The following is a 57,671-nucleotide window of genomic DNA, read 5'->3' on the forward strand; positions in this document are numbered from 1 at the left end:
TCGCCGGGCCGCCGCGGGATGCCTCCCTGGCGGGAGGCGGGCATTACTTTACGCTTTTCTCGAACTTTTCCAGCAGCTCGTTGCCGCGCTTGACGATGTTCTCGGCGCCGTCCTTGGCTGTGACCTTGCCCGAGACGATGCGCTCGATCTCGGCGTCCTCGATCTCACGGATCTGCGGCAGGAAGCCCAGGCGCAGGCCGCGCGATTGGGCGGTGGTTTCCACGTTCAGCTGCTTGACGCCGACTTCGGTGCCGGGGTTCTTGTCGTAGAAGCCTTCCTTCTTGGTCAGCTCGTAGGCGGCCTTGGTGACGGGCACGTAGCCGGTCTGCTGGTGCCAGCGGGCGGCGATCTCGGGGCTGGCCAGGAACTTGAAGAAGGCGGTCACGCCCTTGTAGGTTTCCGGCTTCTTGTTGGCGAAGACCCACAGCGAGGCGCCGCCGATGATGGTGTTCTGCGGCGCGCCCTGCACGTCCGAGTAGTAGGGCAGGGTGGAGGTGCCGAATTCGAACTTGGCGTTCTTGGCGATGTTGGCGCGCAGGCCCGACGAGCCGGTGATCATGGCGCACTTGCCGCTGATGAACAGCGAGTTCGGCTCGTCGCCGCGCCCGCCGTACATGAAGATGCCTTCCTTGCCCAGCTTGGCCAGGTTTTCCAGGTGGCGCACATGCAGCGGGGTGTTCACGGCGACGCGGGCGTCCAGGCCGCCGAAGCCGTTGTCCTTGGTGGCGTAGGGCACGTTGTGCCAGGCCGAGAAGGTTTCCAGCTGGACCCACGACGGCCACGAGGTGGTGTAGCCGCATTCCTGGCCGGCGGCCTTGAGCTTCTGGCCGGCGGCGGCCAGCTCTTCCCAGGTCTTGGGCGGCTTGTCGGCGTCCAGGCCAGCCTTCTTGAAGGCGTCCTTGTTGTAGTAGAACACCACGGTCGAGCTGTTGAACGGCATCGACACCAGCTTGCCGTCGGCCGACGAGTAGTAGCCAGCCACGGCGCCGATGAATTCCTTGGGATCGATCGGGTTGCCGGCTTCTTCGGACATCTGCTGCACCGGCTTGATGGCGCCCTTGGCGTACATCATGGTGGCGGTGCCGACTTCGAAGACCTGGAGGATGTCGGGCGCGTTGCCGGCGCGGAACGCGGCGATGCCCGCATTCATCGACTCGCCGTAGTTGCCCTTGTAGACTGCCTTGACCTGGTATTCGGGGTTCTTCTTGTTGAACTCGTCGACCAGCCCGTTGACGCGGTCGCCCAGCGCGCCTTCCATCGAGTGCCAGAACTGGATCTCGGTGGCGGCATGGGCCGAGGCGCCGGCGAACGCGGCCATGACGGCGGCGAAGGTGAGGGCAATACGGTGGGATCGCATGGTGTGGTTTCCTCCTGTGGGGCGTGTCGCGGCCGGGTTTTCTGGCCGCGGAAAACACGTCACCTTATGAATTGTTTGTGACAAAAGCGTGACTTTCACATCACTCCAAACGGCTGTCAAATTGCGCGTTTTGGGCGCGAACGAACATTCTTCATTTTTTTCCCAGGGACATGACGGTTTACAATCCTCCCATTATGAAAAACGAACTTTCGATTGCGTTCATCGGTGGCGGCAATATGGCCGCCGCCCTGGCTTCCGGGCTGGCTGGCAAAGTATGCCCCGCCGGCAACATCCATGTCATTGACATAAACGAGGATGCGCACGCCTCGTGGCAGGCGCGCGGCATGACCACCGCCAGGTCGGCCGACGAGGCCCTGGCGCGGTGCCGCGTCTGGGTGTTCGCGGTCAAGCCACAGAACATGAAAGACGTTGTGGCGTCCACGCGTCAGTGGCTGCGTCCGGACACGCTTGTGGTAAGCGTGGCGGCAGGGATCCGCGCCGACACCCTGGCCAGCTGGCTGGGCACGCCGGAACAGCCGTTCAGCCGCCTGGTGCGCTGCATGCCGAACACGCCGGCGCTGGTGGGCGCCGGCATGACCGGCCTGGCCGCGCTGGACGGCGTGGGCAGGGAAGATCGCGAACTCGCGGCCAGCCTGTTGTCCAGCGTGGGCGACGTTGTCTGGGTGGCCGATGACGCGGCGCTGGATGGCGTGACCGCGCTGTCGGGCAGCGGCCCGGCCTATGTGTTCCTGTTCCTGGAAACCCTGATCGCCGGCGGCCAGAAGGTCGGCCTGACGGCCGAGCAGGCGCGCCAGCTTGCATTGGGCACGCTGGCCGGCGCGACCAAGCTCGCGGCCGAATCGCCCGAGCCGCCGTCCGTGCTGCGCGAGCGCGTCACGTCCAAGGGCGGCACCACGGCCGCCGCGCTGGCGTCCTTTGGCGCGGCGGGCTTCGCCGGCATCGTCGAGGACGCGCTGGCAGCCGCGGCGCGCCGTTCGCGCGAACTGGCGGAGGAATTCGGCAAATGAGCGCGCAGGCGAGCCGCTACGAAGCCATGCGCGCGCCGCAGTTCGCGGTGGCGGTGCTGTGCATGCTGCTGGTGGTGGTGGGTTCCAACATCCTGGTGCAGGTGCCGTTGAACGACTGGCTGACCTGGGGAGGCCTGTCCTATCCGGTGGCGTTCCTGGTCACCGACGTGCTGAACCGCCGTTTCGGTCCATCGGCGGCGCGGCGCGTGGCCTGGTTCGGTTTCGCCGCCGCGCTGGTCGTCTCGTTCTGGGTGGCCTCGCCGCGCATCGCGCTGGCCTCGGGCCTGGCCTATATCTGCGCGCAATTGATCGACATCCAGGTCTTCGACCGCCTGCGCGACCAGCGCTGGTGGCGCGCGCCGTTGATCTCGGGCGTGCTGGGCGCGGTGCTGGACACGGCCGTGTTCTTCAGCGTGGCCTTCGCGGCTACCGGCGCGCCGTGGCTGACCTGGATGGCGGGCGACCTGGCGATCAAGCTGGCGGTCAACATCAGCATGCTGGCGCCGTTCCGCGCACTGATGTGGAACCTGGCCAAGCCGGCCAGCGCCTGAAGCCCGGCGTGGCAGGAAAAGGCGGCCCTCGGGCCGCCTTTTGTCATTTTGCGGCCGTGCGGGCCCTTGAAGATAGCGCGAGCAGGGATTATTGAATCGGTCCGGGATATTCCGGGCGCGAACGCGCAGGATTAACACGCTAATTATTATCCGTAAGCCTTGCGTAAGGACTGTATTTAAATGCGAATGCGCGAGCTCGGATAATGATTTTTCTCAAGGCGCGGCTGCTGAAACGGCGCCGCGGCGCAAGGGGATAAACAAGGCCGGATCGCGATTTTCCCTGCGATTTCACGGGCTTGTAGCCTCGATACGGCACGATTAAAGATTTCTCCACAAATATTGGGGATTACACGCAGTGACAGTGCGGCGGCTTGCTTCCAGAATACCGCCCACATCGTGTTTTCGCCCAAGAAGCCGGCAACGCGCGGCACGAATCACGGGGCACCCTCCCGCGAATTCGGACCGGTCCGAGCCGCTCAAAACCTCGCTGGAGAACTACGCATGAAGTTTCTGCATCGCCTTACCCCGGTAGCCGTCGCGCTTGGGGCGCTTGCCCTGGCAGGTTCCGTGCATGCCGCCGACACCATCAAGATCGGCATCCCCCAGCCGATGACCGGCCCCAACACCCAGTACGGCGACCAGATCCAGGCTGGCGCGCTGACCGCCATCGAAGCGATCAACGCCAAGGGCGGCGTCAAGGGCAAGAAGCTCGAACCCATCCTCATCGACGACGGCTGCGAACCGAAGCAGGCCGTGCCGGCCGCCAACCGCGTGGTCAACTCCGGCGCCAAGTTCGCCGTGGCGCATGCGTGCTCGGGCGTGACCGTGGCCGCCGTGAACGTCTACGAACAGGAAGGCATCGTCGGCATTACCCCGGGCGCCACGTCGCCGCTGGTGACCGACACCATCAAGCCGCACTATTTCTTCCGCACGATCGGCCGCGACGACCAGCAAGGTCCGTATGCCGCCCGTTACATCGCCAAGACCCTCAAGCCGCAGAAGGTCGCCGTGCTGCACGACAAGCAGACCTACGGCTCGGGCGTGGCCACCCAGGTCAAGGACACGCTGACCAAGGAAGGCGTGAACGTCGCGCTGTTCGAAGGCATCAACGTCGGCGACAGCGACTATTCGGCCATCATCACCAAGCTCAAGTCGGCCGGCGTCGACCTGGTCTACTTCGGCGGCTATCACCCCGAGCTGGGCCTGCTGCTGCGCCAGTCGCGCGAACAGGGCCTGAAGGTCCAGTTCATGGGTCCGGAAGGCACCGCCAACCAGGACCTGGTGGCGATCGCCGGCCCGGCCATCGACGGCCTGCTGGTCACGCTGCCCGCCGACTTCACCAAGCTGCCGGGCAACGAAAGCATCGTCAAGGCCTTCAAGGACGCCAAGCGCGATCCGGACGGTGCCTTCCAGATGCCGGCCTATGCCGCGGTCCAGATCCTGGCCGACAGCATCACCGCGGTGGGCGAAGATCCCGCCAAGGTGGCCGACTATATGCACAAGACCACCTTCAACACCGGCATCGGCAAGGTCGAGTACGACGCCAAGGGTGATTTGAAGAACTTCGAGTTCGCCGTCTACAAGTGGGACAAGAACGGAAAGAAGACCCAGCTGTAAACTCGCGATCCCGCCGGCGTGGTGCCGGCGTGTAGGGCCTGTCCTTGCCGTCATGCCGTAATCCGCGTAGCGAAGCGCCAAAAGCGCTGTGCGGCCGGCAGGCGCCGATGGCAGGCCCTTATAAAATACGCCCAGGTTTCCGGCTCCGGGTCTCACTACCGGAGCCGGAACTATTTGGAGCACAGAGAAATAATGTCTGACCTCATACCCCAACTTACCCAGCAATTCTTCAACGGATTGTCTCTGGGCGCGATCTACGCGCTGATCGCCATCGGCTACACAATGGTCTACGGCATCATCGGTATGATCAACTTCGCCCACGGCGAAATCTATATGATCGGCGCCTATGTCGGCCTGGTCACCTTGACTTCCATCGGCACCAACAGCGGTTTGCCCGTGCCTTTCATCATCGCCGCCATGCTGCTCGTGGCCATCGTGGTCACCGGAATCTACGGCTTTTCCGTCGAACGCGTGGCCTACCGGCCGGTCCGCAACAGCCCCAGGCTGGTCGCGCTGATCTCGGCCATCGGCATGTCGATCTTCCTGCAGAACTGGGTGGCCCTGGGCCAGGGCGCTCGCGACATGGCCGTGCCGTCGCTGGTTTCCGGCGCGGTGCAGTTCCACATGGGATCCGACTTCGATGTCACGGTGCCGTATTCGCGCATCATGATCATCGTGGTGACCGTGGTGCTGATGGTGGGCCTGACGCTGTTCATCAAGTACTCGCGCATGGGCCGTGCCTCGCGCGCCTGCTCGCAGGACATGCACATGGCCAACCTGCTCGGCATCGACACCAACCGGGTGATCTCCTTCACGTTCGTGATGGGCGCGATCCTGGCGGCGGTGGGCGGCGTGCTGATCGCCATCACCATCGGCAAGCTCAATCCGTTCATCGGCTTCCTCGCCGGCATCAAGGCCTTCACGGCGGCGGTGCTGGGCGGCATCGGCAGCATCCCCGGCGCCATGCTGGGCGGCGTGCTGCTGGGCCTGGCCGAGACCTTCGCGGCAGCCTACATCTCGTCGCAGTACAAGGACATCGTGGCGTTCTCGCTGCTGGTCCTGATCCTGCTGTTCCGTCCCACCGGGCTGTTGGGCAAACCTGAGGTGGAAAAAGTCTGATGTCGAACAACAATCTGAAAAACGCCACGATGGCGGCGGTGCTGACCGCCGTCATCGTCACCCCTGTCTTCGGCCTGCAGCTGATCCGTCAGGGCGCACGTACCTCGATGGAGTCCAACTGGTCGCTGGTGGCGCTTGCCGCCGCGGTCGTGTTCGTGTTCCAGCTGTTGCGCCCCTGGCTGGCCAAGCCGTTCCAGAAACTGAAGACGGGCCTGCCGACCCTGCCGTCGTCGCCGGCCAAGAGCAACAAGCTGCTGGTGCTGCTGGTCCTGGCCGCGGCCGTGATCTGGCCGTTCTTCGCCGGCCGCAGCTCGGTCGACATCGCCACGCTGGTGCTGATCTACGTGATGCTGGGCCTGGGCCTGAACATCGTCGTGGGTTTTGCCGGGCTGCTGGACCTGGGCTTCGTCGGCTTCTACGCCGTCGGCGCCTATACCTACGCCTTGCTGTACCACTGGGGCGGCTGGAGCTTCTGGGAAGCGCTGCCGTTCTCGGGCGCGATGGCCGCACTGTTCGGCTTCGTCCTGGGCTTTCCGGTGCTGCGCCTGCGCGGCGACTACCTGGCCATCGTGACGCTGGGCTTCGGTGAAATGATCCGCCTGCTGCTGATCAACCTGAACACGCTGACCGGCGGTCCGGACGGCATCTCGGGCATTCCGAAGCCGTCGGTGCTTGGCCTGGAAATGACGCGTCGCGCCAGCACCGAGGGCGGCACCACGTTCCACGACTTCTTCGGCCTCACGTTCCAGAACCAGCACATGGTGATCTATCTGTACATGATGGCCTTGCTGCTGGCGCTGGTCACGCTGTTCGTGTCCACGCGCCTGATCCGCATGCCGGTCGGCCGGGCCTGGGAAGCCCTGCGCGAGGACGAGATCGCCTGCCGTTCACTGGGCCTGAACCCCACCCGCATCAAGCTGTCCGCGTTCACGCTGGGCGCGACCTTCGCCGGCTTCGGCGGCGCGTTCTTCGCGGCGCGCCAGGGCATGGTGAATCCGGAGTCCTTCACCTTCATCGAATCGGCGCTGATCCTTGCCATCGTGGTGCTGGGCGGCATGGGTTCGCAGGTGGGCGTGATCCTGGCGGCGGTGCTGCTGACCGTGCTGCCCGAGCTGGCGCGCGAGTTCGCCGAGTACCGCATGCTGATGTTCGGCCTGGTGATGGTGTTGATGATGATGTGGCGTCCGCAGGGGTTGTTGCCCATGAAGCGTCCCCACGTGGAGCTGTCCAAATGAGCGAGGCGTTGCTTAAAGTATCCGGACTGACCATGCGGTTCGGCGGCCTGCTGGCCGTCGACAGCGTGGCCTTCGAAGTCAAATCCGACGAGGTATTCGCCATCATCGGCCCGAACGGGGCCGGCAAGACCACGGTGTTCAACTGCGTGGGCGGCTTCTACGCGCCCACCGCGGGCGAGATCCTGATGGATGGCAAGGCCATCACCGGCCTGCCCAGCCACAAGGTCGCGCGCCACGGGCTGGTGCGCACGTTCCAGAACGTGCGCCTGTTCAAGCAGCTGACCGTGCTGGAAAACCTGCTGGTCGCCCAGCACACCCAGGTCGAGGCGCGCCTGCTGCCGGGCCTGCTCAAGCTCAAGTCCTATCGCCAGTCGGAGGCCGATGCGCTGGCGCGCGCGGCGCAATGGCTGGACTTCATGGGCCTGCGCGAGTTCGCCAACCGCGAGGCCGGCAACCTGGCCTACGGCCACCAGCGCCGCCTGGAGATCGCGCGCTGCATGATCACCAAGCCGCGCCTGCTCATGCTGGACGAGCCGGCAGCCGGCCTGAACCCGCAGGAAAAGCGCGATCTGCAATCGCTCATCGACCAGCTGCGCCGCGAGTTCGGCGTGGCGGTGCTGCTCATCGAGCACGACATGAGCCTGATCATGGGCATCTCCGACCGCATCCTGGTCATGGAGCACGGCAAGCCCATCACTACCGGCACCCCCGAGCAGGTGCGCAACGACGAGCGCGTCATCAAGGCGTACCTGGGGGAGGAATAAATGCTGAAGCTGGAAAACATACACACCTACTACGGCGCCATCCAGGCGCTGAATGGCGTGTCGGTGGATGTCAACAAGGGCGAGATCGTCACCCTGATCGGCGCCAACGGCGCCGGCAAGACCACGTTGCTCATGACCGTCTGCGGCAATCCCAGGGCCAAGGAAGGCAAGATCACGTTCGAGGGCGAGGACATCACCCACAAGGACACGCACCACATCATGCGCAACGGCATCGCCATTTCTCCGGAAGGGCGGCGCGTGTTCAAGGACCTGACGGTCGCCGAGAACCTGATGATGGGCGGCTTCTTCGCCAAGCGCGACGAAATCCACGAGGGCATCGACCACGTCTACGGCCTGTTCCCCCGGCTGAAGGAGCGCGCCAGCCAGCGCGCCGGCCTGATGTCCGGCGGCGAGCAGCAGATGCTGGCCATCGGCCGCGCGCTGATGACCCGTCCGCGCCTGCTGCTGCTGGACGAGCCCACGCTGGGCCTGGCGCCGCTGGTGATCGCGCAGATCTTCGACATCATCCGCGAGATCCGCGAGCAGGGCGTGACGGTGTTCCTGGTCGAGCAGAACGCCAACAAGGCGCTGCAGGTGGCCGACCGTGGCTACGTGCTGGAGAACGGCCGCGTGGTGCTGCAGGATACGGGCGCCAATCTGCTGGTCAATGACGAGGTCCGCAAAGCCTACTTGGGCGGCTGACCAATTTCCCCCGCGAAGGGAGTGGGCGCACCGCGAGGTGCGCTTTTTTTTATCCGGGATGCGGGGGAAGGGAGGGCGGCTCAGGCCGCGATGCGGGCGCCCGGCGCGTCGGCCAGGTAGCGGTCGATGGCGGCGCGCGCCAGCGCGTCGATCGAGTCGGTGAGCGTGATGTCCAGGCCGGGACGCAGCGCGTGCGGCACGGCCAGCGGCAGCTCGGTGCAGCCCAGCACCACGGCGTCAGCGCCGCGTGCCTTCAGGCGCGCGATGCACTCGGCCGCCGGCGCGAAGGCCTGCTCGAGCTGGTTGCCCTTCACGGCGCGGATCGAGCCCATGCAATAGCGCTCGACCTCGTCCTCGTCAGGGACCACGCATTCATAGCCCTGGGCCTCGAGATGGCGCTGGTACAGGCCCAGCTTGAGCGTGGCGGCGGTGCCCATCAGGCCGATGCGGCCCTTGGGCAGGCCGAGCCGGCGCAGGTCGTCGATGACCGCCTCGATGATGTGCAGCACCGGCAGCCGGGTGGCGGCCGCGATCTGGTCGTACCAGAGGTGCGCGGTATTGCACGGAATGGCGATCAGCTGCGCGCCCGCGCGTTCCAGGAAGCGCACGCCTTCGACCATGTGGGGCAGGGGATTCTCGCCGCCGGCCATGTAGGCGCTGGAGCGGTCGGGGATGCGGGGATCGTTGCGCAGCAGCGTGGGAATGTGCTGCTGGTCGACAGCGGCGGGCGTGAGCGCCGCCAGGCGCAAGGCGAAAGCGGCGCCGGCCATGGGGCCCATGCCGCCCAATACACCCAGGTAACAACCCTGGGAAAAGCTATTCACTTTAAGACTCCGAAGCGGTGCTGCGCCGGGCTCGGAAAGCGGCCCGGCCTCTGGCATGCCGCGATGTTCCGCGAGTCGGGCGGACAAGGGCATCGCTGCCCGTACCTGACTGTTCGCTGAACGAGGGCGCCGCATGTCGCGGCGCCCAGGCGGCGCCAAGCCGCCATCATACGCCTGCCCGGCGCGGACCCGCTGGCGGGCCTGCGCCGCGCGGCGGGCTTACTCCAGGCCTTCGGCCTTGCGGGCGGCCTTCACGCCGCTGTTTTCCTGCATGCGCTTGAAGAACGCGGCCAGGTTGTCCAGGCCGGTCAGGTCAACCTGCTTGCCATGCGCCCAGGTCAGCACCACGTAGAGATAAGCGTCGGCCACGCTGGGGTCGGCGCCCACCAGGTAGGACTTGCCGGCCAGTTGGGCATCGAGCTGCGCGAACAGCTTGGAGAGCAGCTTGGAAGCGCTGGCGGCCAGTTCCTTCTGCGCGCCTTCCTCGGACAGGAAGCGCATCGGCGCGAAGACCAGCGAGAAGGTCTTGTGCAGGTCGGAGTTGATGAAGCCCAGCCAGCGGCGCACTTCGGCGCGGGAGCGCGCGCTGCCGTCGCCCATCAGCCCGCTTTGCGGGGCCTGTTCGGCCAGGTATTCGAGGATGGCGACGTTCTGCGTCAGGGTCCAGTCGCCGTCGGCCAGCGCGGGAACCGCGCCCAGCGGATTGATCTTCAGGAACTCCGGACCCTTGAGCTCGTCGCGGCCGAGCTTGTGCGTTTCATAGGGCTTGCCCAGCCATTCCAGCACGATGTGGGAAGCGAGCGAGCATGCGCCGGGCATGTAGTACAGTTTCATTTGAAGGCGTCTCCTGTGGGGCAGGGCGGGAGGCGACCCGTCCTTGCCGCATATGGTACGCCACTCATGTGGCGACGATGCGTGATAGCCCCACGATATATGCCGCCGCGTCCGCCGCCTTGCGCGAGGATCGTCGGACGGATGCCGCGCCATTCGCCACGCGCCCATGCCGTAGCCGGAGATGACCATGCCGCCTCGTGCCGCCGCAACGCTGTCCGTCTTCCTGTCCGGCGCCGTGCTCGCGGCCTGGGCCTGGTCAGCAACCGCCCGCGCCGAGCCCGTGTCGGCCGGCACGGAGACTCCCGCCGCCGCGCCGACCCAGGTCATGCCGGTAGCGGGCGGCCTGGAACATCCCTGGGCCATGGCCTTCCTGCCCGATGGCGGCATCCTCATCACCGAACGCCCAGGCAATCTACGGCTGCTGCGCATTCCCGGCGGCCTGTCCGCGCCCTTGAAGGGCGTGCCCAAGGTGGCCGCCCAGGGGCAGGGCGGCCTGCTCGACGTGGCCTTGTCGCCGGATTTCGCCAAGGACCGCCTGGTCTACCTGTCCTATGCCGAGGCCGGCGACGGACGCGCCGGCACCGCCGTGGGACGCGGCCGGCTGGCCGAGGATGGCGTCCGCCTGGAGGATTTCCGCGTCCTGTTCCGACAGGAGCCCAAGTTGTCCGAGGGGCTGCATTTCGGGTCCCGCCTGGTGCTGGACGGCAAGGGCTATCTGTACATCGCGCTGGGCGAGAACAACCAGCGCTCCACCGCGCAAGACCTGGGCAAGCTGCAGGGCAAGGTGGTGCGCATCAAGGCGGACGGTTCGGTGCCGCCGGACAATCCCTTCGCCGGCAAGGCCGGCGCGCGCCCCGAGATCTGGTCCTATGGCCACCGCAATCCGCAGGGCATGGCGCTGAACCCCTGGTCCGGCGAGCTCTGGGAAAGCGAGCATGGGCCGCGCGGCGGCGACGAGATCAATCTGATCAAGCCGGGGCTGAACTACGGCTGGCCCCTGGCGACCTACGGCATTAACTATTCCGGCCAGCCCATCCCCGAAGCACGAGGCCAGACGCTGCCGGGCATGGAGCCGCCGCTGTACTGGTGGCCCAAGTCGCCGGCCATCAGCGGCATGGCGTTCTACGACGCGCCCAGGTTTCCGGCATGGCGCCATTCGCTTTTCATCGGCGCGCTGGCCGAGCGCAACCTGATCCGGTTGACGCTGGACGGCGACAAAGTGGTGGCGCAGGAACGCCTGCTGGGCGAGCGCGGCAAGCGACTCCGGGACGTGCGGGTCGGACCGGACGGCCATGTGTATGTGTTGACGGACGAATCGCCGGGCGAGCTGCTGCGCATCGCGCCGGCGGGGGGATGAAGCCATGAAGACCTACGAACTGATCGGATCGGCCGGCTGCGGCTCCGCCGTCGTCGAGATGGCGCTGGCGCTGGCCAATGTGCCGTACACGCTGGAAGACGTGCCTTACCTGAAGCCGGGGCCGCAGCGCGACCGCCTGCTGCGCCTGAATCCGCTGGGCCAGGTGCCGACGCTGGTGACGCCGGACGGTGAAGTCATGACCGAAAGCGCGGCCATGATCCTGCACCTGCATGACATGGCGCCGCAGGCAGGCCTGGCGCCGCTGCCGGACCAGCCCGAGCGGGCGCGCTTCCTGAACCTGCTGATCCGGCTGGTGGCGGCCATCTATCCCACTTTCACCTATGGCGACAATCCGCCGCAATGGACCACGGAAGGCGCGCCCGCCGACTTGCTGCGCGAACGCGTGCACACGCGCAGGGCCGAGCTGTGGCAGGAGCTGGAGCGGCAGGCCGGCGCGCCGCACATGCTGGGCGAGCGGTTCTCGGCGCTGGACCTGTACGTGACCGTGATGACGCGCTGGCGTCCGGGGCCGGCCTGGTTTGAATCGGTCTGCCCGGCGCTGGCGACGGTGGCGCGCGAGGCGGAACGCAATCCGGCTGTGGCTCGGGCGTTGCGGCGCAACTTTCCGCCGCCCACCGAATAGCGCGCCTCAGCGCTTGCCGCGGCGCGGCTTCGAGCGGGCCTCGCGCAAGGCGATGTAGATGCCGCTGCCGGCGATGAATGCTGCGCCCAGGTAAGCCAGCGCGTCGGGCGCTTCGCGCCAGAACACCCAGCCCAGCACGGTGGCCCAGATCAGGCCGGTGTAGTCGAACGGCGCCACCACGGACGCCGGTGCGATGCGGAATGCCTGCGTGATCAGCGTCAGCCCCAGCGTGCTGAACAGCGCCACGCCCGCGAAATAGGGCAGGTCGGCGACAGCCGGCGCCTGCCAGACCCAGGGCAGGGTGAGGATGCTGCACAGGAACTGGCCGGCCACGATGTAGAAGGTGGTGGTGAGCATGCCCTCGCTGGGACTGATCCCGCGCGCGGTGGTCATCATGACCGCGTACAGCATCGCGGTGGTCAGCGGCAGCAGGGTGGCGGCCTGGAAGGCGTCTGTGCCGGGCCGCACGATGATCAGCACGCCTGCGAAGCCCGCCAGCACCGCCAGCCAGCGACGGCGGTCGACGCGCTCCTTCAGCACGAACACCGACAGCGCCGTCACGAACAGTGGCGCGGCGAAGGCGATCGCCGTCGCCTCGGCCAGCGGCAGGGAATTCAAGCCCAGGTAGAAACAACAGGCCGACACCACGTTGATCGCGCCGCGCGCCAGGTGCAGGCGCAGATGCCCGGTGCGCAAGACGCGCCGGCCGCCCAGCCACAGCGCCAGCGCCGTGACCACGGGCAGCGCGATCAGCGCGCGCAGGAACAGGATCTGCAGCGGGTGATAGCTGGCGCCCAGCCACTTGGCGTTGGCGTCGCTGAGCGTGAGGAAGAAGATGCCCGCCATGACACAGGCGATGCCGGCGGCGGCGGAAGAGGGACGGGCGGTAGGCAGGGTGACGGAGGACATGGGCGGGAGCAGCGGATCACGGCGATTCCTGGCGCCGTACGAAGGGAAGGCTTGGATGCAGGGCGCCGGCGCAAGGGCCGGCGCGAGCTGGCGGGGCGTTCAGCCCTGGCTGCGGTAGGCGGCCAGCGCCACCATGGCCCAGGAGGCCAGGAAGGCGACGCCGCCCAGCGGCGTGACCGCGCCCAGCCAGTGCGTGCCGGTCAGCGCAAGCAGATACAGGCTGCCGGAAAACAGGACGATGCCGGCAAACATGACCATGCCGGCGGCCGACAACAGGGGCGAACCATAGCGCGCGCCGAGCAGAGCGACCACGAAAATGCCCAGCGCATGGATCAGATGGTACAGCACGCCAGTCTGCCAGACGGCGAGCAGCTCGGGGCTGACGATGCGCTTGAGCCCGTGCGCGCCGAAGGCGCCCGCGCCCACGGCCACCATGAGGTTCAATGCCGCGAGTATCGTGAGCTGCCGGTCTGTCATTGCTGGTCCTGGGTGGGAAGAGTCGTTTGGGCGGAGCCGCCGGTGCCTATGATATGGCATTCGGCGCCGGCGCTCTTCGCGGCGGAGAGCGATCCGGTTTCGTTCCCGCCGCCGCGTCTGTTCGGCCCGGCCGCGGCAGGCGCGGCCAGGCGCTGGCGCTCAAGCCGTCGTGAGCACCGCGCGGCCCACCACCTTGCCTGCCCGCAGCGAGGCCAGCACGCTGTCGGCCTGGTCCAGCGCGTAGCGGTGGACCGGCATGGGCGGCACCTTGCCGGCGCGCACCAGTTCCATCAACTCCTTCAGCTCGGCCAGATTGCCGACGTAGCTGCCGATGATGGACAGCGCCTTCATGGGAATCAGCGCGATCGGCCACGTCGAGCCGCCGCCGAACAGGCCCACGATGATGAGCTTGCCGCCCTTGGTCAGGAAGTCGAAGGCCAGCGCGGTGGTGGCGGGCGCGCCGACCAGGTCGATGGCGGCTTGCACGGGCTTGCCGCCGGCCGCCTTGATGATCTGCTGCGCCGCGTCCGGCGCCGCGCCGTCGATGGCGGCCAGCGCGCCGGCCTCCAGCGCCGCCTGGCGCTTGGCGGGGTCGATGTCCACCACGATGGCGCCGGCGCCGCCCAGCGCCTTGATGAGCGTCAGGCACATCAGGCCCAGGCCGCCCGCGCCGAAGATCACCACCGGATGCCGGCGGTAGGTCTGTTCGCCGATCTTCTTCAGCGCGGCATAGGTGGTCAGGCCGGAGCAGGCGTAGGGCGCGATCTGCGCCGGATCCAGGTCGCCGATGTCGATCAGGTAACGGGAGTGCGGCACGAGCACGTGGTCGGCGTAGCCGCCGGCGCGGTGCACGCCCAGGCAGGTCGGGGCCATGCAATGGTTCTCCTGGCCCGCCTGGCAGGACGGGCAGTTGCCGCAGCCGATCCACGGATAGACCAGGTAGTTGCCGCCGGGCCGCAGGCCGGCCGCGTCGGGGCCGGCCGACACCACCGCGCCGACGGTTTCGTGGCCCATGGTGAGCGGCAGCGAGACGCCGCGCTCCTTGAGCGACAGCGTGCGCCCCTGGCCCAGGTCGTAGCCGCCTTCCCAGAGATGGATGTCGCTGTGGCAGACGCCGGCGGCACGGACCTTGAGCAGCACCTGCGCGCCTTGCGGCACGGGCGTGGGCTGGTCCATTTCCTGCAGCGGGGCGCGGAAATCGACCACGCAATAGCACTTCATGGCATGTCTCCTTTATGGCTTGCTTGTTGTCGACCAGAAGAGGGGAGCGTCAGGCGTCGCGCCGCATCAGCGTGGACTTGCCGAACAGGCTTTCGATCAGATCCACCGCCAGTTCGGCGGTCTTGTTGCGCACGTCGAAAGCGGGATTCAATTCGACCACGTCGAGCGAGCGCATCAGCCCGGTGTCGGCGATCATTTCCATGCAGAGCTGGGCCTCGCGGTAGGTCGGTCCGCCAGGCACGGTGGTGCCCACGCCGGGAGCGATCTCGGGGTCCAGGAAATCGACATCGAAGCTGACATGCAGGTGCGTGTCCTGGTCCAGGCCGGCGAGCGCGGCCTGCATCGTGGCGCGCATGCCCATTTCATCCAGGTAGCGCATGTCGAACACTTCCAGCCCGGCCTCGTGCACCAGCCGCTTTTCGCCCGGGTCCACGCTGCGTATGCCGATCTGGCGTACCCAGGCGGCCTCGATGTCGGGATGATGGCCGGACAGGCCGGTGATCTCCGCCGGGCCGTAGCCGCACAGGCAGGCCACGGGCATGCCATGGATATTGCCGGTGGGCGTGAGCGCGTGGGTGTTGAAGTCGGCATGCGCGTCCAGCCACAGCACCCGCAGTTTCTTGCCGCTGTCGCGGCAGTGGCGCGACACGGCGCTGATCGAGCCGATGCCCAGGCAGTGGTCGCCGCCCAGCAGGATGGGCAGCTTGCCTTGCCGCAGTTCGGCATATACCGCATCGTGGACCGCGCGGTTCCAGGCGGCCACTTCGGCCAGATGGCGGTAGCCGTCGACGGGAGGCTGCCACGGATTGGCCGGGCCATACAGATTGCCACGGTCCTCGACCTCGAAGCCCTGCGCCTCGATGACGGGGCCCAGGCCGGCGACGCGCAGGGCTTCCGGTCCCATGGAGGCGCCGCGCGCGCCGGCGCCGATGTCGGTGGGCGCGCCGATCAGCGCGATGCTGCGAGGCAGGGTAGGGGTGGTCGGCTTGGCGGTTTTCTGCACGTGGCGGACTCCGGAAAGGAAAGACAGAATCAGGCGGCGCAAGAAGCCGCCGCCAGCGCGGCGCGGGCCGGCATGGTGGACACATCTTAGCGCCGTCGCGCCCGCGCCCGCATTGCCATGGCGTGACAGAGGGCATTGCCACGGCAATGCGGGCGTTTGGGGCACAATGGACCGAAAGCCGGCAGCGCTGGCGCCCATTTTTTCATATTCATGCCCATGATCCGCTTGTTCCCGCCCCTTCTTTCCTTCCTGCGGCCCCGTCTTGCGGTCGCGCTGGCGCTGGCCGCCATGGCTTGCGCGCTTCCCGCCGCGGCCCAGCAGAAGCCGCTGCGCATCGGCGTGGTTCCGGCCCTGGCCAACGAGGCGACCGAGAAAGCCATCGCGTTGGCCGCCCAGCAGGGGCTGGAGGTCAAGCTGGTGGAGTTCAATGACTGGGTGCTGCCCAATATCGCGGTGGCCGATGGCTCGGTGGATGCCAATTTCTTCCAGCACGAGCCGTTCCTGCAGGTGTTCAATGTGCGCCGAGGCGTGAACTTGGTGCCGATCGCCTATGGCTATTCGACCATCATCGGTCTGTATTCCAAGAAGCTGAAGCGGGGCGAGCCGCTGCCCGAGGGCGCCACCGTCGCGGTGCCGAACGATCCAGTCAACACGGGCCGAGCCTTGCTGCTGCTGCAGTCCATGGGACTGATCGGCCTGAAGCCCGGCGTGGGCAACATGGCGGCGGTGGAAGACGTGAGGCTCAATCCCAAGCGCCTGAAACTCGTGCCTGTCGAAGGCGCGCAATCGGCCCGCACCTTCGATGACGTGACGGCTTCGGTCACGTATCCCTCCTTCGCCAGGCAGGCCGGCCTGAGCGATCAGGACTGCCTGGGTTTCGACAATAACAGCCCCGATTCCGTTCGCCGCTACGCGATCCGCTGGGTCACCACGCCCGAGCGCGCCAACGATCCGAGGCTGCTGAAGTTCATCGCCATCTATCAGGGCTCGCCCGAGGTCAAGGCCACGCTGCGGCGGCTGTATGGTGACCTGATCGACTTTCCCTGGTAGCGTGGCGTGGCAGGGCAGCCGCGTCCAGGCCTGCTCGCCAACAACAAAAAGCCCCTGCATGCGCAGGGGCTCGGGAGCAGCTGGCAGTCGCTCAGTGCGAGAACATGATCGGCACGGTCATGGTCTTCAGGATCGAGGCGGTCGCGCCGCCCATGGCCCACTCCCTGAGCTTGCTGTGACCATAGGCGCCCATGACGATCAGGTCAGCGCTGTAGTCGGCCGCCGCGTTGAGGATGGTGCTGCCCACGCCCACACCCTTGATGTCGCGGCGCACATGCTCGGGCCGGGGCATGCCCTGGGCTTCGCAGTAGCTGGCCAGGTCGTCGAAGCTGGCCGATCCGGCGCCCCGCGTGGCCGCGCCTTCGTCCATCGTCAGCACGACCAGGTGGTCCGCCATGCGCAGGACCGGCGCGGCATCCGCCAGCGCGCGGGCCGATTCGCGGCTGCCGTCCCAGCAATACAGCACGCGCTCGCCGATCACCGGAAAATGTCCGCTGGACGGCACGACCAGGACCGGCCGGCCGGCGGTCAGCAGGGTCTGCTCGACGAATTCGTTCTCATGGGCGGCCTCGACATCGTCGCGGTTCAGCTGGCTGACGATGATCAGGTCGCTGACGCGTCCTTGCTGCGCCACGCAGGCGCTGGGCGAGGTGTCGTCGCTGCGGACCTGGGCGGGGATGTCCGCCTGCGAAGCCGCCGCCAGGAACGCATTCTGGACGGTGTCGCGGCCTTGCGCCTGCAAGTCCTTCATGACATTCAGCGCCCGCGACATCAGCACCGATTCGCCGTAGTAGTACTGCGGCGGGGCGGAGGTGGCGTAGATGCCGACCAGTTCCGCCTGATGGCGTTTGGCCAGGCTGATGGCTGCCTGGGTGCGGCGCTTGCAGTCGAAACCATGGTCCAGATGGACGGAAATGCGGCGGTACATAGAGCCTCCTGAGTGAACTTGCGTTGGCTCTATCGTTGCGCGTTCGCGCCGGCCGGCGCTTGACGCACGTCAAGCCGGCCTCAGTTTGCCCCTTCCTGCGCAAGTCCTAGGCTTGCTGCAGCTTGTCGCGCAGCTGTTGGACCTGCCGCGCCTGGCGGGCGATGCGTTCCAGGGGTTCCGGCAGGCCGGGCTGCGCCTGGCCCACCGCCAGCGGCACCGGCATGACCCGGCCGCCGGGTTCCGGTTCGCCGTCGCGCGGGTGCAGGGCCCGCGCCAGGGTCTCGCCATAGTCGCGCAGCGCGGATGCCGCCTCGCTGTCCACAGGCAGGGCGGGCTGGATTTCCAGCACGGTGCCGGCGGCGGTCACCCGGCGCATGGCGTTGAGCAGGGTTTCGGCCGTGTCGACCTTGCTGTCGCGATGCAGGGGGTTCTGCTGCAGCCGTTCCAGCGACGCCTGGGCATTGTCGGCCGCCAGGCAGGCCTGCCGGCGCAGTTCGACGATGCGGCGTGGCGAGTCCGCCTGTTCGCCGCTTTTCTCCCGGATGAGCGCCAGCACATAATCGGCGTGTCGTTGCAGCGCGCGCGCCAGCGCGCCGGCCAGTTCGCGGGGCGCCTTCTCCGGCCACAGCAGAAAGCCGATCAGCAGCGCCAGCGCGGCGCCCAGCACGCTGTTGAAGGCGCGCAGCGCGGCCAGTTCCGGTTCGTGCAGGTCCGGCTGCTGGATATGGCTGACCAGCACGAACTGCGAGGTCAGGAAAAATGTGAACAGCGCGTAGTTCACCGTGCGCGCGGCAAACGTACCCAGCGCGATCGGCAGCACGGCCAGCGCGACGGAAAGCGGCGTGCTCAGCAGCAGGCCCAGCAAGGAGGCGCCGATCGCGCCCGCGACGCTGCCCAGCACGCGTTCCACGGTGCGCTGCCAGGTGGCGGCGAAATAGGGTTGCAGGATGAAGACCAGGGTCAGCGACATCCAGTAGCCGTGGTTGACGGCGAAGCTGCGCGACAAGGCGACGGCCAGCGTGGCGCCGATGCCCACGCGCAAGGCATGGCGCAGGGCGTCCGACTCCAGCCGCAGATTCTGGCGCAGCGTGTTCCAGGCTTGCCGCGCCGGCGCGGCGGCCGAGCCGGATGCCGCGCCGGTCGGCAGCTCGGCGGCATCGAACAGCGCCTGCCGGACGGACTGGGCGGACTGCTGCAGCCGGTCCAGCACCGGAATGACGCTTGCCAGCTCGGGTGCGTGCGCGAGCGCGGGGCCGCGCAATTCACGCAGATCGGCGCCGTAGCGTTCCAGCCGCTCGCGCAGGCGATCCGCCTGGCGCGCGTCGGCGGCGTCCGATGTGCCGGCGATGGCATTGCATATGCTGGCGTAGCGGTGCAAGGCGTGGCACAGGTGAGCGCCGGCATTGCGTCCCTGCCAGCGAGGCGCGTTCGATTCGAGCAGGTCGGCGGCGGCGACCAGGGCGATGAAACTGTCCTCGGCCCGGTCGAGCAGGTAATACAGCTGCCGCGCGCGGGTGCGGCGCGAGGGACGTGCGCCTTGCACTTCGCCGATGCGGTTACGCGCCGCCTCCAGCGCGGCCCGCAGCGCGGCGCGCTGAGAGCGGGACACGGCGCTCCATGCCGGCGCGCCAGTCTCGGGGCGCAGGCCGGAATACATGCCCGCCAGCGCGTCGGCGAAATCGGCCAGCCCGCGATAGCAATGGGCCACGGCCAGCGTGGCGTCCTTCCAGGGACGGCGGCGCCACACCAGCGCCGTCATCAGGATCGCCCACGATGCGCCCGCGACGAAGAACAGCGCGTAGCGCAGGCTCTCGACCAGCGTGGGCGCGGGCAGCTCGGCCGCCACCACGAAGCCGGCCGACAGCAGCGTGCCGATGATGGCCGCCGCCGGCCCCAGCACGCGCAGCAGGCCGCCCAGGGTGCAGCACAGGAAGGTCAGCGGCAGCAGCAGCCACAGGTAGGGCGCGCTCACGCTGGCCAGCAGGCAATACAGGCCGCCGGCCAGTCCAAGCGCCAGCATGGCGCCCGCGCGTTGCCGCAAAGGGCCGCCGGGATCGCCGAAGCAGGCCCAGAATGCCGCGATGGCGCTCCAGCCCAGCCGGGGTTCATCGAGCAGCACGGCCAGTATCACCGGCGCCGCGCTGGTGGCGGCGGCCTGCAGGGCGTCCAGCCAGAGGATGCGGCGCATGGCGGCGCGCCAGGGAGCGGGGGAGGAAATCAAGCTGCTGCTTCGTTCAGGAAGGGGCCCGGCGGGCGCGAGGCGCACACCCTACCATGCCGGGAAGACCGCCCATGCGCCTTCTTTCGTGGCAGGTCGTCGCCAATTTCGCGGGAGCCTACAGGTATGGTTACACATCTGTGACATCTACGCCGCGCGAGCACAAATTAATCTGGAGAAAACAGCGGAAATCGCCTAAAAAAACGTAAGCGTTACAACGCTGAATCGCCGGCTTGCGCAGTTCCGTGCCGGCGTTCATGTCCAGTGTGTCTCGGACCGCGCCCGGACAGCGCGGCCCAGAATCCGGGACGCTTCAGGAGCGTAGACATGACGCTGAATCAACAGGCAGCCTCCGGTCAGGTTGCGGACGACGTTGAAATTGCGGCCATGGTCGCCGGCAAGGACGGGCTCAGGGTATTGCTGCAGCCCCAGGTGGACCTGCTTACCGGCCGCATCGTATCGGCCGAGGCCTTGGCGCGTTGGCAGCACCCCCGCCTGGGCACGGTCATGCCCGCCGATTTCATCCCCTCGATCAACCGGCAGGGACTGGACAGGAAACTGTTCGAGCGCGTCAGCGTACGCGTGATCGAGATGCTGCAGACCATGCGGCGCGCGGGCGTCGCCATTCCCGTTGCGATCAACGCGCCGGCCAGCACGCTGTCCGACGCCGGGGCGGTCGAATCGCTGCTGCAGCGTATCCGCGCCGCCGAGCTGCCCGCTTCGCTGTTGCGGGTGGAGCTCACCGAGGATCAGCCCATCCGAGAGCTGGACGTGCTGCGGGCCTCGCTGCTGAAACTGGAAGAGGCCGGCTGCGAGGTCAGCCTGGACGATTTCGGCACCGGTCATGCCTCGCTCAAGCTGCTCTCCGCCATCCCGCTGTCCGAAGTGAAGATCGATCAGTACTTCGTCACCCGCATGCGGCGCAGCGCCGTGGCGTTCGAAGTGTTGCGCACGGCGGCCGAGCTGGCCACCCGGATGGGCTGGCGCGTCGTGGCCGAAGGCGTGGAGAACGTCGAGGACATCCCCGCGCTGCGCGCGGCGGGTTGCCGCTACGGGCAGGGCTACGCGCTGGGTCGGCCCATGCTGCTGGACGAGCTGATGATCCGGCTGCGCACGCAATACGACGGCGGAGAACCGTTGGCCGCGTCGGCCGCCTATGCCTCGTCGTGGATCCAGGCCTATGGTGGCGGGGCGGTGAAGTCCGAGGCGGATCGCGTGCAGGCGATCCAACCTGTCGCCACGCAATAGCGGGCGCCTTCCCGGCCTGTCCGCCCCTTCAGAAGCGGCACGGTTTCGGCATCAAACCGTCCGCGCCGCCCAGAAAGCCGTGCGCACCGACGGCGCGCTCGCGATCCGCGCGGCGACGCGGTCCAGGTCTTCCTCGTCGACCGCGGCTTCGCTCAGGGCGGCCTCGATCTCAACCTCGTTCTCGCCGAACTGGTCGATCTTCAGCTCCGACAGCGGCAGTTGCTCCGCCTCCAGCACGTCTTCCAGCACGGTCATGGCGGCCTGGCGCTCGTCCACGTGCGCGATCACGTGGATGACGGTGGTGACTTCGGTGGTCTGCGCGTCGACCGGCTGGCGGTTGATATGGCTGACCAGGGGCCGCAGCAAGGTGTTCGCGGCCAACACGAAGGCCGTGGCGGCCACGGCTTCGAGCAGCAGCGACGCGCCCGCGCAGGCGCCGATGGCGGCCGAGCCCCACAGCGTGGCGGCGGTGTTCAGCCCGCGGATGCTGCCGCCTTCGCGCATGATGGCGCCCGCGCCCAGGAAGCCCACGCCCGACACCACATAGGAAATCACGCGCGCGCCGCCGTCGGCGCCGTCGACGCGAAAGGCCATGTCGACGAAGATGGCGGCGCCCACAGCCACCAGCGCGTTGGTGCGCAGGCCCGCCGTGCGTTGGCGGAACTGGCGTTCGAAGCCGACGATGGAGCCCAGCACGAAGGCGCTGAGCAGGCTGACCAGCGTATTGGCCAGCGTCAGCAATTGGATGTTCTCGAAGTTTTTCATCTTGTTCTCTTGCAGCGTATTGTGAACAGGGCGCGGCCCGCCCCTTGCGATGGCCGCGCCCAGAATTGCCGGGCCCTTCAGACGGGCTGCCAGCTCGATACCAGGGCCAGCACCAGCGCCACCAGCCAGATCAGCACCAGGGCCAGCACCCGGGCGAGCAGCAGGTACTTGTACGGGTCTTTCATGACAGTCTCCTTTCCGTGTCCGCGATTCAGAAAACTACGGAATGGCGTTGCTCAGGCGGGCAGTACCGCGATGGCGGCGCCGGCGTCGTTTTCCCAATGCACGCGGCGCACGTCCGGGCTTTGGCCCAGCCGCAGCGCGACGGCGTTGAGCACGCCGCGCAACTGCGGCGGGCAGAGCAGGGTGACGGTGGTGCTGGCGAGCTGATCCGATTCTTCGCGCGAGATGCGCACGTTCAGCACGCGCAGGTCCAGCGCCTGCAGCTCGTAGTACAGCTGCTTGCGCAAGGCGTTCAGCGTGGCGCTGACGCTGACGATGGTGAAGCGATAGGTGGGCGCTGCCGGGCGCACGGCGGCGGGAGCCGCGTCGGCGCGGACGGGGAGCGTGAAAAAGGGCTTGAAGCGCATGGTCGTCTCCTTGCGAGGGGAGGACGATGAGGAAGGTCCACATGCGCGCGCCGAACCGTCAGCGAAGCAAGGCGCATGGCGCCCGGCCGTGAAAAGGCTGGCGGATAGGGGGGAGGCGGTAAGGCCGGGTCCTGGCTGGACGCAGGACCCGTCAGAAGATTCTGCGGATCGGTTGCGTCAAGCGGCGCGAGCAGTCGTGCTATGACTACATCCGTCGTTGTCCACAGTGATCTCAATGGGGTTTGAAGAGCGCCCAGTATAGCGAGGGCCTAGGGTAAACACCAAGACATTATTCATGCCGCCTGCAAATTCATGCCGCTCGTCAATCGCGGTGAATGACGGCTCTTGGATTTCAGGTAGTATTCAGTTTCCAGTAAGAATGAGAGCCCGGTGTGACGGGCGGACGCGAGGCCTTTGCACGACGCCGCGCCGCCTTTTTCGCCAAGCATGAACGACGACCCTCCTCCTAGCAGGGCGCCCCGCTGTCCGGGGCGCCCGAGACCTTCCTCCGACACGGCCCGGCCGGCGCGCCTCGCGCGTCCTGTCAGAACGGCCACGCAGCAGCCTTCCTTCCTCGTCCATCCGGTCCGGGCCGGGCCCCGCGCCCGTCTTGTGCGCGACCCCACGTCCGCGCTACGGTTTTCGCCATGCCTTTTCCGGGCCGCCTCGCGCCCGCCTGAACCCTATCTGGACCACTGATGATCTTTGATTGGATGTCCGACCCGACCGCCTGGCTTGGCCTGGCGACGCTGGTCATTCTTGAAATCGTGCTTGGCATCGACAACCTGGTGTTCATCGCCATCCTGGCCGACAAGCTGCCGCCGCACCAGCGCAACCGCGCGCGCATGATCGGCCTGACGCTGGCCATGGTCATGCGCCTGGGCCTGCTCGCCAGCATCGCCTGGGTGGTGACGCTGACCCAACCCCTGTTCACCGTGCTGGGCGCAGAGATCTCAGGGCGCGACCTGATCCTGATACTGGGAGGCCTGTTCCTGCTGTTCAAGGGCACCATGGAACTGCACGAGCGCGTGGAAGGCGGCGCGGGCCACGACGCCGGGCAGAAGACGCAGCACGCCGTGTTCTGGCAGGTGATCCTGCAGATCGTGGTGCTGGACGCCGTGTTCTCGCTGGACTCGGTGATCACGGCCGTCGGCATGGTGCAGGACCTGAGCATCATGATGATCGCCGTGGTCGTCGCCATGGCGGTGATGATGCTGGCCAGCCGCCCGCTGATGGGCTTCGTGGCGCGCCATCCCACCGTGGTGATCCTGTGCCTGGGCCTGCTGCTGATGATCGGCTTCAGCCTGGTGGCCGAGGGCCTGGGCTTCCATGTGCCCAAGGGCTATCTGTACGCCGCCATCGGCTTCTCGATCCTGATCGAGCTGTGCAACCAGCTGGCGCGCCGCAATCGCGCCCGGGGCGCGCACGCGCTGAGCCGTCGCCAGCGCACCGCGCAGGCGGTGCTGCGCCTGCTGCGCGCGGGGCGCGCCGGTCAGCCGGCTCAGCAGGCCGACGAAGTGGTCGCGCTGGTCGATGGCGCCGGCGACGAGCCAGCCTTCGCGCCCGAGGAAAGCTCGATGATCGAGCGCGTGCTGGCGGCCGGCGCGCGCGACGTGCGCTCGATCATGGTGCCGCGTGGCCGCATGGTGTGGCTGGATGTGGCCGATTCGCCGCAGACGGTGGTGCGCAAGTTCGCGTCGGGCCACTCGCGGCTGCCGCTGTGCGCTGGCGACGCGGCCAACGTGCTGGGCGTGCTGCACTTCAAGGACGTGCTGCCGTTGTTGTCGAATCCCGGCCCGATCGATCTGGTTGAGCTGGCGCGCGAGCCGCTGTACGTGCTGGAGACCACGCCGGTGCTGAAGGTGCTGGACGAGCTGCGCGCCTCGCGCGACCACATGCTGATCGTGGTGGACGAGCATGGCGTGTGCGAAGGGCTGGTCACGCCGATGGACGTGTTGACGGCGGTGGGCGGCGAACTGCCCGAGCACCGCGAAGACCCGCGCGAGGCGGTGCCGCTGTCCGATGGATCCTGGCTGCTCGAGGGCGGCCTGGCGGCCGACGAGGCGGCCCGGCTGCTGGACATGGAAGAGGCCTGGCAGGATGCGCCGGACGCGACGCTGGCGGGTTGTCTGCTGCGCGTCGTCGGCCGCATTCCGGAGGCCGGTGAAACGATCGCCTGGGGCGGATGGACCTTCGAGGTGACGCGCCGCGACGGGCTGCGCATCGATCAGTTGCTGGCGCGCCGCGACGCCGCGCAGTAGGGCGTCTTCAGGCCGGCCAGCGCAGCACGAAGCGCGCGCCGCCCAGGGGACTGTCCTGCACCTCGATGGTGCCGCCGTGATTGGCGGCCACCCGTTGCACGATGGCCAGGCCCAGGCCGGCGCCGCCGGTGCCTCGGTCGCGGCTTTCGTCCAGGCGGATGAACGGTTCGAACACCCGTTCGCGGTCGGCCTGCGGGATGCCGCCGCCGTCGTCGTCGACGGTCAGCTCGAATTCCTCGGCGGCGTTGCGCGTCAGCCCGATTTCCACGCGGGTATTGGCGTAGCGCACGGCGTTCTGCACCAGGTTCAGCAGCGCCCGGCTCATGTAGCGCGGGTGCAGCCGCACGTGCGCCGGACAGCCGGGCAGCATGGCGCACTGCACGGCGCGGGCCGTGGCCTGGTGGGCGACCTGCGCCAGGGCCTCGCCCATCCAGTCGGCGGTGTCGACGGTTTCCAGCTTGACGGTATCTTCACCCGGACGCTCCAGCCGGGCGTAGACCAACAGCTCCGCCACCATCGCCTCCAGTTCGGCGATATCCGCGCGCATGTCGTGCAGGACGGCGCTGCGCTTGGGATCGATGCCGCCCTCGCTCAGCATGTCGACCTCGAACGACAGCCGCGCCAGCGGCGTGCGCAGCTCGTGCGAGACGGCGTTGGTCAGGCTGCGCTGGTTGTCGATCAGCGCGGCGATGCGTTCGGCCATATGGTTGAAGCTCTCGCCGATGTGGCGGATGCCGGAGATGCGCGACAGGCGCACCCGGACGTCCAGGTCGCCTTGCGCCATCCGCAGCGTGGCGTTGCGCACCACGTCCAGGTCGCGATGGATGGGCATGGCCCAGAACAGCAGCAGCACGCCGGCCAGGATCAGCACCAGCACGGTCCACGCCGTCCAGGTCACCATCTTCTCGAGCGAACGCTGCGAGGGCAGGGTCACTTCCAGCCACTGGGCCGGCTCGCCGGGCATGCGCGACAGGAAGGTGTTGTAGTCGTCCCGCATGACGATGCCGTACTTGTCCACCATGTCCCGCTCGGCGCGGGTCAAGGCGGCCTGCGCCGGCGTCTTGATCTGCAGGCCCAGGCCATAGTGGGGCTTGATGCGGTCGCGCAGGTAGGCCTCGCGTTCGGACGGCGGTTGCGGATCCAGCTCGCTGCGCAGGGCATGCATCTGGCCGCGCAGCGTTTCGTAGACGAGGTCGGCGGTGATCGGTTCCAGCAGATAGCTGAAGCTGCGGCTGACGAACTGCGTCGCCAGGATATAGCCGATGGTCGCGACGATGAGGATGCGTAGCGCCAGCTTGAGCATGGATGCCCTGGCGGCCGCCTGCCTTGGGGCTTGGGCGGTGGTCTGTCGGGCGAGCCGGGATGCGCCGTGGGTGCTCATGATGCTGTTGTCTTGTGCTGGAGCGGGCATGGCGGACATGCCGCCACGGGCCAACGGGCGATCCTAGCCGCCGGCTTGATCGCAGATCTGCGGTTTTTGTTCGTAATTTGTGAAGATTCATGCACCTGGACTAGGGCGTGATGGCGGAACTCTCGATTGAATCGGAGCCTCGCCCCGGGCTATAAGCTAAATACCGGGGCGGACAGCTGTGGTTCCGCCCGGCCAGATGAAACACACCCACCATGCCGCAATCGCCGTCGCACGACGAACACGTCGCCAGCCAGTCCGCTGTCCATGAACAGACGGCGGTGGGGCGAAGTTCCTGTATCGAGGTGTTCCTGGCGTTCCTGCGGCTGGGCCTGACGTCCTTTGGCGGACCGGTGGCGCATCTGGGTTACTTCCGCACGGAATTCGTCGACCGCCGGCGCTGGCTCGACGACTACACCTATTCGGATCTGGTGGCGCTGTGCCAGTTCCTGCCGGGACCGGCCAGCAGCCAGGTGGGCATGGCGATCGGCCTGAAGCGCGCGGGCTGGGCGGGCATGCTGGCCGCCTGGCTGGCTTTCACGCTGCCCTCGGCCCTGGCGCTGATGCTGTTCGCCCTGGGGCTGGCCCATTTCGGCTGGCTGTCGGGCTCCGCCGCGATCCATGGCCTGAAGGTCGCGGCGGTGGCGGTCATCGCGCAAGCGGTGTGGGGCATGGGCCGCACGCTCTGTCCGGACCAGATCCGGGCCGGCATGGCCTGCGCGGCGGCGCTGATCACCCTGGCCTTGCCCTCGGCACCGGGACAGTTGGCCGCCATCGCCCTGGGCGCGGTGGTGGGCGCGGCCGTGCTGCAACTGCCGCCGCGACCCTTGCTCGGACAACCGTCTCAAGGCGTGCGGCGCGGCACGGGATTGCTGCTGCTGGGCCTGTTCGCGGCCCTGCTGATCGGCCTGCCGGTCCTGGCCGAGTACGCCGCCACGCCGCTGGCCGCGCAATTGGCCGGTTTCTACCGGGCTGGCGCGCTGGTTTTCGGTGGCGGGCACGTGGTGTTGCCCCTGCTGGAATCCACGGCGGTCGCCGGTGGCATGGTGTCGCAACCGGATTTCCTGGCTGGCTATGGCGCGGCGCAGGCCATGCCGGGACCCTTGTTCTCCTTTGCCGCCTTCCTGGGCATGGCTTCGCAGCATCCCGCCGGCGGCTGGATGGGCTGGATCAGCGGTTTCGGCATGCTGGCGATGATCTTCCTGCCGGGCGCCTTGCTGCTCGCCGGCGCGATGCCGTTCTGGGACGGACTGCGCCGGCGGCCGGGCGTGCGCAACATGCTGGCCGGCGTGAACGCCGCCGTGGTCGGCGTTCTGCTGTCGGCCCTGTACGACCCCGTGTGGACATCCGCCATTCGCGGGCCGGCGGACTTCGGGCTGGCCCTGCTGTTGTTCGGCTTGCTGGTGTACGCGCGCTGGTCGCCGGTGTGGGTGGTGATCACGGCGGCGGCGGGCGGCTGGGCGCTGGGCTGGCTGGTCTGATCCGCCCCTGGTCGTTCAGGCCAGGCCGCGCCAGCGCGGCGCGCGCTTCTGCAGGAAGGCGTCGATGCCTTCGGCGGCATCGTCTTCCATCATGTTGCGGGCCATGACGTCGCCGGCGTAGTCGTAGGCGTCAGCCAGCGCCATCTGCCGCTGCTTGTAGAACATGCGCTTGCCGTGGCGGATCGCCGCGGGGCTCTTGGACAGGATCTCGGCAGCGAGTTCGTCCACGCGCGCGTCCAGCCGGTCCTCGGGCACGGCATCATTGACCAGGCCCCAGTCCGAGGCCGTGGCCGCGTCGATGAATCGTCCGGTGACCAGCATTTCAAAGGCGCGCTTGGCCGACACGTTGCGGCTGAGAGCCACCGCCGGCGTGGCGCAGAACAGGCCGACGTTGATGCCCGACACGGCAAAGCGGGCGTCATCCGCGCAGACCGCCAGGTCGCAGCTGGCCACCAGCTGGCAGCCGGCGGCGGTGGCGATGCCGCGAACCTTGGCGATGACCGGCACGGGCAGGGCTTGCAAGCCCTGCATCACCGCGCCGCACTTGCGGAACAACTCACGGTAGTAGTCCAGCGACGGCTGGCTGCGCATTTCACGCAGGTCATGCCCGGCGCTGAAGGCGCGGCCGCTGGCTTCCAGCACCACGCAGCGCAGGTTCGCGTCGCAGGCCAGCGCATCGATCTGCGCCTGCAGCGCGCCCAGCAGCGCTTCGGACAGCGCGTTGAACTGTCCCGGCCGGTTCAGGCGCAGCGTGACGATGCCCTGGCTGTCGGTGCGCAGCAGCGGCGCTTCGAGGGCCGGGCTGGCGGAAGATTGCGTGCTCATGTCGTCTCCTGTCGTTGTGGCGTCAGGATACCAGCGCGGCAGTCTCAGCCGTGGCGGGACGCGGACCGCGCGATCCAGCCGGAGGCGCACAGCAGCGGACCGGCCAGCAGCGCGCCGATCAGCGCCATGGCCAGCTGCGGGCTCATGCCCTGGCCCAGCAGCAACGTCGCGATCAGGGCGGACCCGCTCATCTGGAACTGGCCGAACACCGCGGCGGCGGTGCCCGCGCGGTCCGCGTAGGGTTCCAGCGCCAGGCTCAGGGCCGAGCCCAGCGCCAGCGAAAACCCGACCGTCAGCACCGCCACCGGCAACATGAAGGCCCAGGCGGACAAGGGCAGCCAGAGCCAGGCCGCCAGATGCATGGCCGCCGCCAGCAGCAGGGCGACCAGGCCCGCGCGCAGCATGGCGAGGCGGCCGAAGCGCGCGATGAACCTGGGCGCGAGGAAGAACGCGACGATGTTGAGCACGGCATTGCCGCCGAACCAGGCGCCGAAGCCCAGTTCGGAATAGCCCAGCCGCTGGACCAGCACCACCGGCGCGGCCGACACGAAGACCAGGATCATGGCCATGCCCGCCATGCCGAACACGGCGAAATACACGAAGCGGCCGCTCGTCGCGATGGGCAGGTACTGGCGCCAGCCCGCCACGCGGGCGGCGGGCCCGGCGGCCGGCGGCCGGGTCTCGCCAAAGCGCCGCGCCAGCAGCAGCGCCAGCGTCAGCGCGAACAGCGCCATGAAGACAAAGGTGCTGCGCCAGCCGGCCAGCACGGCCAGAGCGCCGCCCAGCATGGGCGCCAGCGCCGGCACCGAGCACAGCGCGCCGTTCAGGTAGCTGTAGATGCGCGCGCCTTCGGCCGGGGCGTAGCGGTCGCGCACGGCGGCGAAAGCCACCAGCGAAGCGGCGCAGGCGCCGATGCCCTGGATCACCCGCGCGGCATAGAACCATTCCACCGTGCCGGCGCAGGCGCCCAGCAGGGAGCCTGCGACGTAGGCCGCGACCCCGGCCAGCGCCACCGGCCGGCGGCCGTGGCGGTCGGCCAGCGGTCCGATCAGCAATTGGCTCAGGCCGACCGCGAAGATGAACAGCGTGACGCTGGTCTGCATGGCGGCCATCGTGACGCCGAAATCCTGCGCCATGCCGGGTAGGGAAGGCAGGTAGATGTCGATGCCCATCGGCGTGAGCGTGACCAGGGCCATCAGCAGGCCGATCAGCCAGGCCTGGCTGCGGGAGGTGGATACAGGGGTCATTGCAGGTTCCGGGCCGCAAGAAGGCCAGGGAAAAACCCTCGATTATCCCTCAAGCCCGGATCGGGCGCTGGCGGTTCCCCGGACGGGTGACGATGCCGCCGCCGGCCGGGGGCTCAAGTAGAATCGCCGGCATGAGCGACACCATCGGCCCCCGCATCGTCATCGTCTATTGCACCCAGTGCCAATGGCTGCTGCGCGCCGCCTGGATGGCGCAGGAATTGCTGTCCACGTTTTCCACCGACCTGGGCGAGGTCGCGCTGCAGCCGGGCACCGGCGGCGTGTTCCAGGTCAGCTGCAATGGAGAACTGGTGTGGGACCGCAAGCGCGACGGCGGCTTTCCGGATGCCAAGACGCTCAAGCAGCGCGTGCGCGATCTGATCGATCCCTCGCGCCCGCTGGGCCATGTGGACGGTCATCGCAAGGACCCGGCCGAAGGCTGACGGACGCGTCAGCGCCGGTCCGCCTGCGGCCGGAACCGCAGGGCCATCGCGAACAGGATCGCGCAGATCGCCATCATCACTCCCCATGCGGGCCGCAGGTCCGATACATGTTGCCGGATCAGACCGGCCGCGTACGGAAACATCGCCGCGATCAGATACCCCACGCCTTGCACGAAGGCCGCCAGCCGGCCGGCCTGCGCGGGCGTGGCCGCGTGGTCCATGGTCACGATCAGCGACAGGGGGAAGAGGGCGCCGATGCCCAGGCCCGCCAGTACCGCGGCCGGCCAGGCAAGGGCCAGCGGCGCGATGGCCAGGCCCGCCAGACCGACCAGCAGCGAGCCGATCGCCAGATACAGCGCCGGGCGGCGGTCGGGCAGGCGGCCGATCAGCGCGGACACCAGCAGGCCGGCCGCGATCTCCGCGACCGTGACGGCGCCCAGCAGGCTGCCCGCCGCGACCGGCGTCCAGCCCAGCGCGGTGTAGTACGGTGGCAGCCAGGCTAGCACCAGCGTATAGGCGCCCGTGCCCAGGCCGAAGAAGACGGCCAGCAGCCAGGCGCGGCGCCCATGCGCGCGGTCGGCGCTTGTGGTTTGCGCGACTGCCTCGGCGCGGCCAGCGGCGCGCGCCCAGCAGGCCAGCGCGATCAGGGCAGGCACGGCCCAGGCCGCCAGCGACAGGGACAGCGATTGTTGGCGCGCCATCAGCGGGGTGGCCACGCTGGCGATGGCCGCGCCGCCCATGATGGCCGTCGAATACAGCCCCATCACGCCGCTGCTGGCGGCCGCCAGTCGGGCCTTGATGAAGCCGGGCAGCAGGGCCTGCGCGATGGCGATGCCAAGCCCGGCCGCGACGCCGGTGGCCAGCAGCGCGCTGGTCTGGCCCGCCGCCAACCGGGCGCCGGCGGCGATGGCGATCACGGCCAGCCCCAGCAGCACGCCCAGGCGTTCTCCCAGCAGGAGGCGCAGCGGCGCCGCGCTCAGCGCGCCGAGGCCCATGACAAAGACGGGCAGGGCGGTCATCAGGCCCGCCGCGCCGTCGGACATGCCGGTCGCCGCCTGCAAGGCGTCCAGCAGGGGCGGCACCGAGGCCAGCACGGGGCGCAGGTTCAGGCCCACCAGGATGATGGCGGCCACCTGCCACCGTTGCGCTACGGAAAGATTCACTGCTGCTCCCTGCGATCGGCCTGCGTACGCATGGCCGCGTTGCTAAAATATCTCGATGTCAAGATATTTGGAATTTATCTTGACGTCAAGATAACTGGAGATGCCGTCATGGTTATGGATAGGGCGGGCCGCGCGGTGGCCCAATGGAACCGCGAGCTGCCGGACCTGGACGCGTCCAGCATGTTGGTGCTGGGCCGCCTCGCCGAATGCGCGCTGGTCATCACCCGTGACCGGATCAATCCCTTGTTCGCGGAATTCGGCCTGCAGCCGGGCGAATTCGACGTGCTGGCCACGCTCCGGCGCAGCGGCGCGGCGCAAGGGCTGACGCCGACCGCGCTGTACGAGGACATGATGATCTCGTCGGGCAGCATGACCAATCGCATCGACCGCCTGGAAAGCGCCGGCCTGGTGGAACGCGTGCCGAATCCCGGCGACGGGCGCGCGACCCTGGTACGGCTGACCCGCGCCGGCCTGAAGCTGATCGACCGGGCCGTGGTCGCGCATGTGCGCAATCAGGCCGAAGTGCTGTCGCCGCTGGACGCGGCCGAGCAGCGCCAGCTCGCGGGCCTGCTGGGCAAGCTGTTGGGCGCCTACGCCGGCTAGGGCGGATTGCCTGCGGGCGTAGCTGCGGGACAGCACACCAGGATCCACCTCGCGGGCGCTTGCGGCGCTCCGGTCGTAGCTTTCAATCCTCCGCACAATACGTCAAATGCGTGAAATCCGGGGTTGCCAATATCTCCGGACCTGAACGGCGCCCGACTGACCCGGACGCGCGCCGGTTCTCGGGTCCAACGGCAGCCTCGGAGTCACCGCGCGATGAAAGCAAGCCGGCACCTGACGGATACGCATTGCCCGCCCGGCCATCGGCAGCGCGGTTTCACGCTGATCGAGATCATGGTGGTGATCGTGATCATGGGCATCCTGGCGGCGCTGGTGGTGCCACGCCTGCTGGATCGGCCCGATCAGGCGCGCGCGGTCGCCGCGCGCCAGGACATCAGCGCGCTGATGCAGGCGCTCAAGCTCTATCGGCTGGACACCGGCAGCTATCCCAGCACCGACCAGGGACTGCGCGCGCTGGTGGAGCGGCCCGCGTCGGGCCCCGGCGCCAATAGCGCCTGGCGCGCCTATCTGGACCGCCTGCCCAATGATCCCTGGGGCCATCCCTATCAGTACCTGAATCCCGGCACGCACGGCGAGATCGATGTGTTTTCCTACGGCGCCGACGGCAAGCCTGACGGGGAAGCAGGCAATGCGGACATCGGCTCCTGGCAACTCTGAGCGCCGCGCCCGGCAGCAAGGCATGGCCGTCATCAGCGCTTTGCTGGTGGTGGCGGCGGTGACCATGATCACCGCCTCGCTGCTGCAACGCCAGGACGCCTTCCTGCGCGGGGTGCAGGCCGCGCAGAACCGCGCCCAGGCCCAGGCGCTGCTGCGCGGCGGCCTGAACCTGGCGCTGCGCCTGGTCAAGGAGGACGGCGAGCGCAATGCCACGACGCGCGGCGACGCGCCCTGGGCCGCGCCCATCGCCGATGCGCGGCTCGCGTCCACGGCCGGCGGGCAGCCGGTGTTCCTGGGTCACCTGGAAGACGAACAGGGCAAGCTCAACCTGCGCAACCTGGTCTTCGAGGGCAAGCTGTATCAGGACGGCGTCGAGGAACTGGCCCGCCTGTGCCAATCGCTGGGGCTGCGGCCGGAGGTCGCGGACGCCCTGGCGCAGCGCATGCTGGCGTCATTGCCGCCGCCGCAGAATGCTGGCGACGGCGCGGCTTCCGCTCGGCCTGGCGATGCCGGGCGGCCCGGGCTGGCGCCATTTCCCCGCAGCCTGGACGAGTTCGCCGGCGCGCCGGGCGTGGACCCCGCCGTCGTCGCGCGCCTGCGGCCCTATGTCACGGTGCTGCCGCGCGTCACCCTGGTCAACGTGAACACCGCGCGGGCCGAAGTGATCGCCGCCCGCGTGCCCGATCTGTCGCTGGAGCAGGCGAAGGCGCTGGTCGCCCAGCGCGATGCCGGCATGTGGTTCGCCACGGAGGGCGATTTCGCCAACCGGTTGAACCTGCCCGGGCAACAGGGCAATCCGACGCGCGTGGCCGTGCAGAGCAACTGGTTCCGGCTCGCCGGCGCGGCGCGGCTCGGGTCGGCGCTGGTGCCGTTCCAGGCGCTGCTGGCGCGCGGCGCGAATCCATGGCCCGAGGTGCTCTGGTCGAGAGAAGGCGCCTGATGCCGGAGATCCGAGTCCTGTTGCCGGCCTTGCGCCTGCTTGCCGCCGACACGCCGCTGCCCTATGCGCTGCGCGAGGGCAAGACCTGGCTGCGATCCGCCACGCCGCGCAGCCTTGCCGCGTTGGCCGACCTGCACCGGGGCGCGCGCGTGACCGCCTTCATGCAGCCCGAGGACATGGCGCTGGCCGCCGCGTCCTTGCCGCCGCTGGCGCCCGCGCGCCTGAAGGTGGCGGCGGCGGGCGCGGTGGATCTGCTGGCGCTGGGCGACGCCGACGCGCTGCTGGTGGCTCATGGCGCGCGCGCCGCGGACGGCAATGTCTGCCTGGCCTGGATCGCCCGCGAACAGGCGGAACGGGCGCAGGCGCTGATGGAAGGCTGCGGCCTGACGGCGGCGGCTCTTGCGCCGCTGCCGCTATGGCTGCCGCGCACGCCCGACGGCTGGACCCTGATGCAGGGAGACGATTGGGTGGCGCTGCGCGCCGGTTCCGATCACGTGGAGATTCATGCGATCGCGCGCACGGACATCGCTTCCGGCGAGGCTTCCAGCGGGGATGCAGGCGGCACGGCCCTCATGGGCGGCCATGCCGCTGGCGCGGAACGGCCGGGCGCGGACATCCCTGGCGTGCAAGCCCTGTTGCGCGCGCAGGAGGCAGCCAGACCGGCGCGGATCGTCTGGATCGGCGAGATTCCCACCTGGTGGCCGGCGGACGTGCCAGCGGAACAAGGCCGCGAGATCGACGCCGGCGGCGATGCCGCGCCCGTCTGGAGCCTGACGCTGGCCCGCCGCCGCGCGGGCGCCATGGCCGGGTCGTGGCGCGGTCCCGTCAAATGGGCCGCCATCGCCGCCGCGGTGTGGATGGGCGGCCTGCAGCTGCAGGCCTGGCGCCTTGAACGCGGCGCCGCCGAACTGCGCGCGCAAGTGCATGGCCGCGTGCAACAGGCGTTCCCCGCCTTGGCCCGCGTGACCGATCCCTTGCGCCAGGTCCGCCAGCAGTTGCAAGGCGGCCCGGGGCAATCCGAGTTCGCGTTCCTTTTGGGCGCGGCCACGCGGCATCTGGCCTTCGCCGCCGGCGAAGTGGCCGGCCTGCGCTATGCGGACGGCGCGCTGGACGTAGAGATGGCGCCCGGCGCACGCCGCGATCCGGCGCCGGAGGGCGCCACGCCGGACTGGATCAAGACCGCGGCCAAGGACGGCGTATCCGTCGAGGCCCAAGCCGGCGGCTGGCGCCTGCGCCGCGCGCCGCCGCAGGGCGCGGCGCCCGCGAGCCGCTCATGAGCTTCGCATTCCGGCCCCTGGCGGCGGCGCCGTTCGCGGCATGGCGCAAGCGCATCGCGGACGGGCGCGCGCGCGCCGGGGCCTATTGGCTCGGACTGGCGCCGCGCGAACGCCGCATGCTGGCCGGTTGTGCGCTGGTGGCGCTGGCCGCGCTGTGCTGGCTGGCGCTGATCGAGCCGGCGCTGGCCAGGGCCGAGCGCGCGCGCGCCGAACTGACGCGCCTGCGGGGCTTGAGCATCGAGCTGGAAACACTGCTGGCCCGGGCGCCTCGCGGAGAAGCCACGCGCGGCCCGGCCACGCAAGCGTCGCTGCGCCTCGAACTGGAGCAGGCCGGCTTGCGGGCCGACGTGACGGCGCCAGGCCCGGATGGCCGCTGGCGCCTGAGCCTGGATGAGGCGCGTGCCGAACCCCTGCTGCGTTGGCTGCTGACGCAGCCCGAGCGGCTGTCGCTGCGGCCGGACCGGATCGACTTGCGTCGCGCCGATGCGCCCGCCGGCGCCGGGCCCAGGCCGACCGTCACGGTGCTGGAAGTGCCGGGCAAGGGCGCCGCGCCGCCCACCGGGATGTCGCCCCTGGATCAGTACCGCGTATCGATCGAGTTGTCCCCCGCCACCCGGAACGAGAGGTAACACAGTGACGCAGTATCGCTTGCCGCAAGCCGCCCGCACGACGGCCCGGCGCAAGGTCGTGAGCATGGCCGTCCTGGCCGCGCTTGCCGGTTGCTCGACGCCGGACGGCGGCCGGCGTGCCGACGCGCCGCAGACGGGGCTCGATGGCTTGCCGCCGCTGGCCATGACGCTGGCGCCCACCGCGCAGTCCAGGGCGACGCCGGCGCCCGTGGCCGCGCCGGCGCAGCCCTTGCGCACCGCGCAGGCGTCACGCGCCGTGGGCGGCGACAAGCGCGCCGCGCCGCTGCTGGCGCAGGCAGACTCCGGGCAAAAGACCAGCGATACCCCGGCCGCCAGCGTCCCTCCGGGCAAGCCCGCCGCCGCCGCGCAGGACGGCGTGCTGCTGAATTTCGTCGACGCCGACATTCCCGCCGTGCTGCGCGTGCTGGCCAAGTTCACCGGCAAGCAGTTCCTGGTCGACCCGCGCGTCAAGGGCACGCTGACGCTGGTGTCGCAGGGGCCGGTCGCGCCGGACGCCGCCTACAGCATGCTGCTGGGCGCGCTGCGCATGCAGGGCTATGCGGCGGTCGACGTGGCCGGGGGCACCCGGGTGATGCCGGAAGCCGACGCCAAGCTGCAGGGCGGGCCGGTGCAAAGCGCCGACGCGCCGGCGGGCGGCGGCGTGGTCACGCGGACCTTCCGCCTGAGCTACGAGAACGCGACCGCGCTGGTGCCTGTGCTGCGCCCGATGATCGCGCCCAGCAACAGCATCACGGCCTATCCGGCCAACAACACGCTGGTCATCACCGACTACGCCGACAACCTGGATCGCATCGGCCGCATCATCGCCAGCATCGACAATCCTTCGTCGCTGGTCACCGAAGTGGTCAAGGTACGGCAGGGCATCGCCGTGGATATCGCCGGCATGGCCTCGGAATTGCTGGACGCGCAGCGCAACGAGGACCCGAGCCAGCGCGTCGTCGTGGTCGCCGACCCGCGCGCCAACAGCGTGATCGTGCGCTCCGGCAGCCCCGGCCGCGCCAAGCTGGCGCGCGACCTGATCCGCCAGCTGGACAGCTCGCAGACTGACCCGGACAACCTGCATGTGGTCTACCTGCGCAACGCCCAGGCCACGCACCTGGCGCGCGTGCTGCGCGGCGTCCTGACCGGGGAAAGCGACGGCGGCGGCGGCAGCAGCGACGCCGCCGCGCGCGCCGCGCTGGGGCCGGGCGGGGCCTTCGGCGGCGGCCTGGGCAACAGCTCGGGCAATACCAACGGCCAGCAGGCGAATACCACTGGCGCCAGCGGCTCCGGCTCTGGCCAGAACAGCGGCACGGGCAGCGCCGCCCGCGGCGGCTACAGCGGCCGGGGCACGGACGCGCTCGGACCCGGCGCCACCGGCCGCAAGGGGCAGGACGGCTCGGCCTTCTCGGCCAATGGCGTCACGGTGAACGCCGACGCCACCACCAACACGCTGATCATCTCGGCACCCGAGCCCATGTACCGCAGCCTGCGCAAGGTGATCGACCTGCTGGACCAGCGCCGCGCCCAGGTGCTGGTGGAAAGCCTGATCGTGGAGATCACGGAGAACGACGGCGCGGAGCTGGGCATCCAGTGGCTGGCAGGCGGCGGCCGCGTGTTCGGCGGTGCGAACTTCGGCAAGGACACATTCACGACGGGCGCCAAAAATTCCATCCAGGCGCTGCCCAAGGGCGGCCTGAGCATCGGCGTGATCTCGGGCACCATCAACATCCCCGGCGTGGGCGAGGTGGCGAACCTGGGCGTGCTGGCGCGCGCGATGCAGACCAAGGGCGGCAGCAACGTGCTGTCCACGCCGAACCTGCTGACCCTGGACAACGAGCCGGCCTCCATCATGGTGGGCAAGACCGTGCCCTTCGTCAGCGGCCAGTACATCACGCCTGGCAGCACCAACAGCAATCCCTTCCAGACCATCCAGCGCGAGGACATCGGCCTGAAGCTCAATATCCGGCCGCAGATTTCCGAGGGCGGCACGGTCAAGCTGGACATCTATCAGGAAGTCAGCAGCATCGACCGGACCGCGGATGTCGCCGCCGGGCTGGTCACCAACAAGCGCGCCATGGACACCAGCGTGCTGCTGGACGACGGCCAGATCATGGTGCTGGGCGGCCTGCTGGAAGACAGCGTCACGAACAGCCGGGACCAGGTGCCGGTGCTGGGCTCGATCCCGGTGCTGGGCAGCCTGTTCCGCTACGACACGCGCGGACGCAGCAAGACCAACCTGATGGTGTTCCTGCGCCCCTACGTGGTGCGCGATTCGGCCGGCGGCATGGGGCTGACCCAGAGCCGCTACAACTACATGCGGCGGGTGCAGAGCCAGGTGCAGCCGGCGGACCATCCGCTGCTGCCCGACATGCGGGCGCCAGTGCTTCCGCCGGCCGGCGTGCCGGTGGCGGGGCAGCCCTATGACTTCCGCGCCGGTTCGCTGGAGCAGACCCTGCGCCGGGAGCCACCCGCCACGCAGGGCACGACCGAACCAAGGCAGCTGGCCGCCGTCAAGAACCCGGCCGATGAGCGCACCGAAGTGCGCACGCGCCTGCCGGCCGGCCTGACCGTCGCCAGCGATCCCGCCGCGCTGTACGGCCAGCCGGATACCAGCAACACCGTGCTGCAGTTCGCCGACGTGGCCACGGAAGCCGAGGCGACGGCGGTCTCCCGGCGCGTACAGGTCAGCGGCCTGAAGGCCTACACCCTGTCCGGGCCGGGCGGGCAGAGTTACGTGGTGCGCGCCAGCGTGCCGCGCGACCAGCGCTCGGTGGACACCGCGCTGCAGCTGCTGCGCGAGCTGGGCTACCAGCCCGAGATGGTGCTGGGCCTATGAGCGCGCCCGCCGGCGAAGCCGCGCAAGGCGCCGGGACGCGCTTGCCCTACGCCTGGGCGCGCGCGCAGCGGGCCTTGCTGCGCCGCGTGGGTGATGGCGACGAACTGGTCGTCAGTCCGCTGACGCCGTCCTGGGCCATCACCGAAGTGCGCCGTCGCCACGGCCCGATGCCGCTGCGCCAGGCGGCCGACGCCGAGCTGGAGTCCCTGCTGACGGCGGCCTACGCCGATGCCGGCGACGCCGCCGCCGTGGTCGGCGCGGCCGAGAACGAGGTCGACCTGGATCGGCTGATGCACGAGATGCCGGAAGTCACGGACCTGCTCGACGCCCTGGACGACGCGCCCGTCATCCGCATGATCAACGCTTTGTTCACCCAGGCCGCGCGCGACGGCGCCAGCGACATCCACATCGAGCCGTTCGAGACGCACTCGGTGGTGCGCTACCGCGTCGACGGCGGCCTGCGCGACGTGGTCAGCCCGCGCAAGGCGCTGCACTCGGCGCTGATCTCGCGCATCAAGATCATGGCGCACCTGGACATCGCCGAGAAGCGCCTGCCGCAGGACGGCCGCATCGCGCTGCGCGTGGGCGGACGGCCCATCGACATCCGCGTGTCCACCGTGCCCACCGGCCACGGCGAGCGCGCCGTGCTGCGCCTGCTGGACAAGGAGGCAGGGCGCCTCAAGCTCGAACGCCTGGGCATGGCGCCCGGCGTGCTGGCGGAACTGGACCGCCTGGTGCACCAGCCGCACGGCATCGTGCTCGTGACCGGCCCGACCGGCAGCGGCAAGACCACCACGCTGTACGCCGCGCTGGGCCAGATCGACGCCGCCACCAGCAATGTGCTGACCGTGGAAGACCCGGTGGAATACGACCTGCCGGGCATCAGCCAGATCCAGGTCAACGCCAAGATCGACATGAGCTTCGCCGTGGCGCTGCGCGCCATCCTGCGGCAAGACCCCGACGTCATCATGATCGGCGAGATCCGCGACCTGGAGACCGCCCAGATCGCGGTGCAGGCCTCGCTCACCGGCCACCTGGTGCTGGCCACGCTGCATACCAACGACTCGGTCTCGGCGCTGACCCGCCTGACCGACATGGGCGTGGAGCCGTTCCTGCTGGCCTCGTCGCTGCTGGGCGTGCTGGCCCAGCGCCTGGTGCGGCGCCTGTGCCAGGAGTGCAAGCGGCCCGCGCCCGAGGGCGGCCATTTCCTGCCGGTGGGCTGCCCGGCCTGCAATCACACCGGCTATCGCGGCCGCACCGGCATCCACGAGCTGTATGTCATCGACGACGAGCAGCGCCGCCTGATCCACGAAGGCGCGGGCGAACAGCAGCTGCGCGTGGCCGCGCAGCGCACCGGCATGAAGCTGATGCGCGAGGACGGCGAGCGCTGGGTCCGCGACGGCCAGACCGCGCCGGAAGAAATCATCCGCGTGACGCGGGACGGGTAGAGGAGAGAACATGGCGAATTTCCGTTTCGAGGCCGCCGACGCCCAGGGCGCCATCCAGCGCGGCACGCTGGTGGCCGACTCGGCCCGCTCGGCGCGCGCCCAGCTGCGCGCGCAGGGCCTGACCGCGCTGGAACTGCGAGAGGCCGCCGCCAGGCGCGGCCAGATCGAGCTGTTCGGCCCCAAGCTGTCCGACAGCGATCTGGCCTGGGCCACCCGCCAGCTCGCCAGCCTGCTGGCCGCCGGCCTGCCGCTGGAAGCCGCGCTGACCGCCACCGTCGAACAGGCCGAGAAAAAGCACATCACCGACACCTTCACCGCCGTGCGCGCCGATGTGCGCGGCGGCCAGCGCTTTTCCGACACGCTGTCCGCGCGCCCGCGCGACTTTCCGCCCATCTATCGCGCGCTGATCAAGGCCGGCGAGGACTCCGGCGACCTGGCGCGCATCATGGAACGGCTGGCCGACTACATCGAGGAACGCAACGCGCTGCGCTCCAAGGTGCTGACCGCCTTCATCTATCCGGCCATCGTCGGCTGCGTTTCGATCTGCATCGTCATCTTCCTGCTGGCCTACGTGGTGCCGCAGGTGGTCAGCGCCTTCTCACAGGCGCGGCAGGAGCTGCCCTTCATCACCCAGGCGATGCTGGCCGCCAGCGAATACGTGCGCCAATGGGGCGCGCTGAACGCGCTGGTCCTGGTCCTGCTGTTCGGCCTGTGGCGCTGGACCCAGCGCGCCGAGGCCGCCCGGCTGGCCTGGCATGCGCGCGTGCTGCGCCTGCCGATGATCGGGCGCTTCGCGCTGGGCGTGAACACCGCGCGCTTCGCGTCCACGCTGGCCATCCTGTCCGACGCCGGCGTGCCGCTGCTGCGCGGCCTGGAGGCGGCGCGCCAGACGCTGGGCAACGAATGCCTGCGCCGCGCCGTGCTCGACGCCACCTCGCGCATCGAAGGCGGCTCGGGGCTGGGCGCGGCGCTGCGCCAGCAGAAGGTGTTTCCGCCGCTGTTGTGCCATCTGGTGTCCAGCGGCGAGAAGACCGGGACGCTGTCGCGCATGCTGGACCGGGCGGCGCAGACGCTGTCGTCCGATATCGAGCGGCGGGCGATGGCGATGACCGCCTTGCTGGAGCCCATCATGATCCTGACCATGGGCGCGGTGGTGCTGGTGATCGTGCTGGCGGTGATGCTGCCGATCATGGAGATCAATCAGATGGTGGGGTGAGGGCGCTTGCCCGCGAGCGCCTTTCGCGCCGCGCGCCGCGGACGATTGCAAAGTGCTGCCGGTGTTTCAGGGCTTGTCGAAACTCCACTCAATTTCCGGCATCTCCCCACATTCTTACCTCACTCCACACCTTTTTTCCCGGCCCTGTCACCTCGCTTGCGCATCATGACTTCAACGCGTCAGGCAGGCTTTTCTCTCCGTAGCCGCAAGGTGCGTTTCTTGGGTTCATCCGTTCTTTTCTCCACTAGCAGTTCTCTCCGAAACGAGTGCAAGGAGCAAGACATGTTCAACCGTAATTCCCTGGTCGCCGTTCTGTCGGCGGCTGGCCTGATGGCCCTGTCGGGCGCCGCGCTGGCGCAGCAGGTCGTGGTTTCCGGCGGCGCCACGCTGCCCGAGAAGCTGTACAAGGACGAAATCACCAACTTCCCCCTGCCGACCTTCAAGCCCTATGTGGGCGTGGGCAGCGGCGCGGGAAAGACCGCTTTCCTGACCAACAGCGCCGCCGGCTTCAGCAGCTCGGGCGTCGTGCACTGGATCGGCAGCGATTCGATCCTGAAGCCCGCCGAGATCGACGGCTACCTGACCACCGGCCTGGGCAAGATCGGCAACCCGGCCGGCCACGGCCCGCTGATCCAGATCCCGTCGGTCGCCACCCCGGTGACCATCGCCTACAAGGGCCCCACCGGCGCCGTGACGCTGAACAAGGCGCAGCTGTGCGGCGCGCTGTCAGGCAAGTACACCAAGTGGAGCGAAATCGGCGTCACCGTGCCGGCCAGCCTGAACAGCTTCAAGGTCATCTACCGCAGCGACAGCAGCGGCACGACCGAACTGCTGACCCGCCACCTGCAGGCCGTCTGCGGCGCGGACTCGAACGTTGCCTTCGGCGGCAAGAGCACGTTCGCCCAGGAATTCCCGGCCAACACGCCTCCGGCCAGCTTCGTGTCGGCCAGCGGCAGCGGCGGCGTCGTCACCGCGATCGGCAGCCAGACCTCGGCCATCACCTACGTGAGCCCGGATCCCGCCTACACCAGCACGCTGAAGCTGGCCAACCTGCGCAACTCGCACGACAACGTGGTCTACGGTCCGACCGCCGACAACGTCAACCTGGCGCTGGCCAACTCGGGTTCGCCTGGCCTGCCCAACTCGGCCGTGCCGGTTCGCGACCCGAACGCCGCCGGCTGGGCTGATGCCAACAACTCCGGCAACCCGGCCAACTGGATCCGCTCGTCGGTCAACCCGCTGAAGGGCTATCCCATCGCCGGCACGACCAACCTGGTTCTCAGCCAGTGCTACTCCAGCGCCGCCGTCACCGCTGACGTCAAGAACTTCCTGACCAAGCACTACGACGTGAACAACGAGCTGCCGGACGATCACCTGCTGGTGGCCCTGGGCACGACGCGCGCCACGCTGGTCAGCACCTTCGTGACGGGCGATGCCAAGAACCTGAACGTCGGCAACACGACGATCTGCGGCAGCTACGCTGGCCGTGGCTAATCATCGCGGGTAGTTGATCGACAGTACCTGCCGTAGTACCCAGGCAGTTGGGGCGACGCACGACGCGGACTTTCCGTGGCGATGCGTCGCCTTATTCATTCCGGCACTCCGCACATTGTTACGGCACTCCACACCTTTTTTCCCGGCGCTGTCATCTGACTTACACATCATGCGGGTAGCTGTAGCGTACGGCGTGGCCTTGCCATGCGCGCGCGGCGGATCAGCGCACAGGCAGGGCCGCCTTCCGGGACGGCATGCACCAACCAGAGATATGGCATGAAGCGACGCGTGGACGTGGTGAAGGGACAAAAGCAACGGCAATCCCCGCGGAACAGGGCACGGTTCCGGCTGGCGCCGGTGTTGCACGCAATGACCTTGGCGATGACGGCCGGCTCGGCCGTGGCGGCGGGACCGGCGTTCAGCCCTGGCTGGTTCGCGGACAAGCGCGCCACGCAGAACCAGGCGGCCGCCACCGGCCGGCTGCCGGGCGGCGGGCTGGCCGGCATTCCGAACGCGCAACGTGAACAGCAGCGGTCGCGGGACCAGTTGCAGCGCTCCCTGGTCAACCTGAATCGCACGGCCGCGTCGATCGCGGCGCAGCAAGCGTCCCAGGCAGCGGCGCGACAGGCGGCGCTGGCCGCGTCCGCCATGGCGCCGGACGGTTTGGCGGAAGGCGGCCTGAAGGTTGACCGGAATCCGCTGACGGCCGGCTGGGAAAACGCCAAGCCCCTCACGGCCGGCTCCCAAACGCGGACCGACGGCCGTACCGTGGTCACGGTGGAACAGACCGCCGATCGCGCCATCCTGAACTGGGAAACCTTCAACGTCGGTCGCCAGACTACGGTTGCATTCAAGCAGCAGACGTCCTGGGCCGTGCTCAACCGGATCAATGATCCCCAGGCGCGTCCCAGCCAGATCCAGGGGCGGATCGAGGCGCCCGGCACCGTCATGGTGGTGAACCGGAACGGCGTCGTGTTCAGTGGCACCAGCCAGGTGAATACGCGCAATCTGGTCGCGGCGGCCGTGGGCATGAGCAACGCCCAGTTCCGCGACGGGATCTACAGCAAAACGGTGGGCGCCGACCAGCAGGAACGCTATACGCCTTCCTTCGGCAACGACCTCGCGGGACTGGGTGATGCCGCCACGGTCACCAAGGCCATTGGCGACGTGCGCGTGGAAGCCGGGGCGCAGATCCAGACCCGGAAACCAGATTCGGTCACGCAGGGCGGCGGCTATGTGCTGTTGCTCGGCCGCGAAACGCACAACGCGGGCCAGATCTCGACGCCCTCGGGGCAGACCGTGCTGGCCGCCGGGGACAGCTTCATCATCCGCAAGGGCCTGGCCTCGGACGCCAACGGCGCTTCGACCACGCGCGGCAACGAGGTGGCCGCGCGCCGGGTCGCCAACAGCGACGCCGGATTGGCGGTCAATAGCGGCTTGATCCAGGCGCCGGTGGGGGACATTACCCTGACCGGCCACGATGTGCGGCAGCTCGGCGTGGCGCTGTCCAGCACCACGGTCACGGCGCGCGGCACGGTGCATCTGCTCAACTCCGCGACCGATGCGGGCGGCAGGACCGAACTGGGCCGTGATTCGACCACGGCCATCCTGATAGAGGACGATGGCGCGCAGGCGCTGGATGCCCAGCGCGATGCCTTGCTGCGCCTAGCGCCGGACGCGGACAGGCACCGGACCGCCGGCCAGGCGTTCGACCAGTATGTCGGTTTGCCGGACCGTCGCGATCAGTCGCGCATCGAGGTGAGCAGCGGCGGCACGATTGTCGTCCAGGACGGGGCGATGGCCATCGCCACCGGCGGCCAGATCGCGCTTTCGGCAGCCCGCCGCAGCGTGCTCAACGAGGGTTCGGTGCTGGACGTGGCAGGCGCGGTCGGCGTCAAGCTCGCCATGGAATCGAACAATATCAAGGTCAACATCCAGGGCAACGAGCAGCGCGACGCGCCCGTGAGCCGGGATGGCAAGACCTTGAACAACAGTGACATATGGGTGGACCGGCGCACCCTGATCCAGGTGGCCAAGGGCGTCAACGGCTACGAACGCGAACGTTGGTACACGCAGGGAGGCTTGCTGGAGGTTGGCGGCTATCTGGGTACCGTCAAGCATGGCATCGGCGAGTGGGCCGCGGTCGGCGGCACGGTCACCGTGGCCGGCGGCGAGCTGATCAGCCGGCCGGGATCGCTGGTCAACATCTCCGGCGGCACGCTGGACGTGCAGAGCGGCTATATCCGGCAAAGCTGGCTGCGCGGCGAGGATGGCCGGCTGTATGAAGTGTCGCGCGCGCCGGGCGACCTGCTGTACAAAGGGCTGTACAAGGGTTTCGAAGACACACACGCGCGCTGGGGAGACAAGGGCACACGCTATTTCTACAACCCCCTCATCGGGCCGCGCCAACGCCTTGAAGAAGGCTATACCGCCGGCCGCGACGCGGGCCGGCTGGTCGTCGCCACCCGCACGGCGAGCATCGAGGGCAGCATTGTCGGTATCGCCTTCCAGGGCGTGGAACAGACCCAGGCCAGGCAGAACATCGATGCCGGACTGCGCCAGCAGACCGGCTATCAACAGTCGCAGCGTGCCCGTTCCCTGGCTGGTCAGCTATTGATCGGCCGCTACGCGCCCTTGAGCCTGGAAGAGAATGGCCGTGTGCGCTGGGGATATGACCTGGCGGCTGTGACCCAGAGCATTTCCATCCTGGACGGCGTTGCGCCGTCGGCCGTCGGCCTGGACGATCCGCTGCCCGCGGCCAGCCGGATCCTGCTCGACGCGAGCAAGCTTGCCGGCCTGGGCCAGATCACCGCCGTGGCGTCGGACTCCGTGGCCGTGAAGGGCCGGGTGCAGATGGCCGATGCAGGCGCGATCGAACTCTATGCGCCAGACGTATCCATCGCCGCCGACCTGAGCGCTCGCGGCGGACGCATCGCGGCGGGCAACGTGTTCGACGGCATACAGCGCGAAGCAGTGCTGGCGCCGCCGGCCAATGCCTCGGCACGCCTGCTTGTCGCGCCAGGAGTCGCGCTGGACGTCAGCGGCTTGTGGAGCAATGCGCGCCGCGAGCCCACGCGGGTCGGTGACATGGCGTACCGCAATGGCGGCCAGATCGCGCTGCGCGGCACGGGCGCCGTGGTGGTCGAGAAGGGCGCCGACCTCAACGCGGATGCGGGCGCATCCGTGTCGGCCGCCGGCAAGCTGGCCGGCGGCAAGGGCGGGGATGTCACCGTGGAAATGGCCCGTCCGACCGGCAGCGCGCCGGGACCAGGCACGGTAGGCGTCAAGTTCGATGGCGCCGCGCACAGCTATGGCGTGGCCGGCGGCGGCACCTTCCGCCTGTCCACTACCAAGGTACGGATCGGCGGACCCGGCGTGGATGCAGGGGGCATCGTGTTGTCGGAGTCCCTGTTCCAGACTGGCTTCTCGCGCTACGACATCAATGGCGATGCGGGATTGGAGGTGGCCAATGGCGCCGTGCTGCGTCCGGTCATGCCGGTGTACCGCAGCCGTCCATCCGTGGCGATCGGCAATGCCGCGACGCTGGCCGAGGCGCTGGAACTGTGGACGCCGCCCGTCTTCCAGGAAGATCCGCTGGGAGGCCGCATGACGCAGCGATTGGGGGCCAGCCTGTCCCTGGGCGCCTACGCGCCTTTCTGGCCGCAGCCCGAAGGCGGCGTGCGCATCGGGGAGGGCGCGCTGATCGAAGTCGACCCTGGACAGGACATACGCCTGCGAGCGCGCGGCTTGCTGCGCATCAGCGGGACGCTGCGCGCGCCAGGCGGCAGGATCGACGTGCAGAAAGGCGCCGATACCAGCGATCCACCGGCGCCGCAAAGCGGCGGCTTGCCGAACTCGGTGTGGCTGGATGATGCCGCGCGCCTGGATGTGGCTGGCATCGCGGCGACCGCCGTGGATGTTCAAGGCCGACGCTACGGTCTGCAGCGCAATGGCGGCCATATCGCCGTCGATGGCGAATTCGTCGTGATCCGTCCGGGCGCCGTGCTCGAGGCGTCGGGAACCTACATGGACGTCGATGTGCCCGGCGCGGCGACGAGCCGGCTGCGCATCGGCGGGCAAGGCGGGACAATCGCGTTGTCGGCAACGGGAGGGCTGTACCTGGACGGCGCCATGCGCGCGGCCGGTGGCACGCCGGACGCACCGGGCGGGAAATTGTCGCTGAACCTGGAAACGCCGATCTACAACGCGGGGACGCCCGATGCCATGATCCGGCCGCGAGAACTGCTGATCGGCCAGAACAGCGGCCCGAGTGCGTTGCCCGCCGACGCGCAGCCCGGCGACGGCCGGCTGGTCCATGGCTTTGGCAGGATCGGGGCGGACCAGATCCGCGCCGGCGGCTTTGACGATGTCTCCCTGATGGCCCGTGACCTGCTGACGTTCGACGGTGACGTGGACCTGGGCGCCAGACGCTCCCTGAGCCTGCTCCAGGGCGCGCTGGGCAATACCACGGCGGGCGCCAGCGTGAGGCTGGCGGCGCCCTATGTGTTGCTCGGCGGGCGCACGGTGCTGACGCCCGACGTGGCGCTGCCGGTTTCCGCCACGCTGGATAACTGGACGGCATCCCGCCAGCCAGGCGCGTCCTTGCTGCGTGTCGATGCCGAACAGATCGACATTCGCAATTTTGTTCGTAGCGGCATGTATGGCGAGGTGAAGCTGAATGGCGGAGTCAGCCAGATCGTCGACCGTCGCGGCTACGAGCAGGTGGCCTTGCGCAGCCGCGGAGATTTGAGATTCTTGCCGGCCAGCGCCAAGGCTGCCGTTCCAATCGGAGGCCTTGGCGATCAGGTCAGCGCCATCATGACCAATGGCGACTTGCTCTTGTCGGCGCAGCGCGTCTACCCCGCGACGGGCAGCGTGGGCCTGACTGTCGCCGGATACCTGAGCCCGAGCGCCTATGACCCCGCCCGCACGCTGCGGGTGGAAAGAATCGACGGGCCCTTGACGGCGGCGGCGCCGCTTTCCGTCTTCGGCACGCTGATGCTGATCGCGCCCACGGTGGCGCAGGGCGGAGCCCTGTATGCGCCGCTGGGGAGGATTCATCTCGGCGCGCCCCGGGAAGACATCACGCGTAGCGTGCGGCTGCTGCCCGGCAGCCTGACTTCGGTCAGCGCCAAGGGTCTGACCATTCCCTACGGGGGGACGGTCGATGGCCTGAGCTACCAGTACGATGGCACTCCCATTGTGGCCATCTCGCCGGGGGGCAAGGCCGCCACCGGCAGCATGATCTATGGCGTGACGCTGGAAGGGCAGTCGTTCAAGGTGGACCCCGGCGCCGTCATCGACTTGTCCGGCGGCGGCCTGCTGAAGGGCGCTGCCTTTATCAGCGGACGCGGCGGCTCCACCGACCCGCTCTATCATCCCTTGCCCCGCTTCAACCAGGCATCCGGCACATTCGAACTGCCGGCGCTGACGGCCAATCCGGTATACGCGATCCTGCCGGGCCTGGCAGACCGGTATGCGCCCGTGACGCCCCAGGACTCCGCCTCCGGCTATGCCGGTACGCGGCCGCAGGCGGGTGAGACCATCACGATCGGCGCCGGCGTGCTGGGCCTTGCCGCGGGCACCTATACGCTGCTGCCTTCTTACTACGCGCTGCTGCCGGGCGCGTTCCGCGTCGAACTGGGCGCCGACAATCCCCTGGCTTTCGCGCCGCTGGGCTTGCGGGGCGGCTCCTGGACCGTGGCCGGGACGCGCGGGCTCGGCTACGCCGGCACCGGCGATGCCGTGCCGCGCCAGGTATTGGTCACGCCGGGCGATGTGCTGCGCCGGCACGCCCAGTACAACGAAATGGACTATCAGTCCTATACGCTGGCCAATGCCGCTCGTACGGGCAAGCCGCGCGCCATGCTGCCCGCCGACACCGCGAACATGGAACTGATATTCCGAGGAGCCCAGCTCCGGGGCGACGAGCCGGCGCTGGTATTCAACGGCGTCGCTCGCTATGGCCGCGAAGCGGGGGGATATGGCGGTCAGCTGATCGCGCGCACCGGCGGGGATGCGCTGGAGATCGTGCAGGCCGGGCCAACCCCGGGGTTTTCCGGTACATCGATCGTCGCGGCGGATCTGAACGCGATCGGCGCGAACCGCATTTCGATCGGCGGCTGGACGCAAGTTTTCTCGATCAGCCCGGACCGGCTGGTTTTTCAAGCGGGCGGAGGCGACGACATCTACCTGCGCGCCGGCGCGCAGCTGCGAGCGCCCGAGGTGATGCTGATCGCGGCCGATACCAAGTCGATCGTGCTGGAGCGGGGCGCCAGCATCAATACGCTGGGCATGGGCGCGGCGCCGTTCGATTCCCGCCAGGGCTATCGCTACGGCCTGTCGAATCAAAGCATGAACGTGCTGGCGGTTTCGAATGGCTGGCTGGACTTCGCCAATGGCGTCAGCACCCAGGATGGACGGATCGAATTGGGCGCAGACTGCGCCGTCGCCGCTTGCGCCGCGCCCACGCGTCTGTACTCCGAAGGGACGATCGCGCTGGGCACCAGCAATCTGGTCGCGCATGAGGCGTTGCGCTATGGCACGCGCAATCTCGTGCTCGCGGCGAGCTCACTGAATGCCGGCAGCGAGGCGGCGCTGGCCGATGCGCAAGCCCGCGGCGTGTTGCCCAATGGCCTGCAACTATCACAACCCTTGCTGAATCGCCTGCTGCAAGGCGACCGCGAGTTCGGCGCGCCGGCCCTGGAGCGTGTCATCTTCTCGCTCAAGAACTCGGTGAACTTCTTCGGATCGGTGGACCTGAGCACGCTCGATCCCGCCACGGGCAAATCCGCGCTGCAACAGCTGGTATTCAATACGCCGGCCATTTATGGACTGGGTGGATCCGGCGACATGGCCAGCCTGAGCACGGAGACGCTGGTGTGGAACGGCGTGGCGGACATGCCGGCGGGGGACATTGCCGACGGTGGTCCGGGCACGGGGCTGGGCCGGCTGGAGCTGCGCGCCCGGCGCATCGTGCTGGGAGACGCCAATGGCACGCCGCTGACGCCGCATCAGGACCTGCGCAGGCTGGCGGTGGGCTTTGCCCAGGTCAATCTGGATGCAACGGAACGGATCACCTCGAATGGCGAGGGCAGCCTTGGCGTCTACCAGTCGCGCGGCGCCTTCTCCAATGGCGATTTCCCTTACTCGGGCGGCGCGCTGACGATGCACACGCCGCTGCTGACCGCAGAAGCCGCTTCGGTATCCCGTATCACCACCGGCGGCGCGCTGCGCCTGACGGGCGCGGCCGCGCAGTCCCCCGGGACCATGGCGATCGGCGGCTCCCTGACCCTGTCCGCCGCCAGCGTGTCGCTGGACAGCGCGATCGCCTTGCCAAGCGGCAAGCTCGCGATCCGCGCCGAGGGCGACATCACGCTGGGCGATGGCGCCCGCTTCGACATGGCGGGGCGTGCCACGGTCTTCCATGACCAGACCCGCTACAGCTGGGGCGGCGACATCACGCTGGAAAGCAAATCGGGCAACATCACCCAGGCGGCGGGGGCGGTCGTGGACGTTTCCGCCCGCTACAACCATGCCGGCAGCTTGCGCGCGAATGCGCTGGGCGCTGGCGCCGGCCTGATCGACCTGCGCGGTCGCCTGCTGGGTAAGGCGAGCGGCGAGTATGACGCTGGCGGCACGATGGTGCCGTTCGAGCATGGCGGCATCGAACTGCGCGGGCAGTCGATCGCCGACTTCGTCGGATTGAATGGCCGGTTGAACGAGAGCGGTGTTACCGGATTCCGCAACTTCCAGGTCAAGCAAGGCGATCTGGTCGTGGGCAATGAGGTCCGGGCCCGGAAAGTCTCGATCTCGGTGGATGGCGGCAGCCTGCGCGTCAACGGTCTCGTCGATGCCAGCGGCGCCCAGGTGGGCAGCATCAGGCTCGCGGCCATGAACGATCTGGTGATCAACGGATTGCTGGATGCGCATGGCAGCCTGCTGCGCGTGGACAGCCGTGGCGACATCATAGACAGCCCCAACCGCGCGGTGATAGAACTGACGTCGCGCAAGGGCCGCTTGGTCCTCGGAGCTGACGCGGCGATGGACCTGCGCGCGGGCACGGCGGCGGCAACCGGCGACGGCCCGGGCCTGAACGACGGGCGCGCGCGCGGGACGGTGGACTTGAATGCGGCTCGCGTCGGCCTGAACGATGTTGCGCTGGACGTGCAGGGCGCCCCGCGCATCGCGGGCGCCGAGCGCGTGGCGGTGAACGCATTCGCGTTCGATGTCTACAACGACGCCCCTGCGGCCGGCGCGCCCGACGCATCGGGCAAGACGCCGCAGGTCATCACCCAGGACTATCTCGACCGCATCCATGGCGAGAACGTGACCTACATGGACGCGGCCCTGGGCAATTCGGCGCTCGCCGCGCGACTCGCGGGGCTTGGATCGTATCGCCTGCGGCCTGGCGTGGAAATCGTCAGTGCGACGCCCGATGGCGACCTGACGCTGCAAGGCGATCTGGATCTGTCGGGTTATCGCTACGGCCGCGATGCCGATCCCCTGGATCCCGCGCGGCGCGGCATGGGCGAAGCCGGCGTGCTGCTGATCCGCGCCAAGGGCAATCTGAACATCTACGGCAGCATCAACGACGGTTTCGCGCCGCCCTTGGCGACAGATGAAGAGGGGCGCGCATGGCGGCTGGTGGGCAGGAACGCCTATAACAGCTCGAATGGCGTGGACCTGTGGCAGCAGAGCATCATCCTGCCCAAGTCGATCACGCTGCGGGGCAGCGCGGGCGGCGTGGCATCGTCGATTCCGAATACCGTGGGCGAATCGCTGAACTTCGACGTTCCGGTACGTTCCACCATCATCAAGAGCGGCGCCCGCATGCCGGCGGATGTGCAGCTCGAGGACTACCTGAATCTGCGCGCCGGCACGGTGTTGGGCGGCACGGTCACCAGCACGGACGGAACCATCTATGCCGCAGGTTCCATCCTGAACGCGGACCTGATGCTGGAACCCGGCGCCACGTTGGGCGCCGGGTTCATGGCGGACCGTGGGGTGTCGGTAGCCGGGTTCCTGGTACCCAAGGGAACTCAATTGGGCATATTCGATTCCCCCCTGACGCTGTCGTCGAATCTGACGCTGGCCGCCGGATCCTATCTGCCTTCGGGCACCGTGGTGCGGATCAGCGGCGGCAGCGTCAGCTTGCGGGATCTGGACAGCGAGGGCCGGCAGGGCCGCATCTGGGCCGTCGCGCCGATGTTGCGGGCCGGTACGGAATCCTGGAGCCTGCGCCTGGCCGGTGGCGCCGACCTGACGGCGGCGGATACCCGGGCGCTGCAATCCGCCTCGCAGCTCGCGGGCGGCGGCCAGGTCCGGCTGGCCGATCTGCACTACCAGCAGGACCTGTCGGGCGGCGTGCTGGGCGAATCGCCCATCTTCAGCGTCATTCGCACTGGCCGCGGCGACCTGGACATTCTTTCGGGCGGTGATTTCCGCCAGACGTCGTTCTACGGCATCTATACCGCCGGGACGCCCTCCGCAGCCGTGCGAGACAGGCAAGGCAATCCCGTCCTGAACGCACTGGGGCAGGACGCCTACAACTTGCAGCGCGCGCCGGACCAGGCCCAGTCCCGCGCCGACGGCAGCCTGTCCGTGCTGGGCGCGGCGGCCACGAGCTACGAGCCCCTGGTGACCGGCGACCAGTACGCTGCCTGGTATCCGGAGCGTGGCGGCAATGTCCATGTTCAGGTGCAAGGCGATATGCGAGCGGCGACGCGAGGCATCGCCTCGGGGCCGGAAGAATCCAATACGCGAGGGGCCGGTTGGGCCAGTGGCAGCTACACCGGGAACTGGCTGTGGCGCCAGGGCGGCAAAGACCTGGGGCAACGTACTGCCTGGTGGATCAACTTCGGTACCTATGTGCCGACCGCGTTCTACGACAACTACGACCCGACACGCAACAGCCCAGGCATCAGCGTGGAAGGCTTCACCGGAATTGGAGCGCTCGGCGGCGGCAACGTGGCTTTGGATATCGGAGGCAATGCCGGCATCCTCGAACGTCCGGGAAGCCAGACATCGTTCCGCTTTCCTTACAGCACCGGGCTGGTCCTGGCCGTGGGCAGTACGGGCAGGGTCAGGCCCGATGGCTCCCGGGTCACGACGGGTGGCGGGGATCTGAATCTGCGGGTCGCGGGCGCGCTCAATCCCGTCTCCACAGCATCCTACGGCAACACGGGTTCCGTGGATGGCGGTACGACCAACGACATGAACGGTGTGCTGACGAACCTGCGCGGCGCCATGGACATATCCGCCCGTAGCATCGGACGGATCGATCCCATGTTGTTTGTGAAGGATCCCTCGGATGCGCGGGGCATCGATCTGACTCGACCGACGCTGGCGGTGCCATCCGGCGGGCTGGTCATCGTGCCCGGCGACGCAACGGCGCGCCTGTCTGCTGCCGGAGATCTGGTGCTGGGCGGCGTGGGGGATGCCAGCCGCACCCGCTCCCACATTTCGACCCCCTTCATCGACGGCGGGATGCCGGTGAGCGGCGGGGCGACCAGTTGGTTCAGCCTGTGGACGGATCGCACCGGCATCGACCTGTACGCGGCGGGCGGCTCCCTCACGCCGATCACGTCTCCCCACGTGCTGGGCGTGGGAGGTAATTCTTCCCTGGTTTTCAATGATGGCGCGATTAATTCGACTTTTTCATACCCATCGCACTTTCGTGCTGTAGCGGGATCGGGCAGCATCTACTATCACCTGTCCGATGAGAATTTGAAGTCGACCGTCAGCCTCACTTTTGCGCCCGGACGCTCCGGCCAGGTCGAATTGCTGGCATCAGGGTCGCTCAACGGCGGCGGCTTGCCGCTGCTGATGTCGGGCGCGGATCCCGGCGTGGTACCCACGCCGGAGCGGCCCGCTTACAACACGTCCTGGGATCTCGGGCCGCGCCCGATATCCGGCACCAATGCATATAGCGCGCAGCTTGGCACCTTGTTCGCATTCGGCCCCGATACGGCCAGCGCCAACGGCGGCGACGCAGGATTGGCACGCTACTACGCCGGCCAGGACATCGTGGGGCTGACATCAGGCAGATTCCGCGAATACGCGACTGGCTCGACCTATCACGCCGCCCGCCCGGCCTGGATCCTGGCCGGCCGCGACATCGTCAACCTCAAGGGACTGATCCTCAACCAGCAGCCCAGCGACGTATCCCGCATCTCGGCCGGCCGCGACATCATCTATGCCAACGTCAACATCGCCGGCCCCGGCTGGCTGGAAGTGAGTGCCGGCCGCAACCTGACCCAGGAAGACCTGGGCAGGCTGGTGAGCCTGGGCCCGATCGATGGCCGCGCCGCCACCGGCAAGGGCGGCGCCGGCATCGTCGTCAGCGCTGGCGGCGAGGGCGACTACACCGCCTTCGCCAAGCGCTACCTCGACCCCGCCAACCGCGCCAACTCCGGCCAGACCCTGGCCAGCCAGCCCGGCAAGGCCATCAAGACCTACGAACGCGAGCTGACCGACTGGCTGCGCGCGCTGCAGGGCTACGAGGGCCCGGCCGACCAGGCGCGCGCCTATTTCGACGCGCTGCCGCCGGAGCAGCAGCGCATCTTCCTGCGCCAGGTCTACTACGCCGAGCTGACCCAGGGCGGGCGCGAGTACAACGACGCGGCGGGGCCGCGCCCCGGCAGCTACCTGCGCGGCCGGCAGGCCATCGCCTCGCTGTTCCCCGAAGCCGACGCGCAGGGTCGCCCGATCCGCTACCAGGGTGACATCACCCTGTTCGGCGGCTCCGGCATCCAGACGCTGTTCGGCGGCCCGATCCACCTGCTGGCGCCGGGCGGCAAGATGATCTTCGGCGTGGAAGGACTGGCGCCGCCATCGACGGCCGGCGTGGTGACGCAGGGCGCGGGCGATATCCAGATGTACGCCAAGGGCAGCATCCTGCTGGGCCAGAGCCGGGTCATGACCACGTTCGGCGGCCACATCATGGGCTGGTCGGCCGAAGGTGACATCAACAGCGGCCGGGGCGCCAAGAGCACGGTGGTCTATACGCCGCAGCGTCGGCTGTACGACGCCGTGGGCAATGTCAGCCTGTCGCCGACGGTGCCCAGCACCGGCGCCGGCATCAGCACGCTGGATCCGATCCCGGAAGTGCCCAAGGGCGACGTCGACCTGGTCGCGCCGCTGGGCACGGTGGACCCGGGCGAGGCCGGCATCCGCGTGTCGGGCAACATCAACATCGCCGCGCTGCACGTGGTCAATGCCGCCAACATCCAGGTCCAGGGCGAATCCAAGGGCATCCCGGTGACGGCGACGGTGAACACCGGCGCGCTGACCTCGGCCAGCTCGGCCGCGTCGTCGGCCACGCAAAGCGCGCAGGAGATGACCCGGCAACAACAGGCATCCGCGCGCCAGAACCTGCCGTCCATCATCTCGGTGCAGATCCTGGGCTACGGCAACGAGCCGGCATCCGGATCGGGCGGGGAGGGCGCGGCGCCGGCCGGGCAGCCGCCGCGGCGCGACGGCAGCGCCAGCGGCTACGACCCGCGCAGCGTCTTCCAGATGCTGGGCAACGGCGACATTTCGGAAGAGCAGCGGGCAAGACTGACGGACGCCGAACGGCGCAGGCTGTCGGGAGGCTGAAGCGGGCGCCGTTCCTGTCACGCGGCAGTCATACGCCATTACTACATTGCCTGTTCACCGATCGCCACCGCGTCCGGCCGGCTCCCGGCCCGCCGGACGCGGCATGGGCGGGGCGCTTGCACGGCAGGCGCGTGGCGCTCCGTCCTTGGGGGCAGCAAGCGCACCGCGTGCGTGCGGCGTGGGGGGGTATGTTTTCTTGGCGTTCGAAGGCGGCCCGCTGCACGCGCACGCTATGGCGCGCGCGCCGCTGGCCGGCGCTGCTGTTGCTGGCGGCCTGGTGCTGGCGCGCGCTGGCCGCGGAGGCGCCGCCCGAGCCTCGGCCCATCTTCGCCTTCGACATTCCCGCCCAGCCGCTGCAGGCCGCGCTGGAACAGTACAGCAATGTGACGGGCGGATCGGTGGTGTATCGCGCAGCGTTGACCGTGGGGCGGCGTTCGGCCGCCGTGAAGGGAATCCATACGCCGGAGGCTGCCTTGCGCATGCTGATCGAAGGTTCTGGCCTGGTCGCCGAGTACACCGCGACGAACGCCGTGGTGCTGCAGCCCGAGCCGGCTGCGCCGGCCGTCGCGCGGCGGCCGGCAAATCCCACCGGGTCGTTCTATCGCAGCTACTACGGCCTGATCCAGGCCGGCGTGCGCGACGCGCTCTGCGGCCTGCCGGCGCTGGCCGTGGGCAGTTTCCGGGCCGCGGTGAGCTTTGGCGTGTCGGAGCAGGGACGGGTGCGGGACGCCCATCTGCTGGATTCCAGTGGCGATGCGGGCCGCGACGAGGCGATCACGCAGGCGCTGAACGGCATCGCCCTGGGCAAGGCGCCGCCCGAGGGCCTGGCGCAGCCTTTCGTGATGCTGATCGTGCCGCAATCGGCGGACCACGACCGCGCCTGCGCCATCCGCTGAGCGCCTGACCCGGATCCATGATGCCTTCCAGCCTGGCCGTATTGCGCGATTTCATGCTGCAGCGCTACGACGATCTCAAGGCGCGCCTGACACGGCGCCTGGGCTGCGCCGACATGGCCAGCGACGCCTTGCAGGACACCTGGCTGCGGCTGGAGGGCAAGGACGAGCTGGGGCCGGTCGACAGCCCGGGCGCGTACCTGCTGCGCATGGCGGTCAATGTGGCGGTGGACCAGCAGCGCACCGAGAACCGCCGACTCACATCCAGCGAGGCCGAGGCCTTGCTCGCCGTGCCCGATCCCACGCCGGGGCCGGCGCAGACGGCGCAAGGCCGGGAAGAGCTGGATACGCTGGTGCGCGTCATGGGCGAACTGTCCGAGCGTCAGCGCGGGGTGCTGTTGGCCGTGCGGCTGGAGGGACTGCCGCAAGCCGAGGTGGCGACGCGCATGGGCGTGTCGCTGCGCACCGTGGAGCGCGAATTGCGCAGCGCGCACGAGCACTGCGCGACGCGCATCCGTAATTTATTGTCACCATAAAAAACGCGTCCCCCAGGCGGATTCCGGCTGCGAGAATCGTCATAGGGGAAGCAAGGGGAATAACGGCGCGCCGCCGCTCCATGCCGGCATCGCCGTACAGAGAGAATGGTCATGAAGAGTGCATCCCGGGACGCCCGACGCAGACAGGCGGACATCGAGCGCCAGGCCCGTGCCTGGATACGGCTGCTGGCCTCGGGCCAGGCCACGCTGCATGACGCCGAGGCCTTGAAGCTGTGGTGCGCGGCCAGCGAGGCGCATGCCTCCGCCTTCGCGCTGGAACGGCGGTTCTGGAACCAGGTGGGTCCCGCCGCGCAACAGTTGCAGCGGCAGAGGGCGCTGGCGTCCCACGAGCGCTCGGCTTCTCGCGCCTGGGGCCGCCGCGCGTTCCTGGGCACGACGCTGGGCGGCACGGCCGCCGCCGCCATTGCCGCGGTGGTGGCGCCGCCGTTCGGACTGTGGCGTTCGTTCGATGAGTGGGACGCCGACTACCGCACCGATACCGGCGGGCGCCGCCAGTTCGGCCTGGATCGGCAGGTGCAGGTCGACATGAACACGCAGACCAGCATCGCCCTGCGGCCGGATGTGGCGGGCGCGCTGGGCATGGAGCTGATCACGGGCGAAGCGGCCTTCGAGGCGCTGGCGCCCGACCGCAAGGTCACGGTGCTGGCCGGCGCCGGCAAGGCCAGCGCCAGCCAGGCGAAGTTCGAGCTGCGCCGCACGGGCAATACCGTCTGCCTGACCTGCGTCAGCGGCGAGGTCACGCTGTCGCACGCGGGCGGCGAACTCGCCTTGGCGCCGCGCCAGCAGGTCAGCTACGACCGCGAGCAGGTGGGCGCGATCCAGACGATAGACCCCGATGAAACCTCGGCCTGGCGGCAGGGCGCGCTGGTGTTCCGCCAGACGCCTCTGCCGGCCGTGGTGGCGGAGATCAACCGCTACCGGCGCGGCCACGTGGTGCTGCTGGACGGCAAGCGCGGCGCCAGCGCCATGAGCGGTCGCTTCGAGATCCGCGACATGGAAAAAGTGCTGGTGCAGATCGAGCGCGCCTTTGGCCTGACAGCCACCCGGCTGCCCGGCAACGTCGTCCTGCTCAGCTGAGCGGGCGTCTCCGCCCGGCGTTTGGGCCCGCTGACGGGCGCCGGCGCCGTGTCGGTTTTGAGCCGCGAAACTCGTCCTACCCATGCAGACCCGGTAGCAGAGCGCCAGGCAGGCGCGGGCCGCGGCTGCGCGATGGAGAGAGCAGCAGTGTCGCGCAA

General features: G+C 68.7%; 44 protein-coding genes (1 of these 44 running past the window's edge). 28 read left to right on the forward strand and 16 right to left on the reverse strand.

What is annotated here, in order from left to right; all coding sequences use genetic code 11:
• Nucleotides 1-43 precede the first annotated feature (43 nt).
• Nucleotides 44-1,357: a sn-glycerol-3-phosphate ABC transporter substrate-binding protein UgpB gene (gene ugpB / locus AC6LJ9_RS10040; protein WP_103274493.1), complete on the reverse strand. Its 1,314-nt coding sequence runs from the start codon at nucleotides 1,355-1,357 to the stop codon at nucleotides 44-46.
• A gap of 116 nt (nucleotides 1,358-1,473) precedes the next feature.
• Complete coding sequence (locus AC6LJ9_RS10045) at nucleotides 1,474-1,680, reverse strand: hypothetical protein (RefSeq protein WP_349291639.1); 207 nt, start codon at nucleotides 1,678-1,680, stop codon at nucleotides 1,474-1,476.
• Between AC6LJ9_RS10045 and proC the strand changes: the two genes are divergently transcribed.
• The 7 genes from proC to AC6LJ9_RS10080 all read left to right on the forward strand — a co-directional run bounded on the left by proC (nucleotide 1,594) and on the right by AC6LJ9_RS10080 (nucleotide 8,373).
• On the forward strand, nucleotides 1,594-2,385 hold the full coding sequence (gene proC / locus AC6LJ9_RS10050; protein ID WP_498147472.1) for a pyrroline-5-carboxylate reductase: 792 nt from the start codon (nucleotides 1,594-1,596) through the stop codon (nucleotides 2,383-2,385). The genes AC6LJ9_RS10045 and proC overlap by 87 nt on opposite strands.
• Nucleotides 2,382-2,936: a queuosine precursor transporter gene (locus tag AC6LJ9_RS10055; protein ID WP_498147419.1), complete on the forward strand. Its 555-nt coding sequence runs from the start codon at nucleotides 2,382-2,384 to the stop codon at nucleotides 2,934-2,936. The genes proC and AC6LJ9_RS10055 overlap by 4 nt, the downstream gene beginning before the upstream one ends.
• Nucleotides 2,937-3,437: 501 nt before the next feature.
• Nucleotides 3,438-4,553, forward strand: a complete 1,116-nt coding sequence (locus AC6LJ9_RS10060) for a high-affinity branched-chain amino acid ABC transporter substrate-binding protein (RefSeq protein ID WP_498147420.1) — start codon at nucleotides 3,438-3,440, stop codon at nucleotides 4,551-4,553.
• 192 nt (nucleotides 4,554-4,745) lie between these two features.
• Nucleotides 4,746-5,672 (forward strand): high-affinity branched-chain amino acid ABC transporter permease LivH, encoded by a 927-nt coding sequence (livH, locus tag AC6LJ9_RS10065; RefSeq protein WP_103274489.1) that lies wholly within the window; start codon nucleotides 4,746-4,748, stop codon nucleotides 5,670-5,672.
• A complete protein-coding gene (locus AC6LJ9_RS10070) occupies nucleotides 5,672-6,907 on the forward strand; it encodes a high-affinity branched-chain amino acid ABC transporter permease LivM (protein ID WP_212317953.1) in 1,236 nt (411 codons plus the stop codon). The genes livH and AC6LJ9_RS10070 overlap by 1 nt, the downstream gene beginning before the upstream one ends.
• On the forward strand, nucleotides 6,904-7,671 hold the full coding sequence (gene livG, locus AC6LJ9_RS10075; RefSeq protein ID WP_103274487.1) for a high-affinity branched-chain amino acid ABC transporter ATP-binding protein LivG: 768 nt from the start codon (nucleotides 6,904-6,906) through the stop codon (nucleotides 7,669-7,671). The genes AC6LJ9_RS10070 and livG overlap by 4 nt, the downstream gene beginning before the upstream one ends.
• Nucleotides 7,672-8,373 carry an ABC transporter ATP-binding protein gene (locus AC6LJ9_RS10080; protein ID WP_103274486.1) on the forward strand — a complete coding sequence of 234 codons (702 nt, stop codon included), beginning with the start codon at nucleotides 7,672-7,674 and terminating at the stop codon, nucleotides 8,371-8,373. It abuts the gene before it with no gap.
• Between the two features lie 80 nt (nucleotides 8,374-8,453).
• Here AC6LJ9_RS10080 and cuyB read toward each other — a convergent pair whose 3' ends face one another.
• The gene (gene cuyB / locus AC6LJ9_RS10085) at nucleotides 8,454-9,197 is read right to left on the reverse strand and encodes a cysteate racemase (protein WP_498147421.1); all 744 of its coding nucleotides are present in this window, start codon (nucleotides 9,195-9,197) and stop codon (nucleotides 8,454-8,456) included.
• Between the two features lie 219 nt (nucleotides 9,198-9,416).
• Complete coding sequence (locus tag AC6LJ9_RS10090; RefSeq protein ID WP_498147422.1) at nucleotides 9,417-10,031, reverse strand: glutathione S-transferase family protein; 615 nt, start codon at nucleotides 10,029-10,031, stop codon at nucleotides 9,417-9,419.
• A gap of 187 nt (nucleotides 10,032-10,218) precedes the next feature.
• On the opposite strand from AC6LJ9_RS10090, the gene AC6LJ9_RS10095 reads away from it, so the two are divergent.
• Complete coding sequence (locus AC6LJ9_RS10095; protein WP_498147423.1) at nucleotides 10,219-11,388, forward strand: PQQ-dependent sugar dehydrogenase; 1,170 nt, start codon at nucleotides 10,219-10,221, stop codon at nucleotides 11,386-11,388.
• A gap of 4 nt (nucleotides 11,389-11,392) precedes the next feature.
• The gene (locus AC6LJ9_RS10100; protein WP_498147424.1) at nucleotides 11,393-12,031 is read left to right on the forward strand and encodes a glutathione S-transferase family protein; all 639 of its coding nucleotides are present in this window, start codon (nucleotides 11,393-11,395) and stop codon (nucleotides 12,029-12,031) included.
• A gap of 6 nt (nucleotides 12,032-12,037) precedes the next feature.
• On the opposite strand, the gene AC6LJ9_RS10105 is transcribed toward AC6LJ9_RS10100, so the two are convergent.
• From AC6LJ9_RS10105 to rocF, 4 genes are all read right to left on the reverse strand, one after another.
• On the reverse strand, nucleotides 12,038-12,940 hold the full coding sequence (locus AC6LJ9_RS10105) for a DMT family transporter (protein ID WP_498147425.1): 903 nt from the start codon (nucleotides 12,938-12,940) through the stop codon (nucleotides 12,038-12,040).
• A 99-nt stretch (nucleotides 12,941-13,039) separates the two neighbouring features.
• On the reverse strand, nucleotides 13,040-13,417 hold the full coding sequence (locus AC6LJ9_RS10110; protein ID WP_498147426.1) for a DUF423 domain-containing protein: 378 nt from the start codon (nucleotides 13,415-13,417) through the stop codon (nucleotides 13,040-13,042).
• A gap of 159 nt (nucleotides 13,418-13,576) precedes the next feature.
• A complete protein-coding gene (locus AC6LJ9_RS10115) occupies nucleotides 13,577-14,638 on the reverse strand; it encodes an alcohol dehydrogenase (RefSeq protein ID WP_498147427.1) in 1,062 nt (353 codons plus the stop codon).
• 49 nt (nucleotides 14,639-14,687) lie between these two features.
• Nucleotides 14,688-15,641, reverse strand: a complete 954-nt coding sequence (rocF, locus tag AC6LJ9_RS10120) for an arginase (RefSeq protein WP_498147428.1) — start codon at nucleotides 15,639-15,641, stop codon at nucleotides 14,688-14,690.
• Between the two features lie 216 nt (nucleotides 15,642-15,857).
• Between rocF and AC6LJ9_RS10125 the strand changes: the two genes are divergently transcribed.
• A complete protein-coding gene (locus tag AC6LJ9_RS10125; protein WP_498147429.1) occupies nucleotides 15,858-16,691 on the forward strand; it encodes a MetQ/NlpA family ABC transporter substrate-binding protein in 834 nt (277 codons plus the stop codon).
• A gap of 91 nt (nucleotides 16,692-16,782) precedes the next feature.
• Here the strand turns inward: AC6LJ9_RS10125 and AC6LJ9_RS10130 are convergent, their stop codons facing one another.
• Nucleotides 16,783-17,619 (reverse strand): universal stress protein, encoded by an 837-nt coding sequence (locus tag AC6LJ9_RS10130; RefSeq protein ID WP_212321833.1) that lies wholly within the window; start codon nucleotides 17,617-17,619, stop codon nucleotides 16,783-16,785.
• A gap of 106 nt (nucleotides 17,620-17,725) precedes the next feature.
• Nucleotides 17,726-19,807 (reverse strand): FUSC family protein, encoded by a 2,082-nt coding sequence (locus AC6LJ9_RS10135; protein WP_498147430.1) that lies wholly within the window; start codon nucleotides 19,805-19,807, stop codon nucleotides 17,726-17,728.
• 357 nt (nucleotides 19,808-20,164) lie between these two features.
• Between AC6LJ9_RS10135 and AC6LJ9_RS10140 the strand changes: the two genes are divergently transcribed.
• A complete protein-coding gene (locus AC6LJ9_RS10140; protein WP_212322671.1) occupies nucleotides 20,165-21,085 on the forward strand; it encodes an EAL domain-containing protein in 921 nt (306 codons plus the stop codon).
• A gap of 51 nt (nucleotides 21,086-21,136) precedes the next feature.
• Here AC6LJ9_RS10140 and AC6LJ9_RS10145 read toward each other — a convergent pair whose 3' ends face one another.
• Nucleotides 21,137-21,850 carry an MgtC/SapB family protein gene (locus AC6LJ9_RS10145; protein WP_498147431.1) on the reverse strand — a complete coding sequence of 238 codons (714 nt, stop codon included), beginning with the start codon at nucleotides 21,848-21,850 and terminating at the stop codon, nucleotides 21,137-21,139.
• A 236-nt stretch (nucleotides 21,851-22,086) separates the two neighbouring features.
• Nucleotides 22,087-22,440, reverse strand: a complete 354-nt coding sequence (locus tag AC6LJ9_RS10150) for a hypothetical protein (RefSeq protein WP_233772439.1) — start codon at nucleotides 22,438-22,440, stop codon at nucleotides 22,087-22,089.
• A gap of 698 nt (nucleotides 22,441-23,138) precedes the next feature.
• Here AC6LJ9_RS10150 and AC6LJ9_RS10155 point away from each other — a divergent pair.
• Nucleotides 23,139-24,701 carry a TerC family protein gene (locus AC6LJ9_RS10155; protein WP_212319856.1) on the forward strand — a complete coding sequence of 521 codons (1,563 nt, stop codon included), beginning with the start codon at nucleotides 23,139-23,141 and terminating at the stop codon, nucleotides 24,699-24,701.
• A gap of 7 nt (nucleotides 24,702-24,708) precedes the next feature.
• Here AC6LJ9_RS10155 and AC6LJ9_RS10160 read toward each other — a convergent pair whose 3' ends face one another.
• The gene (locus AC6LJ9_RS10160; protein WP_498147473.1) at nucleotides 24,709-26,004 is read right to left on the reverse strand and encodes an ATP-binding protein; all 1,296 of its coding nucleotides are present in this window, start codon (nucleotides 26,002-26,004) and stop codon (nucleotides 24,709-24,711) included.
• Nucleotides 26,005-26,324: 320 nt separating this feature from the next.
• Between AC6LJ9_RS10160 and chrA the strand changes: the two genes are divergently transcribed.
• On the forward strand, nucleotides 26,325-27,590 hold the full coding sequence (gene chrA, locus AC6LJ9_RS10165; protein WP_498147432.1) for a chromate efflux transporter: 1,266 nt from the start codon (nucleotides 26,325-26,327) through the stop codon (nucleotides 27,588-27,590).
• A 15-nt stretch (nucleotides 27,591-27,605) separates the two neighbouring features.
• On the opposite strand, the gene AC6LJ9_RS10170 is transcribed toward chrA, so the two are convergent.
• Both AC6LJ9_RS10170 and AC6LJ9_RS10175 read right to left on the reverse strand, forming a co-directional pair.
• Complete coding sequence (locus AC6LJ9_RS10170; protein WP_498147433.1) at nucleotides 27,606-28,415, reverse strand: enoyl-CoA hydratase; 810 nt, start codon at nucleotides 28,413-28,415, stop codon at nucleotides 27,606-27,608.
• Between the two features lie 44 nt (nucleotides 28,416-28,459).
• Entirely contained in the window at nucleotides 28,460-29,662 is a 1,203-nt protein-coding gene (locus AC6LJ9_RS10175; RefSeq protein WP_498147434.1) for a multidrug effflux MFS transporter, read from the reverse strand.
• 131 nt (nucleotides 29,663-29,793) lie between these two features.
• Between AC6LJ9_RS10175 and AC6LJ9_RS10180 the strand changes: the two genes are divergently transcribed.
• Entirely contained in the window at nucleotides 29,794-30,102 is a 309-nt protein-coding gene (locus AC6LJ9_RS10180) for an Rdx family protein (RefSeq protein ID WP_498147435.1), read from the forward strand.
• 8 nt (nucleotides 30,103-30,110) lie between these two features.
• On the opposite strand, the gene AC6LJ9_RS10185 is transcribed toward AC6LJ9_RS10180, so the two are convergent.
• A complete protein-coding gene (locus AC6LJ9_RS10185) occupies nucleotides 30,111-31,265 on the reverse strand; it encodes an MFS transporter (RefSeq protein WP_498147436.1) in 1,155 nt (384 codons plus the stop codon).
• A gap of 114 nt (nucleotides 31,266-31,379) precedes the next feature.
• Between AC6LJ9_RS10185 and AC6LJ9_RS10190 the strand changes: the two genes are divergently transcribed.
• The 14 genes from AC6LJ9_RS10190 to AC6LJ9_RS10255 form a co-directional block, all read left to right on the forward strand.
• On the forward strand, nucleotides 31,380-31,868 hold the full coding sequence (locus tag AC6LJ9_RS10190) for a MarR family winged helix-turn-helix transcriptional regulator (RefSeq protein ID WP_212319881.1): 489 nt from the start codon (nucleotides 31,380-31,382) through the stop codon (nucleotides 31,866-31,868).
• A gap of 213 nt (nucleotides 31,869-32,081) precedes the next feature.
• Entirely contained in the window at nucleotides 32,082-32,543 is a 462-nt protein-coding gene (gene gspG / locus AC6LJ9_RS10195; RefSeq protein WP_212319869.1) for a type II secretion system major pseudopilin GspG, read from the forward strand.
• 22 nt (nucleotides 32,544-32,565) lie between these two features.
• On the forward strand, nucleotides 32,566-33,483 hold the full coding sequence (gspK, locus tag AC6LJ9_RS10200) for a type II secretion system minor pseudopilin GspK (RefSeq protein WP_498147437.1): 918 nt from the start codon (nucleotides 32,566-32,568) through the stop codon (nucleotides 33,481-33,483).
• Nucleotides 33,483-34,760, forward strand: coding sequence for a type II secretion system protein GspL (gene gspL / locus AC6LJ9_RS10205; RefSeq protein WP_498147438.1), 1,278 nt, complete (start codon nucleotides 33,483-33,485; stop codon nucleotides 34,758-34,760). Before gspK ends, gspL begins: the two co-directional genes overlap by 1 nt.
• Entirely contained in the window at nucleotides 34,757-35,389 is a 633-nt protein-coding gene (gspM, locus tag AC6LJ9_RS10210) for a type II secretion system protein GspM (protein ID WP_498147439.1), read from the forward strand. The genes gspL and gspM overlap by 4 nt, the downstream gene beginning before the upstream one ends.
• A gap of 4 nt (nucleotides 35,390-35,393) precedes the next feature.
• Nucleotides 35,394-38,228, forward strand: coding sequence for a type II secretion system secretin GspD (gspD, locus tag AC6LJ9_RS10215; protein WP_498147440.1), 2,835 nt, complete (start codon nucleotides 35,394-35,396; stop codon nucleotides 38,226-38,228).
• Entirely contained in the window at nucleotides 38,225-39,676 is a 1,452-nt protein-coding gene (gene gspE / locus AC6LJ9_RS10220; protein ID WP_498147441.1) for a type II secretion system ATPase GspE, read from the forward strand. Before gspD ends, gspE begins: the two co-directional genes overlap by 4 nt.
• Nucleotides 39,677-39,686: 10 nt before the next feature.
• Nucleotides 39,687-40,892 (forward strand): type II secretion system inner membrane protein GspF, encoded by a 1,206-nt coding sequence (gspF, locus tag AC6LJ9_RS10225; protein ID WP_498147442.1) that lies wholly within the window; start codon nucleotides 39,687-39,689, stop codon nucleotides 40,890-40,892.
• Between the two features lie 282 nt (nucleotides 40,893-41,174).
• Entirely contained in the window at nucleotides 41,175-42,386 is a 1,212-nt protein-coding gene (locus AC6LJ9_RS10230) for a substrate-binding domain-containing protein (protein WP_498147443.1), read from the forward strand.
• A 369-nt stretch (nucleotides 42,387-42,755) separates the two neighbouring features.
• Nucleotides 42,756-54,986, forward strand: coding sequence for a filamentous hemagglutinin family protein (locus AC6LJ9_RS10235; protein ID WP_498147444.1), 12,231 nt, complete (start codon nucleotides 42,756-42,758; stop codon nucleotides 54,984-54,986).
• Nucleotides 54,987-55,174: 188 nt separating this feature from the next.
• Nucleotides 55,175-55,882 carry a TonB C-terminal domain-containing protein gene (locus AC6LJ9_RS10240; protein ID WP_498147445.1) on the forward strand — a complete coding sequence of 236 codons (708 nt, stop codon included), beginning with the start codon at nucleotides 55,175-55,177 and terminating at the stop codon, nucleotides 55,880-55,882.
• A 17-nt stretch (nucleotides 55,883-55,899) separates the two neighbouring features.
• Nucleotides 55,900-56,415 (forward strand): RNA polymerase sigma factor, encoded by a 516-nt coding sequence (locus tag AC6LJ9_RS10245; RefSeq protein ID WP_498147446.1) that lies wholly within the window; start codon nucleotides 55,900-55,902, stop codon nucleotides 56,413-56,415.
• Nucleotides 56,416-56,526: 111 nt separating this feature from the next.
• The gene (locus AC6LJ9_RS10250) at nucleotides 56,527-57,513 is read left to right on the forward strand and encodes a FecR family protein (RefSeq protein WP_498147447.1); all 987 of its coding nucleotides are present in this window, start codon (nucleotides 56,527-56,529) and stop codon (nucleotides 57,511-57,513) included.
• 147 nt (nucleotides 57,514-57,660) lie between these two features.
• On the forward strand, nucleotides 57,661-57,671 hold the start of the coding sequence (locus AC6LJ9_RS10255) for a transposase (RefSeq protein ID WP_498147448.1). Its footprint extends 577 nt past the window's final position; the window shows 11 of its 588 coding nt (coding positions 1-11); its start codon is at nucleotides 57,661-57,663; the stop codon falls past the right edge of the window.

This window comes from Achromobacter sp. 1011811831, assembly GCF_059760905.1.

Coding starts and splice junctions, on each gene's coding strand:
- gspM (WP_498147439.1), top strand. CDS start 34,757: ATGAGCTTCGCATTCCGGCCCCTGGCGGCGGCGCCGTTCGCGGCATGG.
- gspF (WP_498147442.1), top strand. CDS start 39,687: ATGGCGAATTTCCGTTTCGAGGCCGCCGACGCCCAGGGCGCCATCCAG.
- AC6LJ9_RS10070 (WP_212317953.1), top strand. CDS start 5,672: ATGTCGAACAACAATCTGAAAAACGCCACGATGGCGGCGGTGCTGACC.
- AC6LJ9_RS10235 (WP_498147444.1), top strand. CDS start 42,756: ATGACCTTGGCGATGACGGCCGGCTCGGCCGTGGCGGCGGGACCGGCG.
- AC6LJ9_RS10100 (WP_498147424.1), top strand. CDS start 11,393: ATGAAGACCTACGAACTGATCGGATCGGCCGGCTGCGGCTCCGCCGTC.
- AC6LJ9_RS10080 (WP_103274486.1), top strand. CDS start 7,672: ATGCTGAAGCTGGAAAACATACACACCTACTACGGCGCCATCCAGGCG.
- AC6LJ9_RS10155 (WP_212319856.1), top strand. CDS start 23,139: ATGATCTTTGATTGGATGTCCGACCCGACCGCCTGGCTTGGCCTGGCG.
- gspG (WP_212319869.1), top strand. CDS start 32,082: ATGAAAGCAAGCCGGCACCTGACGGATACGCATTGCCCGCCCGGCCAT.
- AC6LJ9_RS10105 (WP_498147425.1), bottom strand. CDS start 12,940: ATGTCCTCCGTCACCCTGCCTACCGCCCGTCCCTCTTCCGCCGCCGCC.
- livG (WP_103274487.1), top strand. CDS start 6,904: ATGAGCGAGGCGTTGCTTAAAGTATCCGGACTGACCATGCGGTTCGGC.
- AC6LJ9_RS10175 (WP_498147434.1), bottom strand. CDS start 29,662: ATGACCCCTGTATCCACCTCCCGCAGCCAGGCCTGGCTGATCGGCCTG.
- AC6LJ9_RS10115 (WP_498147427.1), bottom strand. CDS start 14,638: ATGAAGTGCTATTGCGTGGTCGATTTCCGCGCCCCGCTGCAGGAAATG.
- gspK (WP_498147437.1), top strand. CDS start 32,566: ATGGCCGTCATCAGCGCTTTGCTGGTGGTGGCGGCGGTGACCATGATC.
- livH (WP_103274489.1), top strand. CDS start 4,746: ATGTCTGACCTCATACCCCAACTTACCCAGCAATTCTTCAACGGATTG.
- AC6LJ9_RS10150 (WP_233772439.1), bottom strand. CDS start 22,440: ATGCGCTTCAAGCCCTTTTTCACGCTCCCCGTCCGCGCCGACGCGGCT.
- AC6LJ9_RS10245 (WP_498147446.1), top strand. CDS start 55,900: ATGATGCCTTCCAGCCTGGCCGTATTGCGCGATTTCATGCTGCAGCGC.
- AC6LJ9_RS10160 (WP_498147473.1), bottom strand. CDS start 26,004: ATGCTCAAGCTGGCGCTACGCATCCTCATCGTCGCGACCATCGGCTAT.
- chrA (WP_498147432.1), top strand. CDS start 26,325: ATGCCGCAATCGCCGTCGCACGACGAACACGTCGCCAGCCAGTCCGCT.
- AC6LJ9_RS10055 (WP_498147419.1), top strand. CDS start 2,382: ATGAGCGCGCAGGCGAGCCGCTACGAAGCCATGCGCGCGCCGCAGTTC.
- AC6LJ9_RS10130 (WP_212321833.1), bottom strand. CDS start 17,619: ATGTACCGCCGCATTTCCGTCCATCTGGACCATGGTTTCGACTGCAAG.
- gspE (WP_498147441.1), top strand. CDS start 38,225: ATGAGCGCGCCCGCCGGCGAAGCCGCGCAAGGCGCCGGGACGCGCTTG.
- AC6LJ9_RS10095 (WP_498147423.1), top strand. CDS start 10,219: ATGCCGCCTCGTGCCGCCGCAACGCTGTCCGTCTTCCTGTCCGGCGCC.
- AC6LJ9_RS10145 (WP_498147431.1), bottom strand. CDS start 21,850: ATGAAAAACTTCGAGAACATCCAATTGCTGACGCTGGCCAATACGCTG.
- AC6LJ9_RS10135 (WP_498147430.1), bottom strand. CDS start 19,807: ATGCGCCGCATCCTCTGGCTGGACGCCCTGCAGGCCGCCGCCACCAGC.
- AC6LJ9_RS10230 (WP_498147443.1), top strand. CDS start 41,175: ATGTTCAACCGTAATTCCCTGGTCGCCGTTCTGTCGGCGGCTGGCCTG.
- AC6LJ9_RS10110 (WP_498147426.1), bottom strand. CDS start 13,417: ATGACAGACCGGCAGCTCACGATACTCGCGGCATTGAACCTCATGGTG.
- AC6LJ9_RS10140 (WP_212322671.1), top strand. CDS start 20,165: ATGACGCTGAATCAACAGGCAGCCTCCGGTCAGGTTGCGGACGACGTT.
- AC6LJ9_RS10060 (WP_498147420.1), top strand. CDS start 3,438: ATGAAGTTTCTGCATCGCCTTACCCCGGTAGCCGTCGCGCTTGGGGCG.
- AC6LJ9_RS10240 (WP_498147445.1), top strand. CDS start 55,175: ATGTTTTCTTGGCGTTCGAAGGCGGCCCGCTGCACGCGCACGCTATGG.
- AC6LJ9_RS10190 (WP_212319881.1), top strand. CDS start 31,380: ATGGATAGGGCGGGCCGCGCGGTGGCCCAATGGAACCGCGAGCTGCCG.
- AC6LJ9_RS10180 (WP_498147435.1), top strand. CDS start 29,794: ATGAGCGACACCATCGGCCCCCGCATCGTCATCGTCTATTGCACCCAG.
- AC6LJ9_RS10170 (WP_498147433.1), bottom strand. CDS start 28,415: ATGAGCACGCAATCTTCCGCCAGCCCGGCCCTCGAAGCGCCGCTGCTG.
- ugpB (WP_103274493.1), bottom strand. CDS start 1,357: ATGCGATCCCACCGTATTGCCCTCACCTTCGCCGCCGTCATGGCCGCG.
- AC6LJ9_RS10250 (WP_498147447.1), top strand. CDS start 56,527: ATGAAGAGTGCATCCCGGGACGCCCGACGCAGACAGGCGGACATCGAG.
- gspL (WP_498147438.1), top strand. CDS start 33,483: ATGCCGGAGATCCGAGTCCTGTTGCCGGCCTTGCGCCTGCTTGCCGCC.
- proC (WP_498147472.1), top strand. CDS start 1,594: ATGGCCGCCGCCCTGGCTTCCGGGCTGGCTGGCAAAGTATGCCCCGCC.
- AC6LJ9_RS10125 (WP_498147429.1), top strand. CDS start 15,858: ATGATCCGCTTGTTCCCGCCCCTTCTTTCCTTCCTGCGGCCCCGTCTT.
- AC6LJ9_RS10090 (WP_498147422.1), bottom strand. CDS start 10,031: ATGAAACTGTACTACATGCCCGGCGCATGCTCGCTCGCTTCCCACATC.